General features: G+C 53.6%; 74 protein-coding genes (1 of these 74 cut by a window edge). 15 read left to right on the top strand and 59 right to left on the bottom strand.

The genetic code is table 11. The annotated features are described in order from the left end of the window. From ACA373_RS21370 to mobA, 7 genes are all read right to left on the bottom strand, one after another. Positions 1-1,743, bottom strand: a 1,743-nt coding sequence (locus ACA373_RS21370; protein WP_370735047.1) for a DUF5710 domain-containing protein, incomplete at its 3' end; no start/stop codon positions are given. A 26-nt stretch (positions 1,744-1,769) separates the two neighbouring features. Further along, positions 1,770-2,030, bottom strand: coding sequence for an IcmT/TraK family protein (icmT, locus tag ACA373_RS21375; RefSeq protein ID WP_370735048.1), 261 nt, complete (start codon positions 2,028-2,030; stop codon positions 1,770-1,772). After that, positions 2,008-3,198 (bottom strand): plasmid transfer ATPase TraJ, encoded by a 1,191-nt coding sequence (traJ, locus tag ACA373_RS21380; protein WP_370735049.1) that lies wholly within the window; start codon positions 3,196-3,198, stop codon positions 2,008-2,010. The genes icmT and traJ overlap by 23 nt, the downstream gene beginning before the upstream one ends. Positions 3,199-3,202: 4 nt before the next feature. After that, complete coding sequence (locus ACA373_RS21385) at positions 3,203-3,985, bottom strand: type IV secretory system conjugative DNA transfer family protein (RefSeq protein ID WP_370735050.1); 783 nt, start codon at positions 3,983-3,985, stop codon at positions 3,203-3,205. Continuing rightward, positions 3,982-4,476 carry a DotD/TraH family lipoprotein gene (locus ACA373_RS21390; RefSeq protein WP_370735051.1) on the bottom strand — a complete coding sequence of 165 codons (495 nt, stop codon included), beginning with the start codon at positions 4,474-4,476 and terminating at the stop codon, positions 3,982-3,984. The genes ACA373_RS21385 and ACA373_RS21390 overlap by 4 nt, the downstream gene beginning before the upstream one ends. 13 nt (positions 4,477-4,489) lie before the next feature. Next, positions 4,490-6,466: a TraI/MobA(P) family conjugative relaxase gene (traI, locus tag ACA373_RS21395; protein ID WP_370735052.1), complete on the bottom strand. Its 1,977-nt coding sequence runs from the start codon at positions 6,464-6,466 to the stop codon at positions 4,490-4,492. After that, positions 6,456-6,776: a plasmid mobilization protein MobA gene (gene mobA, locus ACA373_RS21400; protein ID WP_370735053.1), complete on the bottom strand. Its 321-nt coding sequence runs from the start codon at positions 6,774-6,776 to the stop codon at positions 6,456-6,458. The genes traI and mobA overlap by 11 nt, the downstream gene beginning before the upstream one ends. Before the next feature lie 210 nt (positions 6,777-6,986). Between mobA and ACA373_RS21405 the strand changes: the two genes are divergently transcribed. Continuing rightward, positions 6,987-7,346 carry a hypothetical protein gene (locus tag ACA373_RS21405; RefSeq protein WP_370735054.1) on the top strand — a complete coding sequence of 120 codons (360 nt, stop codon included), beginning with the start codon at positions 6,987-6,989 and terminating at the stop codon, positions 7,344-7,346. 356 nt (positions 7,347-7,702) lie between these two features. Here ACA373_RS21405 and ACA373_RS21410 read toward each other — a convergent pair whose 3' ends face one another. The 38 genes from ACA373_RS21410 to ACA373_RS21595 all read right to left on the bottom strand — a co-directional run bounded on the left by ACA373_RS21410 (position 7,703) and on the right by ACA373_RS21595 (position 28,286). After that, positions 7,703-8,227: a hypothetical protein gene (locus ACA373_RS21410; RefSeq protein WP_370735055.1), complete on the bottom strand. Its 525-nt coding sequence runs from the start codon at positions 8,225-8,227 to the stop codon at positions 7,703-7,705. A gap of 146 nt (positions 8,228-8,373) precedes the next feature. Beyond that, the gene (locus ACA373_RS21415; RefSeq protein ID WP_370735056.1) at positions 8,374-8,727 is read right to left on the bottom strand and encodes a hypothetical protein; all 354 of its coding nucleotides are present in this window, start codon (positions 8,725-8,727) and stop codon (positions 8,374-8,376) included. Between the two features lie 421 nt (positions 8,728-9,148). Continuing rightward, positions 9,149-9,403, bottom strand: a complete 255-nt coding sequence (locus ACA373_RS21420) for a hypothetical protein (RefSeq protein WP_370735057.1) — start codon at positions 9,401-9,403, stop codon at positions 9,149-9,151. 102 nt (positions 9,404-9,505) lie between these two features. Then, the gene (locus ACA373_RS21425; protein WP_370735058.1) at positions 9,506-9,811 is read right to left on the bottom strand and encodes a hypothetical protein; all 306 of its coding nucleotides are present in this window, start codon (positions 9,809-9,811) and stop codon (positions 9,506-9,508) included. Between the two features lie 55 nt (positions 9,812-9,866). Then, positions 9,867-10,157, bottom strand: coding sequence for a hypothetical protein (locus tag ACA373_RS21430; RefSeq protein WP_370735059.1), 291 nt, complete (start codon positions 10,155-10,157; stop codon positions 9,867-9,869). Between the two features lie 165 nt (positions 10,158-10,322). Then, the gene (locus ACA373_RS21435; RefSeq protein WP_370735060.1) at positions 10,323-10,592 is read right to left on the bottom strand and encodes a hypothetical protein; all 270 of its coding nucleotides are present in this window, start codon (positions 10,590-10,592) and stop codon (positions 10,323-10,325) included. A 59-nt stretch (positions 10,593-10,651) separates the two neighbouring features. Continuing rightward, positions 10,652-11,095 (bottom strand): antirestriction protein, encoded by a 444-nt coding sequence (locus tag ACA373_RS21440; RefSeq protein WP_370735061.1) that lies wholly within the window; start codon positions 11,093-11,095, stop codon positions 10,652-10,654. Between the two features lie 147 nt (positions 11,096-11,242). Then, positions 11,243-11,455: a hypothetical protein gene (locus ACA373_RS21445; protein WP_370735062.1), complete on the bottom strand. Its 213-nt coding sequence runs from the start codon at positions 11,453-11,455 to the stop codon at positions 11,243-11,245. Between the two features lie 439 nt (positions 11,456-11,894). Further along, positions 11,895-12,128, bottom strand: a complete 234-nt coding sequence (locus ACA373_RS21450) for an Hha/YmoA family nucleoid-associated regulatory protein (protein ID WP_370735063.1) — start codon at positions 12,126-12,128, stop codon at positions 11,895-11,897. After that, complete coding sequence (locus ACA373_RS21455; RefSeq protein ID WP_370735064.1) at positions 12,125-12,460, bottom strand: hypothetical protein; 336 nt, start codon at positions 12,458-12,460, stop codon at positions 12,125-12,127. Before ACA373_RS21455 ends, ACA373_RS21450 begins: the two co-directional genes overlap by 4 nt. A 51-nt stretch (positions 12,461-12,511) precedes the next feature. Beyond that, positions 12,512-13,024 (bottom strand): antirestriction protein ArdA, encoded by a 513-nt coding sequence (locus tag ACA373_RS21460; RefSeq protein ID WP_370735065.1) that lies wholly within the window; start codon positions 13,022-13,024, stop codon positions 12,512-12,514. A gap of 529 nt (positions 13,025-13,553) precedes the next feature. Further along, positions 13,554-14,609: a DGQHR domain-containing protein gene (locus tag ACA373_RS21465; protein ID WP_370735066.1), complete on the bottom strand. Its 1,056-nt coding sequence runs from the start codon at positions 14,607-14,609 to the stop codon at positions 13,554-13,556. 84 nt (positions 14,610-14,693) lie between these two features. After that, positions 14,694-15,233 carry a DnaJ domain-containing protein gene (locus ACA373_RS21470; protein ID WP_370735067.1) on the bottom strand — a complete coding sequence of 180 codons (540 nt, stop codon included), beginning with the start codon at positions 15,231-15,233 and terminating at the stop codon, positions 14,694-14,696. A gap of 111 nt (positions 15,234-15,344) precedes the next feature. Further along, a complete protein-coding gene (locus ACA373_RS21475; RefSeq protein ID WP_370735068.1) occupies positions 15,345-15,653 on the bottom strand; it encodes a hypothetical protein in 309 nt (102 codons plus the stop codon). Positions 15,654-15,717: 64 nt separating this feature from the next. Next, positions 15,718-15,987 carry a hypothetical protein gene (locus ACA373_RS21480; RefSeq protein ID WP_370735069.1) on the bottom strand — a complete coding sequence of 90 codons (270 nt, stop codon included), beginning with the start codon at positions 15,985-15,987 and terminating at the stop codon, positions 15,718-15,720. A gap of 59 nt (positions 15,988-16,046) precedes the next feature. Further along, a complete protein-coding gene (locus ACA373_RS21485; RefSeq protein ID WP_370735070.1) occupies positions 16,047-16,484 on the bottom strand; it encodes a hypothetical protein in 438 nt (145 codons plus the stop codon). A gap of 147 nt (positions 16,485-16,631) precedes the next feature. Then, entirely contained in the window at positions 16,632-17,018 is a 387-nt protein-coding gene (locus ACA373_RS21490; protein WP_370735071.1) for a hypothetical protein, read from the bottom strand. Positions 17,019-17,028: 10 nt separating this feature from the next. Continuing rightward, complete coding sequence (locus ACA373_RS21495) at positions 17,029-17,523, bottom strand: helix-turn-helix domain-containing protein (protein WP_370735072.1); 495 nt, start codon at positions 17,521-17,523, stop codon at positions 17,029-17,031. Continuing rightward, on the bottom strand, positions 17,507-17,761 hold the full coding sequence (locus ACA373_RS21500; protein ID WP_370735073.1) for a sugar ABC transporter substrate-binding protein: 255 nt from the start codon (positions 17,759-17,761) through the stop codon (positions 17,507-17,509). The genes ACA373_RS21495 and ACA373_RS21500 overlap by 17 nt, the downstream gene beginning before the upstream one ends. Beyond that, positions 17,748-18,347, bottom strand: coding sequence for a hypothetical protein (locus ACA373_RS21505; RefSeq protein ID WP_370735074.1), 600 nt, complete (start codon positions 18,345-18,347; stop codon positions 17,748-17,750). The genes ACA373_RS21500 and ACA373_RS21505 overlap by 14 nt, the downstream gene beginning before the upstream one ends. A 168-nt stretch (positions 18,348-18,515) precedes the next feature. Beyond that, a complete protein-coding gene (locus ACA373_RS21510) occupies positions 18,516-19,007 on the bottom strand; it encodes a hypothetical protein (protein ID WP_370735075.1) in 492 nt (163 codons plus the stop codon). A 12-nt stretch (positions 19,008-19,019) separates the two neighbouring features. Continuing rightward, positions 19,020-19,472: a plasmid partitioning/stability family protein gene (locus tag ACA373_RS21515; RefSeq protein WP_370735076.1), complete on the bottom strand. Its 453-nt coding sequence runs from the start codon at positions 19,470-19,472 to the stop codon at positions 19,020-19,022. Continuing rightward, the gene (parM, locus tag ACA373_RS21520) at positions 19,465-20,439 is read right to left on the bottom strand and encodes a plasmid segregation protein ParM domain-containing protein (RefSeq protein ID WP_370735077.1); all 975 of its coding nucleotides are present in this window, start codon (positions 20,437-20,439) and stop codon (positions 19,465-19,467) included. The genes ACA373_RS21515 and parM overlap by 8 nt, the downstream gene beginning before the upstream one ends. Before the next feature lie 277 nt (positions 20,440-20,716). Then, positions 20,717-21,460, bottom strand: a complete 744-nt coding sequence (locus ACA373_RS21525) for a tyrosine-type recombinase/integrase (RefSeq protein ID WP_370735078.1) — start codon at positions 21,458-21,460, stop codon at positions 20,717-20,719. Positions 21,461-21,534: 74 nt separating this feature from the next. Then, positions 21,535-21,756, bottom strand: a complete 222-nt coding sequence (locus ACA373_RS21530; RefSeq protein WP_370735079.1) for a hypothetical protein — start codon at positions 21,754-21,756, stop codon at positions 21,535-21,537. A gap of 14 nt (positions 21,757-21,770) precedes the next feature. After that, positions 21,771-22,256, bottom strand: a complete 486-nt coding sequence (locus ACA373_RS21535) for a hypothetical protein (protein WP_370735080.1) — start codon at positions 22,254-22,256, stop codon at positions 21,771-21,773. Positions 22,257-22,278: 22 nt separating this feature from the next. After that, a complete protein-coding gene (locus ACA373_RS21540; RefSeq protein ID WP_370735081.1) occupies positions 22,279-22,833 on the bottom strand; it encodes a restriction endonuclease in 555 nt (184 codons plus the stop codon). Then, a complete protein-coding gene (locus tag ACA373_RS21545; protein ID WP_370735082.1) occupies positions 22,826-23,056 on the bottom strand; it encodes a helix-turn-helix domain-containing protein in 231 nt (76 codons plus the stop codon). Before ACA373_RS21545 ends, ACA373_RS21540 begins: the two co-directional genes overlap by 8 nt. A gap of 32 nt (positions 23,057-23,088) precedes the next feature. Further along, positions 23,089-23,748, bottom strand: coding sequence for a hypothetical protein (locus ACA373_RS21550; RefSeq protein WP_370735083.1), 660 nt, complete (start codon positions 23,746-23,748; stop codon positions 23,089-23,091). 152 nt (positions 23,749-23,900) lie between these two features. Beyond that, the gene (locus ACA373_RS21555; RefSeq protein WP_370735084.1) at positions 23,901-24,392 is read right to left on the bottom strand and encodes a hypothetical protein; all 492 of its coding nucleotides are present in this window, start codon (positions 24,390-24,392) and stop codon (positions 23,901-23,903) included. An 83-nt stretch (positions 24,393-24,475) separates the two neighbouring features. Further along, entirely contained in the window at positions 24,476-25,096 is a 621-nt protein-coding gene (locus ACA373_RS21560) for a type II toxin-antitoxin system RelB/DinJ family antitoxin (protein WP_370735085.1), read from the bottom strand. After that, positions 25,093-25,566, bottom strand: coding sequence for a hypothetical protein (locus ACA373_RS21565; protein WP_370735086.1), 474 nt, complete (start codon positions 25,564-25,566; stop codon positions 25,093-25,095). Before ACA373_RS21565 ends, ACA373_RS21560 begins: the two co-directional genes overlap by 4 nt. A 520-nt stretch (positions 25,567-26,086) precedes the next feature. Further along, positions 26,087-26,332: a hypothetical protein gene (locus ACA373_RS21570; RefSeq protein ID WP_370735087.1), complete on the bottom strand. Its 246-nt coding sequence runs from the start codon at positions 26,330-26,332 to the stop codon at positions 26,087-26,089. 229 nt (positions 26,333-26,561) lie between these two features. Then, entirely contained in the window at positions 26,562-26,948 is a 387-nt protein-coding gene (locus ACA373_RS21575; protein ID WP_370735088.1) for a hypothetical protein, read from the bottom strand. 2 nt (positions 26,949-26,950) lie between these two features. Beyond that, positions 26,951-27,154, bottom strand: a complete 204-nt coding sequence (locus tag ACA373_RS21580) for a hypothetical protein (protein ID WP_370735089.1) — start codon at positions 27,152-27,154, stop codon at positions 26,951-26,953. 236 nt (positions 27,155-27,390) lie between these two features. Further along, the gene (locus tag ACA373_RS21585; RefSeq protein WP_370735090.1) at positions 27,391-27,561 is read right to left on the bottom strand and encodes a hypothetical protein; all 171 of its coding nucleotides are present in this window, start codon (positions 27,559-27,561) and stop codon (positions 27,391-27,393) included. 85 nt (positions 27,562-27,646) lie between these two features. Continuing rightward, the gene (locus ACA373_RS21590; RefSeq protein ID WP_370735091.1) at positions 27,647-27,952 is read right to left on the bottom strand and encodes a hypothetical protein; all 306 of its coding nucleotides are present in this window, start codon (positions 27,950-27,952) and stop codon (positions 27,647-27,649) included. A 7-nt stretch (positions 27,953-27,959) separates the two neighbouring features. Beyond that, the gene (locus ACA373_RS21595) at positions 27,960-28,286 is read right to left on the bottom strand and encodes a hypothetical protein (RefSeq protein WP_370735092.1); all 327 of its coding nucleotides are present in this window, start codon (positions 28,284-28,286) and stop codon (positions 27,960-27,962) included. Between the two features lie 197 nt (positions 28,287-28,483). Here ACA373_RS21595 and ACA373_RS21600 point away from each other — a divergent pair, with 197 nt between their 5' ends. From ACA373_RS21600 to ACA373_RS21610, 3 genes are all read left to right on the top strand, one after another. Continuing rightward, positions 28,484-29,224: a type II toxin-antitoxin system RelB/DinJ family antitoxin gene (locus ACA373_RS21600; protein ID WP_370735093.1), complete on the top strand. Its 741-nt coding sequence runs from the start codon at positions 28,484-28,486 to the stop codon at positions 29,222-29,224. Further along, the gene (locus tag ACA373_RS21605) at positions 29,221-29,508 is read left to right on the top strand and encodes a hypothetical protein (protein WP_370735094.1); all 288 of its coding nucleotides are present in this window, start codon (positions 29,221-29,223) and stop codon (positions 29,506-29,508) included. The genes ACA373_RS21600 and ACA373_RS21605 overlap by 4 nt, the downstream gene beginning before the upstream one ends. A 302-nt stretch (positions 29,509-29,810) precedes the next feature. Continuing rightward, positions 29,811-30,035 carry a hypothetical protein gene (locus tag ACA373_RS21610; protein WP_370735095.1) on the top strand — a complete coding sequence of 75 codons (225 nt, stop codon included), beginning with the start codon at positions 29,811-29,813 and terminating at the stop codon, positions 30,033-30,035. Between the two features lie 55 nt (positions 30,036-30,090). On the opposite strand, the gene ACA373_RS21615 is transcribed toward ACA373_RS21610, so the two are convergent. The 3 genes from ACA373_RS21615 to ACA373_RS21625 are packed head-to-tail and all read right to left on the bottom strand — an operon-like array spanning position 30,091 to position 30,975. Next, positions 30,091-30,339 (bottom strand): hypothetical protein, encoded by a 249-nt coding sequence (locus tag ACA373_RS21615; RefSeq protein ID WP_370735096.1) that lies wholly within the window; start codon positions 30,337-30,339, stop codon positions 30,091-30,093. Positions 30,340-30,375: 36 nt separating this feature from the next. After that, entirely contained in the window at positions 30,376-30,618 is a 243-nt protein-coding gene (locus ACA373_RS21620; protein ID WP_370735097.1) for an Arc family DNA-binding protein, read from the bottom strand. A gap of 21 nt (positions 30,619-30,639) precedes the next feature. Then, positions 30,640-30,975 carry a helix-turn-helix domain-containing protein gene (locus tag ACA373_RS21625; protein WP_370735098.1) on the bottom strand — a complete coding sequence of 112 codons (336 nt, stop codon included), beginning with the start codon at positions 30,973-30,975 and terminating at the stop codon, positions 30,640-30,642. Positions 30,976-31,628: 653 nt separating this feature from the next. Between ACA373_RS21625 and ACA373_RS21630 the strand changes: the two genes are divergently transcribed. The 6 genes from ACA373_RS21630 (at position 31,629) to ACA373_RS21655 (ending at position 34,424) form a co-directional block, all read left to right on the top strand. Beyond that, positions 31,629-31,994 (top strand): hypothetical protein, encoded by a 366-nt coding sequence (locus ACA373_RS21630; RefSeq protein ID WP_370735099.1) that lies wholly within the window; start codon positions 31,629-31,631, stop codon positions 31,992-31,994. A 92-nt stretch (positions 31,995-32,086) separates the two neighbouring features. Continuing rightward, entirely contained in the window at positions 32,087-33,157 is a 1,071-nt protein-coding gene (locus tag ACA373_RS21635) for a hypothetical protein (protein ID WP_370735100.1), read from the top strand. Further along, entirely contained in the window at positions 33,150-33,335 is a 186-nt protein-coding gene (locus ACA373_RS21640; RefSeq protein ID WP_370735101.1) for a hypothetical protein, read from the top strand. Before ACA373_RS21635 ends, ACA373_RS21640 begins: the two co-directional genes overlap by 8 nt. Continuing rightward, positions 33,320-33,721, top strand: a complete 402-nt coding sequence (locus tag ACA373_RS21645) for a hypothetical protein (protein WP_370735102.1) — start codon at positions 33,320-33,322, stop codon at positions 33,719-33,721. The genes ACA373_RS21640 and ACA373_RS21645 overlap by 16 nt, the downstream gene beginning before the upstream one ends. Before the next feature lie 112 nt (positions 33,722-33,833). Then, complete coding sequence (locus ACA373_RS21650; RefSeq protein ID WP_370735103.1) at positions 33,834-34,196, top strand: hypothetical protein; 363 nt, start codon at positions 33,834-33,836, stop codon at positions 34,194-34,196. 9 nt (positions 34,197-34,205) lie between these two features. Further along, entirely contained in the window at positions 34,206-34,424 is a 219-nt protein-coding gene (locus ACA373_RS21655) for a hypothetical protein (protein ID WP_370735104.1), read from the top strand. Positions 34,425-34,457: 33 nt separating this feature from the next. Here the strand turns inward: ACA373_RS21655 and umuC are convergent, their stop codons facing one another. The 3 genes from umuC to ACA373_RS21670 all read right to left on the bottom strand — a co-directional run bounded on the left by umuC (position 34,458) and on the right by ACA373_RS21670 (position 36,992). Next, a complete protein-coding gene (gene umuC / locus ACA373_RS21660; protein WP_370735105.1) occupies positions 34,458-35,723 on the bottom strand; it encodes a translesion error-prone DNA polymerase V subunit UmuC in 1,266 nt (421 codons plus the stop codon). Beyond that, positions 35,707-36,144 (bottom strand): LexA family protein, encoded by a 438-nt coding sequence (locus tag ACA373_RS21665; protein WP_370735106.1) that lies wholly within the window; start codon positions 36,142-36,144, stop codon positions 35,707-35,709. Before ACA373_RS21665 ends, umuC begins: the two co-directional genes overlap by 17 nt. A 188-nt stretch (positions 36,145-36,332) precedes the next feature. Beyond that, positions 36,333-36,992, bottom strand: coding sequence for a type II CAAX prenyl endopeptidase Rce1 family protein (locus ACA373_RS21670; RefSeq protein WP_370735107.1), 660 nt, complete (start codon positions 36,990-36,992; stop codon positions 36,333-36,335). 123 nt (positions 36,993-37,115) lie between these two features. Here ACA373_RS21670 and ACA373_RS21675 point away from each other — a divergent pair, with 123 nt between their 5' ends. From ACA373_RS21675 to ACA373_RS21695, 5 genes are all read left to right on the top strand, one after another. Beyond that, entirely contained in the window at positions 37,116-37,478 is a 363-nt protein-coding gene (locus tag ACA373_RS21675) for a hypothetical protein (RefSeq protein WP_370735108.1), read from the top strand. Between the two features lie 120 nt (positions 37,479-37,598). After that, complete coding sequence (locus ACA373_RS21680; protein ID WP_370735109.1) at positions 37,599-37,994, top strand: lytic transglycosylase domain-containing protein; 396 nt, start codon at positions 37,599-37,601, stop codon at positions 37,992-37,994. Further along, positions 37,994-39,283, top strand: a complete 1,290-nt coding sequence (locus tag ACA373_RS21685; protein WP_370735110.1) for a conjugal transfer protein TrbA — start codon at positions 37,994-37,996, stop codon at positions 39,281-39,283. The genes ACA373_RS21680 and ACA373_RS21685 overlap by 1 nt, the downstream gene beginning before the upstream one ends. A gap of 16 nt (positions 39,284-39,299) precedes the next feature. After that, positions 39,300-40,325 carry a thioredoxin fold domain-containing protein gene (locus ACA373_RS21690; RefSeq protein WP_370735112.1) on the top strand — a complete coding sequence of 342 codons (1,026 nt, stop codon included), beginning with the start codon at positions 39,300-39,302 and terminating at the stop codon, positions 40,323-40,325. A gap of 11 nt (positions 40,326-40,336) precedes the next feature. Beyond that, complete coding sequence (locus ACA373_RS21695; RefSeq protein ID WP_370735113.1) at positions 40,337-42,424, top strand: conjugal transfer protein TrbC; 2,088 nt, start codon at positions 40,337-40,339, stop codon at positions 42,422-42,424. A gap of 698 nt (positions 42,425-43,122) precedes the next feature. Here ACA373_RS21695 and repA read toward each other — a convergent pair. The 8 genes from repA to ACA373_RS21735 all read right to left on the bottom strand — a co-directional run. Then, positions 43,123-44,166, bottom strand: coding sequence for a plasmid replication initiator RepA (gene repA / locus ACA373_RS21700; RefSeq protein ID WP_370735114.1), 1,044 nt, complete (start codon positions 44,164-44,166; stop codon positions 43,123-43,125). 287 nt (positions 44,167-44,453) lie between these two features. Beyond that, entirely contained in the window at positions 44,454-44,687 is a 234-nt protein-coding gene (locus ACA373_RS21705; RefSeq protein WP_370735115.1) for a hypothetical protein, read from the bottom strand. Between the two features lie 128 nt (positions 44,688-44,815). Continuing rightward, a complete protein-coding gene (locus ACA373_RS21710; protein ID WP_370735116.1) occupies positions 44,816-45,451 on the bottom strand; it encodes a hypothetical protein in 636 nt (211 codons plus the stop codon). 3 nt (positions 45,452-45,454) lie between these two features. Then, the gene (locus ACA373_RS21715; RefSeq protein ID WP_370735117.1) at positions 45,455-47,644 is read right to left on the bottom strand and encodes a DotA/TraY family protein; all 2,190 of its coding nucleotides are present in this window, start codon (positions 47,642-47,644) and stop codon (positions 45,455-45,457) included. Further along, positions 47,641-48,237: a TraX-like protein gene (locus ACA373_RS21720; RefSeq protein WP_370735118.1), complete on the bottom strand. Its 597-nt coding sequence runs from the start codon at positions 48,235-48,237 to the stop codon at positions 47,641-47,643. Before ACA373_RS21720 ends, ACA373_RS21715 begins: the two co-directional genes overlap by 4 nt. Then, complete coding sequence (traW, locus tag ACA373_RS21725; protein ID WP_370735119.1) at positions 48,234-49,463, bottom strand: conjugal transfer protein TraW; 1,230 nt, start codon at positions 49,461-49,463, stop codon at positions 48,234-48,236. The genes ACA373_RS21720 and traW overlap by 4 nt, the downstream gene beginning before the upstream one ends. Beyond that, entirely contained in the window at positions 49,460-52,504 is a 3,045-nt protein-coding gene (locus tag ACA373_RS21730) for a conjugal transfer protein (RefSeq protein ID WP_370735120.1), read from the bottom strand. Before ACA373_RS21730 ends, traW begins: the two co-directional genes overlap by 4 nt. Before the next feature lie 2 nt (positions 52,505-52,506). Further along, positions 52,507-52,762, bottom strand: the 3' portion of a protein-coding gene (locus ACA373_RS21735; protein ID WP_370735121.1) for a hypothetical protein. It continues 236 nt past the right edge of the window; only the last 256 of its 492 coding nucleotides appear in the window; the start codon falls outside the window, past its right edge; its stop codon occupies positions 52,507-52,509.

The following is a 52,762-nucleotide window of genomic DNA, read 5'->3' on the forward strand; positions in this document are numbered from 1 at the left end:
CGCATAGGCTTCCATCGAAGCGTTAATGTCGTCCGGATCGTTGTCCCATTGTGCAAAATTATTTGCATAAGCTGATGCGGTAGTGCTCTCTGCCGGTGCTGCAGGCGCTGTGGCCGGCGCGTCGTCCGCCAGGCTCACGGGGGCCGTGCTGGCGCTCTCTGCCGGCGCTGCAGGCGCTGCGGCCGGCGCGTCGTCCTCCAGGCTTACAGGGGCCGTGCTGGCGCTCTCTGCCGGCGCTGCAGGCGCTGCGCCCGGCGCGTCGTCCTCCAGGCTCACGGGGGCAGCGCTGGCGCTCTCTGCCGGCGCTGCAGGCGCTGCGGCCGGCGCTTCGTCCTCCAGGCTCACGGGGGCAGCGCTGGCGCTCTCTGCCGGCGTTGCAGGCGCTGCGGCCGGCGCGTCGTCCTCCAGGCTCACGGGGGCCGTGCTGGCGCTCTCTGCCGGCGTTGCAGGTGCTGCAGCCGGCGCGTCGTCTTCCAGGCTCACGGGGGCAGCGCTGGCGCTCTCTGCAGGGACTGCGGCCATTTCATCAGTAGCTTTTTTACGGGACTGATCTTGTAACTCTTGGTCTGCCATATTTTCCATCCTCGTTATGTTTTCAATTGCCGTTTCAACCTGCCAGTTAACGGCGTTCAGCCCTTCCTCAACGTGCAAATCGTTAAAATCGGTCAGTCCCACGCGCGGCTCGCGAAAGGTCGGGAGCACAACGTGGCCGCCGGTCAGTTCTGCGGCTTCATTCGCATAGTTCAGTCCGGCGTTCTCGTCTTTGTAGATGTCGTTATCCGCAAGGAAAAAATGCTGACTGTTGGGGTACTGTTCATTGAGGTGGCGGGCAACTTCTACCATGTTCCCCGCGTTTACGGTCATGACGACCGGGCGGCCTGTTGCTTCGCTGATGCTTTCTGCAGTGGCATAGCCTTCCGCGTAAAGAATGTTTTCCCCGTCGCGCAGCTGGCCGCCCGCAACGAAAAACGACCCCCATGCCTGGCCGTCTTTTTCCAGGTGTTTTGATCCGTCAGGCCAGATACGCTCCAGGGTGCGGAATTCACCGTCAGAGTTTTGCAGGGGGATGACGACATTGCCGTGCCGATCGGTTTTAACGCCATTCGCCGCATTAATCTGCTTGGTCTGATGATAAACTTCACCACCGGTTGCATCCGGCAGAGCGTTAAACGTCTCCATCAGTCGGCCAGCCGTCTTATCGAATTTATCCGCTCGTACCGTAGCCCGCTGTTCCCGTCGTGCAGCGGCATCAGCCCGCAGTATCGCCATTTGTTCGGGGTCAGGTGCGGTGCCCTTCGATACCCACTTCTGCATCTCGCCGCCGTTTTTGTAATCCCTGTACCACCCTGCAGGTCGGCCATCGAGAAATGCGGCATAGACGCCCTTTTTAGAGCCGGGCTTGCCGTCCTCGGTATCCACGTAATGCTTCTCGCCGTCGAATTCCACGGGGTCTTTCAAAATGGCGCCGCGCTCTTCAAGCCAGGCCGCAAACTCATTTTCAACGGCACTGATGTCCAGGGGCTTTTCCGCTTCAACTTTACTAGGATCGTAAATCCAGGGTTCAAGCCGGGTCAGGTTTGCACCTGGCTTGGCGTACCAGACTTTAGCCTCTCGATCGAGTTCCAGCGCGTTCTCGCCGTTACTCAGCTTGCCGGCTGCTTTAATGGCACGCATACGGTCTTCATAGGGAATGGCAAGTCGCGTCCGTTCGGTGGCGATTTCAGGTTTATCGTTATTGCTCATCGTTTACTCCTGACGGTAGGTAAGTTTCAGCGTTGATTACGGCGATACCACCAGGGACGGCCACGGATAAGTTTTCCCCGCAGCACCCTCAGCAGCTTCTGGTAAAGCACCTTCACCGTGTACCCGAAATAGCCGAGCACGGCATAAAACCCCACGATGAAAGTACAGAAATAGAGCGTGTCCATTGAAGGGAATGGAAACCACAGCAGATAAATAAACAACGACATGACGGGAATGATGCCCAACATCAGCGGCTTGGAGACGTTACGCCATTGATTCTTGCGCATAGGTGCCCTCTTTCAGCTTCAGGAAGTCCAGGTAGCCCGCAACTTCGATCATTTGTTCCTCATCAACAATGCCCTCCTGATAAAGACGGAAGGCATTCAGAATGAGTGAACGGTTCTGGGACAACAGCAGCTGATCGATGGTTTTGCCCCACTGCGTGTACGGTATGGCAAGAAGATGGCTGCGCAGCTGCGTGTCAAAAATCACGTACTCGCGCACGGCAACACGTTTTCCATCGGTAGATCGCAGCAGGCGCTGCACGATGATGTAACGCAGGACTTTCAGCGTGTCATAAGCGATGGATTCTCGGGCATCAAAAGGAAACATCAGCACCGCACGCTGGATAGCATCGCCACAGGTATCAACGTGCATCGTGCCCTTACAGAAGTGGCCGGTTTTACCTGCGATCAGCGCAGCCTCATAGGCGCGGATCTCCAGAAGCTCACCAATATCGATATTTTTCGGCGAGCGGCGCAGCGCTGAATAGGCAATAAAATCGGCATAAGTGGCAAAGTCACGCCCCAGCTCGGACTGAGCAGGTTCCGGGGCAATCCAGTCAGGCCCGCCCAGAATCAGCTCAATTGGATCTTCACCGGTGATAACCTTGCGATCAGGGAAGGTTTCACCGCTGTGCTGGTTTATGCTCGCCATAAGCGTTGATTTTCCCGAGCCCGTTTCACCACAGACGAAAGCCAGGCCGGATGCGGGAAAAAGTGAACGAAGCAACACGTCAGGCAGATCCATTGTATGAAGTTTGGGGATATGGTTTTTGAGCACGCGCAGAGTCAGTGACATAACGGCTTCCGCTTCATAAACTGTGGCCTGCGTGAAGTTGGCGCGAAAGCGCGCGCGCTCGTTACGCTCCAGACCCAGCGTGCCGGCAATGTCGCCGGTCAGCTGAAGGGACGTGTTGACAATCTTCGCCATTTTCAGGCTGGTCTTGACGTCCGGGTTAAACACCTGGTCTATCACGGACTCCAGCTCCAGCTTATCGACAGCATAAGTGGTCATCGGGATCTGCCGGCCGTAGCGCTCAATGAAAATACGTCCGCCGCCCTGCATCAGCACGTCTGATACGTCATTTTTTAACGTCCAGACCAGAAACCGCCTTAATGTGTCAGCGGTCAGGTGATTACCAAAATCAAAGGAAAGGTTGTTTTCCATGTTCATTTCCTTACTTGATGGTCGGTGACCAGTTGCGCTTGTTGACGTCAAACTCAGCCTGTTTCTTCATGCGTTTAACCTTGTCACCCAGCAGCAGACGGTTTTTGTCGCCGGTTACGGTTTGCTGCTGCTGTGAAATCACAGGCGCTTTAACCATGTCCTGCTGCAGCAGCGTTGAGTAGCGCAGCATCCCGGTGTAATCGCGGGTCAGGCGGTTAAAGTTAGACACAAAGATTTCATCTGCTTTAAGGCGGCCATCTTTCCAGCCGTCTTTGATGGCACGCTGCCAGATGTCACGCTGCTTGCTGTCCTTCGGCATGGCGGCCGGTTCAGGCAGCTCAATGCGGTTTGCCAGCAGTCCGGTCAGCAGGTAGCTCTTCCACGTCGGGGGATTACTCACAAAACGCGCCGGCACAACGATGTCATACGCGCGGTTCGCCGTCCGAATCTGTTCGTTGGTGATGTGCGCAACGTCCTTCGCTTCAACGATCACCGGCGGCAGATAGCCGTCCGGGCTGATGAGCGGCTGAAAGGAATACATGTAATCAAGATTACTGCGCTGTTTCTCAAGCGCGGCTCGCAGCTCCGTGGCACGTTCAGCTTTACCGCCGCGAAAGCCGATTGTGTGCGCTGCTTCGTTCAGCATTGAACTACCAATGTCAGAGGCGCTTTCCGGGTTAGAAGGAGGATCAAGATAGTAATTAATGTCTTTAGGTGCTTCCGTTTCATCTGCCAGAACGCTCTGAATCGGGCTTAGCGTCAGCATGACCAGAAACAGGGTTTTCATTTTCATTTGCGATTACCCCGCAAGAAGGATTTACGTTTTTCAGGCGTTAGGTAAATCAGCTGCAGCTCGCCGGCGCGCTGGATGACGTTGGCCCGGTAATCAGTCTGCTGACGGATCAGCGCAAGCAGTCCCTCAAAGGTGGCGCTGCCTACGTCAATATTCACAGGGAGAGGAAGTTTGACGCCCTGACTGGTAAAGCGAAGGCCGCGCTGTTTTGCCATCTGCGCCAGCAGTTCATAGGCATCGCCCTGCCAGTTAACGCGAATGTTCTGACTGTTGGCATTGATAACGGTGGGAATGCGGAAGGATGTGCGGTTGATAGCGCTGGCCTGGTAAAGTTCATTCTGGGCCAGCGTGATTTTAATGGCCTCTTCGCGAATCTGATCGTTAACCAGTTTTTCTGCGCTTTGCTGTTTTTCTTTAGCTGCATTTCCGGCACAGCCAGAAATAGCAATGACAGAAACGGCCACGAGGGCCGTTTTCAGATTGACTTTCATGTTGACTCCGTTTTTATCGCGGTTTGAATTGACCGTTAGTTCGGTTTTTCATTTCCATTTCATTTTTACTATCATTTCGCTCACGACGCAATCTCTCTTGCTCTGCGCGTGCATATTCTGCCTGCGCCGCCTGAGTGAACATGATGCCTGAAGCAACAGGGTGCTGATGATTTACAGCTGCATCTGCGATGCGTTTAATCCCAGCCTCTTTAAATTCCCCGCTGCCGTCAAAACGGATTTGATGAGCTTTTCCGGCAAGGGAAAGAGCCACGGCTAGATCGGTATCCCTGCTGTCGCAGCCGGCAGCACTTTCAGTAAGAATGATATGGCCGCGATCGGCCACCACGGGCAAGCCGTCACGATGGAATACAACGGTACCGTCTTTAAGCAGGCGGGGTTTAACGTTGTGCTTTTCTGACGCCATTACAGGAACGTCATCGCGATCGTGGCTGGTCACGCCGTTGTACATACGGTTAAAACCGATGTCAGCAACGAGCTTAGATTTATACGATTCTTTGCGGCGCGCTGAATAGGCAAAGCCGCGCATCTGGCTCAGTGCAGCCTTATCCCCTTTCAGCGCCTCCTGCTCAACCCATTCGCGATAGGTCAGTGCGCGATGGGCGGCCTTAAAGCCGTCACGCTTATCACGGTTTTCAAGACGCATAGCGGCAATGGCCTGCTGCTTTTTAAATTCAGCAAGGTTATAGGCAAGACGTCGCATATGCGGATCGGCAATACTTTGACGAATGTTGCTTTTAACTAGGCGGGTATGCGCATTGATCATGCGGAACTGTTCCGCCATGAACTCACGGTCAACCTGATAGCGGGGAAGATTACTGCGATAAGCTTTATAGCGACCCTTAAGTAGAAGACGTTGTTCGGCACGTTCGGCACGACGCTGGGCACGTTTGACGGCGTCACGACGATAGCCGCCAGGCTGATATGTAGTGCCATTCAATGCAACCGGCGCCGGGGCCAATGCAGAAGGAACGTATTTACCCAGACGTTCCTCAATATCTTTCAGCGTGTACTGCGCCTTATTAAGCACCAGACTGGCTTTAACAGCACTAACCTGCAGACCTGTCTGATGCGTTACGACAAAGCCCCGATGCTCAATCGAGCGTTGGAAGCGAAGACCAAGCTGATTAAAGGTGTTATGAACGTCCTGCCAGCTTTTAGCTTCGCGCAGGCCGCTGGATATGTGCAGCAGATTCTGACGGGAACCTTCCTGGTCTTTATCACCCACGATGAAGCGATAAAGCGTTTCAGTACCGTCTTTATTTTCCATCTTGTGAACGGCATCTTTGGAACGCCAGTTACCGCGCTCTTTTCGGCTATTAGGATTGCGGACAATTTGCTGACGATCGTTCACCACATACGCACCGGCTGTGTGTGACCAACCGTGTTTCATCTCAAGAACACGGCACGCCTGATGAAGCGTATCTTTAGTAAAGCTGGAAGATGCGGCCTTGTATGTTTCGGGGTGAACGCGGTTAACGGCAACGTGAACGTGCAGATTATCCGTGTCGCGATGGATGGCGGAAACATACTGATTATCCTGCATACCCATAGACCCCAGCGTAAACTTAACGCTGTCGAAAACGGCGTTGTCGTCCGGTTTTTCATGCTCCGGCCAGGACAGAACGTAGTGCATTACCGGGTCTTTGGCACGATGGTTCTGAAGTGACACAGCATTCATTTCAGCTGCGGCCCCTTCAAGAGAAAAGGTGTTGTACTGGCAGGTAACGTCACCAACTTTAACGCGGTTAACGCCGGGGGCCACTTCAACCGGTTCGGATGTGGCCGTTTCGCGGCGGGTAAGGTAATTATTAAGTCCGTCAAATGTACCAGGCGCGGCGGCAGAAACCGTCTCATTCGTTGGCTGAACGGTATCAGTCAATGAATCAGACGGCTTGTCTGTCATGTAGGAGATAAGCTGCTTAAAGCTTGACTCTTTATCTCGCCTTCCCTCAATGATCTTAGGAATCATTACCCTGTATTTCCTTGTGAACTAAAACTGCGGCTTTTCGTACTTCTTGCAGTATGTCTGCAAACTCTTTGCTGTACTGACCGTTGCTCTCATTAAAGAGGTGTTTTTGAAGAGCAGTTATCTTGATCAAAGCGGCTAGAGAATTGTAATGCCCCTTAGACTGAAGGCGCTTTCCTAGCCCAGATTTGATAAGATATTCACTAAGACTGTGCCCTGATTCCTGAGCCTTTTCGGTAAGTTGCGCCTTCACTTCGGCGGTGCATCTTATCTGAATTCGCTCATCTGTTTTTCGGGATTCGCTACGGCTCATTTTCCAGTGTCTCTTCAGGCAGTTCAGTTCAGGCAGCTTCAGCTGTGGGTGTCGGGTGAAACCTGACCAAGACGTTTTTGGATGGCCGCCGCGTGTCGGCGGTACTCCAAAAACACATCTTGTCCCGTATTTAAAACCTACAACCGAAGTATACCATTGAGCGTGCCTTCAGGCCAGTTGTGCGGTTTGAAAAGCCCGGCTGATGAGGCTATGATGACTTTTTTAAGTGGTGGAGTGAGAAATATGAGCCAGAAATCAGCAAAAACGTACAACAGTAGTGATGTGGAAAAGGTTAAAAATGTTCTGGCTCAGCTGCCGGATGTTACGCATGAACGCCAGCGTAAACAGGACGTACTGGAAAGCCTTAAGGCTGACATTATTCTGCTTACAACGGAAAAAGGCTACACGCTTGAGGAAGTGCTTGGTAAGCTCCACGCGGCAGGAATGGATGACGTGACTATCAGGGATCTGAAAGCACTGAATGAAGGTAAAAAGCCAAAAAAACAACGTACGCCTGGTCGAAGCAAAAGTAATGAAAATACGGCTCCCGTAAACGTTCAGGCCCAGTAAAGTTGCTCCCGCCGTTCGGCGGGCCGGGTATAGCTTATTGTCGTAGCCGAATGTTAACTATAGCGACGCTTTACACCTTAAAATTAACAGGGTAAAGAGTCGGGGAAAGGCCATAAAAAAGGGCGTCATTCGACGCCCTTCGGCTTATTTTACTCCATCGAGTATCCCATAAAGAACTCAAGCCAGAAGACAAAGAAACGCCACTCATCCCCCTTCATGCCTGGCACACAGCGCCGCTGCCCCTTTGCAAGATCCTCGGCAAGATGTACAATAGAAACTGACATAGACAAACCTCACATTTTGTTTTGTCAATCCGCCGGATTGTGTCCGCAATCCGGCACCCTTTTTAACCGATTTCAATGACGCTCCTCCACCTCCTTAATATCTGTGATTAAACAGTTATCGTCCGCAAAAGCCTGCCCTACCTTAAAGGCGGCATCATAAGCACTCTGGGCTTTAACGCAGGTTTCACATTCGATGTTTTCCCCTGAAATGTTGACGCTGGTAAAGCACACATAAAAGTTTTTTGCCGTATTTCGATACTGATTACGCCAGCCGTCAATCCGGCCAAGTACCTCTTCTGAGACAGCCGACCTGACTCGCTGAATTTCGTAGTCATCATTTATAATCAACCGCGTATCGTTAATCATCATGTCAATGACCACTGACTGATCCCTCTTGCAAAGCGAGGCAACCTTACTGCCTGATGCTTTCAGTTTTTCGGTAAGATGATTAACCAGTTCGTATGGCTCAACGCCAACGGCTTGTGCGCTGACAATATCAAGTTGTTCCGGGTAAAGGCTTGTCTGTCCCTCAAAGTGCTCGCAGATAAGTTCTGCGACGACCAGCGCATAAATGTCAGCAGGGTATTGGTTAGCCATGTATTTTTCTCCTTGCGCCAGCGACGGCGTTTAAGTGTATTTGTGTGCTGGAAACGTGAAACTATTATACGTCATATGACCTACTTTTATCAAGTTATTGTTACCTTTATCGCCCCGATCTAGGGGCGTTAAAATGTTAAAATTTGTCACCAGTCCCACATAAAAAGCTGATCTAACTGGTCACCGCAAGCCTCAAAATTTATCCACTGATAGCCACAGTCAGCTACCCGTTTCAGATTGAAAATGGTGCGTGTACTGATGCCCAGATTTGCAAGATCCGTTGCCCAGCTGCATCGCCGGTCGAGGCAAAAAATCCAGCCGTATTTAGTGCTGAGAATCCAGTGCTCTCCGCGTTCGGTGTCGTTGCTCCAGCACAGGTCTGCAATAATGTGCTGATCTTCCTGGCTCACATGCGCCGTGCTGATCGTCGCCGTTCGCGGACTTTCATAAATAGAAAGCGTAGGGAGAATGTCGGTTGCGGCTTTTGCTGTGTCTGTCATAGCGCCTCTCCATTCTGAAAGGTCATAGAGCGAAATGTCACGATATAACCGGAGGGTTTTACGGGTATGTGCCTGTAGCCGGTAAGCCTGCGCGCCTTCTGCTTATCGACATTAATCACGCTTGTCTTTACCCTTTGGCCGCTTTTACTGCACATGCACGATCGCGGCGTAATGTCAGCGCGCTCGCTTTTCCGTGCCGCCGGTGTTAACCGGCGGTCTTTTTTGGGTGCTTTTACGGTCTGCCCTGGAGCATCACAGTTGCGTAGCGTTGATACGCGGATTCTAGCCTGTGCCGGGAAGTTATCCGGTCTGGTGCGGCCTTTCAGGGTGACTTCATTCAGGTTATTCATTCGCTGCCTTTCTCTGTCAGTAGCTCTGATGGCATTAGAAGTTTTGCAGGGGAGGAATCCCCCCCTGCTTATCAATAATGTCTGACGTTGTTTTTCAGCATTCGCTGAAAATCAGTTATGAAGTTCCGCGCAAATGTAAAATCACTGTGGATCAGTTGGCCGTTTCTTTTGTTACGCCATTCAACCTTAATTGCATCTTTGGTATGAAAAGTAACGGTAATTTCATGTGCCACGCCCATCGGTTGAGCCAGCGCCATAATGGCGTTAACTTTCTTCTGATCGGCTTCGGGAAGGTTGTGTGTTTCGGTTAATTTCATTTCCATCATAATTTCAATCCTGCGTTAATCGGAACGCTGCCGCTGAACGAATCTATTTCCGTTTCAGTGAGATAATAATACGTCTTATGACCTACTTTTGCAAGCGCTCTTTTACCCTATTCTGATTTCAATTACGCCCGACACGTCCCGCGATAATCCATTTTTAAGGCGTGAAAGAGTGCGAACCCTTCCCAGAATAACTGTCAGTTCCTGCGCGCCGTACAGCAGCGTTCTGGCTTCGTCCAGCGCTTCAAAACGTACCTGACCGCCGATCCCCTGGCTGGCCGCCCATTTCGCCGCTGCCTTATCCAGCAGTTCCGGCAGGGGAATGCCTGCGCGTGGCCGGTACACAACGCGCGGAAAGCGGTCAAGCTCATCACGCCGTGAAAGGGTGTCGATAGTGATCAGTGCGCCCATTGATGGCCTCCTGTTGTCCGTCTGAATGGCGCCCCTCCCGGAGCGCCTGCCTGAATTAGTGGGTCAGTACCTTGCGCGGCGCACGGTGACGCCACAGCAGATAGCCGGTATCAGCGGAACAGATCAGGCTGAACGCGGTCACGGCGTGAATAAAGGTGAATGTGCCGTGACCGGCCTCAGAAGCACCCGCCAGAACACAGGCCGATATAAAGCCCACGGCGGAGGTACACAGGAACTGGAAGTTAACCAGCTCGGTTTGCTGCTCTTTCAGGGCACGGCGGGGAAGGACAAACGCGGACACCGCGAAGGCGGCCAGTACGATGTAGAAAACAGTGTTAGCTGTCATAAGGGTTACTCCTGCGCAAAGCGGTGCGCTGCCGACGACACAACGATGTGCTGTGTCGATGGGATAATATTACGTCACATGACCTACTTTATCAAGCTTTTATCGTTACTCTTTAGCAAAATAATAAAGTATCATTTTGACACTTTATCTTTCTTTATATTCTCCTTATGCCGCGTTGTATCTTACCCGCACATCTTTGCAGGTAGGGTACTCAGCAATAACGTCGAGGCCCGTCACGTTATGCGCTATGCCGTTCATCTGCATCACGCTTTCCACGGCTTCAAACAGCCGCGCGGGGTCAGCCAGGGGGAACCAGAGATCGGCATCTGTACCCTGTAATTTTTCAATGCTGCAAAAGTGGAACCCACGGCCAAACGTTAAATTGCAGACTAGGATAATTACCTCGGCGCGTGTGCTCTTTTTAGCTTCTGTCATGGTGGTGTCTTCCTGTCGGTGAAGTGCGGAAAACAGCGCCCCTGCGGGCGCTGTGAATATCACTCCCAGGCGCGGAAAATCTGTCCGGCCTCGCCGTGCTGATCTGCAAAGGCGCGCAGCTTCTCCCACTGCACAATCAGATGACTGCACAGGTCGGTTTTGTCCTGTGCGTGTGCCTTCCATGCCATGCGGTTCAGGGCCATACTGGTGAGGAAAATGCCAAAGGCTTCTGCGCTCATTTCCCCGCTGTAGCCGTTGCTGCTGACGCGCACCTGATAGGTGTCTTCGCTGTCCGGGCACATGAAGCCCCCGCCGCATGACAGCGTGTGATAGCGCCAGTAGCCGCCTTTATAGTCGTCGCAGTAATAGCCAGCGAGGCCGTAAACCTGCTGTTCTCCCAGCAGGTAGGCACCGCGCCCGAAAAGCTGGGGCAGAAAGTCCAGGCGCTTTTCGTCTTCAACTTCAGTGGCAGTGATGGCGGGAATATTCAGATCGTAAGACATAGGTTTTACTCCTGTACCGGTTGCGGGGTACTGCCGCCGGAGCAACACAGCGCTGCTCCGATGAAATTATTATACGTCTTATGACCTACTTTAATCAATCTTTTTCGCTGCTAAGATGCAAAAAAACCGCCCTTCCGGGCGGTGTTATTAGTGGGCCGGATCGGCCTCATATATCTGCTGCCAGATGTCGAGGCCGTACAGCTCGGCGGCGAGTGAAATGCCCACGGTGACGCCTTTCATTTCCTCCGCGCTGTACGCATAAAAGGCGATCTGCTGCTCGTCTTCCGGGCTTTTCGCCACCACGATTTTATGCGTCGGGCGTTTGTCGGTGCTGGCGTTGCTTTTGTCTTTGTAGATCATGGGATACTCCTGCGTTAACCGGAACGCTGCCGGTCAGGGTGTCTTGCCCTGACGCAGAAATAATACGTCATATGACCTACTATAGCAAGTCTTTTGACCGACTGCGCAGGAATAAAAAGGGGCGCTTTCGCGCCCCTTCTCCGGTCAGTCTTTGTCTTTATTTTTCTTGCGGAGCACCGCGATTAGGCCGGTAACAGCCGTGATGACGGCGGCAACGGAGTTGAGGATAGCGGGGAGGTGGGTGAGGATGTCAGCGGAGGTCATAGAGCACCTGTAAAGTTAGGAGGGTTACTGTCTCTTTGTGAGCCAGTGCGATCATTGTACGTCTTATGACCTACTTACACAACCCCCCAAGCGACCGTTTGTCGCTTATTTTTTCGCCCCGCCGCCGCACTCACCTCCTTCCTTTCCCTGTTAAATTTCGCCCGCCTGCGGGCGCTTACCGGACATACTGCCAGACGTGAGGCGGTATCTTGTCCCAGAGCTTGCCCGATGCTATTTCCGCACGCCGGTGATCGGCGGCTGACTCAAAGGCGACCCGCTCACTCTCGCTGACCTGGCTGCGGTCGCGCATCGACTCGTAAACCCGTTCCAGGGTGTCCGCGTTCCGGCACCGGCGGAAACGTCGCAGGTAAAAGTCTTTCTGTTCCATGTACGTTTTGCTGTCGCTCATATCCTGCCGCCTCCGACGATTTCAACCTGAGCGGGCGTGAAATGTATTTTATGCCCTTTGTGGATCACATTGTCCGGCGCGTCTATTTCATCAGTGACGAAGCTGACAGCCTGTTTTCGGGTGCCGCACTCGCGTTCTGTAAACCAGAGCACTTTAGCCGCGGGCTTCTCTATCGGGTGAACCATCTGGCCATTCATCCGGCAGCCGGTCGCCGGTTCGTCCATGCTGATCTTAATCGCGCCGGGTTCGCGGAAGAAATAACGGGTCTGAGCCGCGTCCGCTGAGGCGATGCAGGCTGACAGGGTGAAGATGATTAAAAGACTGCGTTTCATGATTTTCCTGCGGTATGTCTGGCACTGCCGCCGGGGCGGCAGTGCGGTGGATCAGATACGGTTAAATACAAACCCGCCCTCAAATCTCATGCCGTTGAGCATCAGATCGCGTCCGTATGCCTCAAAGTCGAAGTATTCACGCAGCTGCGGCGCAAGCCCTTCCAGCGCGCCGTTATTCTCCAGCAGGTCGCGCGCGTAGTCTTCGGCGCTGGCGGCCTCGCAGACGTAAGCCGCTTCAAAGTCTGAATAGCCGCCGTCACCGCCTGCACGATACCAGGCCATAAGCGGTGCCAGTGTTCCCTCTTCTTCAGCCTGGCGGAAGGCGTCAATAAAGTGCCAGGTAATGCCCGTTTCCGCATAAAACTGTGACGGGATACCCTCGGCCTCGATAATCATCAGCTCGGCGTCGGGGCTGACGCCGTGCAGACTTGTACACGCCGTTTTGAATCGGGCCTCGCTGTCATATCTGGCCGGGTTCATCCAGGTGCCAAACGGGTTGCCGTTGTTGTAATCGCGGAAGGTCGTGACCAGCACCGCCGGGATCGTGATTTGGTTAAGTTCCATGCTGTTGCTCCTGCGCAAAATCCGGTGCGCTGCCGGGGCTGACTTTGTGCCAGACCGTGAAACCATATTACGTCATATGACCTACTTAATCAACAACTTTAGCTACTATCTTTATGATTAATAATGAGTTTAAAGACCTTCCTCCCCCTGTTTAATCTGACTGCCGCCTGCGGCAGTCGCCTTTGACGTTGACGTTCAGCCATCAGACTGTAGCCGTCAGGCCCGAAACCGCCTGCGGGTTCGGTGGAGCTTGCTGCCCGTCAGGGCGGCTTAGCGGAGTCAGGCTCGACGACTGCCGCAGGCAGGAGCCGAAGGGGGCCAGGGGTCGGGGTTAAGAGGGTAAATCCGGAAAGCAGGTGCGGTTACAGGACGCGTAAAACGCGCTGTACCGCATTCTGAAGCGATGAACGAATAAATTTGACAGGGGTAAGGGAATTTTGAAACTGAGCGCCTGAGAGCGTGCTGAGGCGTTATTTCTCTACTTCTTACGCTTGCCTGATGTATTCGGCCTTCCCTGGCCGCCTGCCGTCTAATACATCTGTCCGGCCCGCACGGCTTGAGTCAGCCGGGCAGCGGCCCGGCGCTGTGCGGCAATGTCAGCTTGAATCTTCAGCCCGGTTTCGGTACGCACCACGCAGCATCCTTCCCATGCGGCCAGCGCAAAAAAGCGCTCTTTTGTTTCCTGGTCTGCCCCGTTCCCGGTCAGGGCTATCTGTGCGGCCACGTCGGACGGCGAAAGCGACTGCCGGAGCGTCTGCACCGCCAGGCCGAACGCATTGAGCATCACGCCGTAAAACTGTATGTATTCTTTGCGATATTCACCAATTCTGATGCCCTGCACCTCGGCCGCGCCCGTAAGTTGCAGCCAGCTGTCCCATATGGCGCCGATCTGGCCCTGGTCTAACCGCTCATCACCTGCGCTGATAAATCGCGCCGTGGCATCGCAAAGCGGTTTGAAGCTAACCAGGTGTTCGCTGCCGGCCGGCACGGTGTTATGTTCAAAATCCGTGATCGCGGCCAGCGCCGGGCTGTCGCCAATCATCGCCTTTACGGTGCGCGCGAGTTCGTCGCGGGTGTCGTAGGCCATGCTGATCGCCGCGCTGGGCTTTGTGGCGGTGTTGTTGATGTCAGAAAAAAACTGCTGACGCTGTTTTAAGCCGACGTTCTGAAACAGCATCAGGCCAATCTGATTGCCGACGTCCACGCTGCTACAGTACTGAATGATGGCGTTGCTGCGGTGCTGGCCGTCGAACAGCGCGATTACGGCATCCATTGGCAGCTCCGCCCGGCCTACGCCCCTGACGTCTGACTCAACAAATCTGATCGGGCTGTCACAGTTGCCAATCAGCGGCGGCAGAATATATGGCTGCCCGCTTTGCATCGCGTCGGTGAGATAGCGGCCGATTTTGCGCACGCGTGACGGGTTCAGCTCGCGCTGTGACCGGTCCAGGACATGGCCGCTGTTGTCCAGCACAAGGAGGCGGCGCAGCGCGCGGAACGGCACGCTGAGCAGCATGAAAGGCTGTGATCCCTGCGTGCCGAGGACGCACGGGACGCTAAAAACAAAATCATCTGTCATTGTCATGGGGTTGCTCACTGTGGCAGAAAGAGGCGGGCGGCGTCATACCGGCCCGGAAGAAGGCGGCGGGTCGTGCCCGCCGCCGGATTTTTACGCGCCTGTCAGGGCTGCCGGCTGGCGTTTGCGGCCGCTGAGGCGACGGCGGCCGCCGGTGCTTTCGCGTCCCTGCGTGCCGTGCATGTCGCGGATCTCATCCATTGAATGGCTTTTACGGTTGCCGAGGCTGCGGTGCTCTTCCGGGCGGAAGTACCAGCAGACTTTTTTAGCGGCATAGCGGCAGCCCATTGCCTTCAGCGCCTCTTTGTTCGCTTTGGTTTCGCCGCTGATCCAGATCCAGTTGCCAATGATTTCCAGCTCCAGACCTTCCAGCGCGCGCAGCTTCTCCAGCACGCCGCCGAACTTCGCCGCGTAGTCATACGCGCCTTCGGTGTGGCTGTAGCCTTCGTTAATGCGGTCAGCATTGCGGTTAAGCCACTCATAGGCGGCGTTGACCAGCTTCATCATATCGTTGCCGGCCGGGTTGCGATCTGGGTGATATTTCAGGCACAGCTTTTTGTAAGCGTCCTTGATGGCTTCAATGGTGATGCTGCCGGACAGGTTGAAAACGTTGAGTGCTTCCTGAAGGGTCATAATATTTACTCCTGCACCAGATGCGGGGTGCTGCCGCCGACTCAGCAACGTGCTGTGTCGATGAGGTAATATTACGTCATATGACCTACTTTAACAAGCCTTTTTCAGTCTTCATCCGTCACTTTTTTCGCGCTCGCGCATCTGCCTGGCGATGAGCTGCAGCGCCTCACGGTGGTTCCGGCTGATGTGTTCGATTTCCGTGTAGGGGTGCCGCCTGTAGTGCCTGAGCACGCCGCAGCGGCCGGAATAGAGGGTGAAATAAAACTCATAGCGCTCTACGTCGTCGATGGTGGCCGCGATCATGCAGCTGCGTGCGGAAAGCTGCTGGCGGTAGATTTCCCGGAAGCCGGGAAGTCGCTGCAGATGGAACAGGGTGAACGTGATGGCCCATTCCGTGCGGATCTGGGTGGTGATTTTCATGGCGGAACTCCTGCACCAGACGGGTGCTGCGTCCGGCCCGCAGGCCGGGAAGCGCGTCAGCGCTTCAGGATAAATAAATAATTTTTGCCAGTTTCACGCCGGCGTGAAGCCACAAAACAAAGGTCACGGCCAGAAAAGGCAGAAACCAGGCATTCCGGTAATTATCTCTGTCTTTCATTGCCATAAGGCTCAGCGCAGCTAAGCAGACGAACAGGGATACACACATCATTGACCAGGCCTGTTGGCTGTCAGCCAGTTCAGGTGCGTAAAACTGGATCAGCAGCTGCGCGGTGAGATTGAGCACGCTTACTATCATGACGCTGATTAAAATCATGTAATTTCCTTTCCCTGTCAGGTCTGGCGGGGCGCTTTGGCCCCGCAGGTTAGCAGCAATCAGTCTGCAACGAAAAAGCCAATATTAGACATTTCCAACATAACGGGATGCCCGTTGCTAACGTAAATTTTATCGCTTTCCGGATCGCTGACACTGGCAGGATCGCCGATAACGTCAAAGTCACACAGGCTTTCAAGAAAAACGCAGGCAGCGAACTGGCCCCGATCACGTAGCCATCTGGCCGTATCGTTAAATTGCTCGCGGCTCAATGGTTTATCCGCCGGTACGGGCAGCACGCGAAAGCCAAAGCCGCACTCATAAACGGCAAACGGCAGACCGCCTTTGAGAAACAGCACGTCGCGGTAGTCTGAGGGTTCAGGATCGGGGATTTCTTCACAGTTTTTCAGAACATCAAGGCCGGGAAAACAGGTGAAATAGCCGTGGGTAAGGATGTAGCGGGAAACGTCCTGGAACTGGTCGTGAGTCAGTGTGTTCATGGTCATTCTCCTGCGCTGAAAGGAGCGCTGCCTGGCGGCATCAGTGCCGCGTCTTGATGTTTTAATTATACGTCATATGACCTACTTTTCAAGCCTGTTTTACACTTTTTTATCTGCCCGCCTGACTGTTAAGCCGTTTTATCCCTGTTATCTTTGGCGCAGGCGCAGTTTAAAAATGGACACCATTATGAGCATTAAGCCAGTTAAACAGAACAGCAGCGGCATGATTTCATCTATAAATGACACAACCTCAGCGCCTCCAATAGTCATGACTTGCGCAGGCTCGGTGTACAGATATATGCCCCGTGCCAGAGCAAAAACGCCCGCAAGCCCGATAAAGTAGGGCATCAACAGGTTTATCAGACGAAAGAACGCGATGCTTGATCTCGCCGTTTCAACTGACCCGGTCACCACAAAGGCGATTACCACGCACAGCGCGCCGACGGCCAGGTTTAACCAGGCAGGCTGATCCGCTGGCGCGCAAAAAAAGTAAAACACTATGAGCCAAAACGCTATGATAAAAGTCCGCATCATTGTTCCCCTGTTAATTTTTCGTCGTAACCGGGCGGTTTGTCAGCGTCAGGGCGGGATGTTCCCCCAAAAGCAGCAACATGAAATTATACTCCGCAGGCCGCAGCGTGCCGCGTTTGCTTGCCTGTTCCTTTGATTTCCAGGCCGAAAGCGTATAGCCGTAGCGATCGGCAGCTTCCTGCAGCTTCAGGCCCATAGCTTTGCGAACCCGTTTAACTTCGGCGGCGTCCGGCTCTTCATGGATCAGCCTCTCAGCGATGCCGGCAGCGTCTCTTTCAGGGGTGTATCCCTTCAGCCGGTACAGCGGGTGCATGTCCGCCATGAGCATCAACAGGTTATATTCACCGGCGTTCGTAGGATTTTCGCCCGCCTCGCGGTGCTGATAGTTACGCAGGTTTACGCCGACCACCTTCGCCAGCTCGGTCTGATTCAGCCCCATGCGTTCGCGCAGCGCTTTCAGCTGCTCGCCGGTCGGTTCTTCAGTAATCAGCTCATACATTGTGGTCATCCCAGAAGCCGGAGTTCAGAAAAATTTTAACCTGCCGCGTGGCCGGATAAGGCTGCTCTCGCAGCCCCGCTTTGTCCGGCGCAGTGAACTGCGTCTGCTCAACCACTTTGTTAACGCGCGCGTTCCAGCGTGCGGCAACAGCCCGGTAAGAGCCATCGGCCTCACGGAATACCTCAAAGGTAAATTTCCGCTGGCCGCTTACGCCTTCGGTGTAGTAAATCGAATCAGGATGTTTCATCTGTGTTCCTTCGCTGTGCCTGGCCGGCGATTGCCGCTATGCGTACCACGTCGTCCAGGGATAGATTCTCAAGAGTCATATCGTACTCACCGCCGCTGTGGCTGGATTCTGTCACTGCAAACCGGACGCCTGCAGGCGGGCTGTACTCAAACAGCTTCCGGCAGCCGGAACGTGAATAAACCGGGATGCAGAAGCGCAGCAGCAGGTTTTTAAGCCAGCCGTGACGCTCTTTTTTAGCCGACATTCTGGCACGGTACTCACGGGCTTTATCAAGGGTGACGTCCAGCTGAGGCAGTAACCGGCGGCGGATGTCGCCAGCGATCGACGCAGGCGAACGATCGGGCGCCACGGTGATAAGTGCCTGGCCGGCATAGTCATAGTAATCCCGGTCAAGTCCGGCACTCAGCCGGTAGCGGCCCTGTGAAACCATGCAATTTACCCAGAGGTGACGTTCGGCGCGGCTGCGCAGCCTGGCGCAACGATCGTGAGACATGATTTGATGATAATACCAGTCTGTGCCCAGCTCGCTGGCAACAGCCCGGATTTGTGCGATATGCGCGGTGTTCAGTTCTTCAAATTGCATCATTAACTCCTTCGCCAATGTCAGGGGCGCTGCCTTAGTTGGTTTATAATACGTCACATGACCAACTATTACACGTTTTTATTTCTGTTTTTTCGTATCCCGACGGCTGCGGCTCACTATCCTGCCGTAGCCGGCTGAACCGCATATTTATTCCCGCTTGTGGTCTTCCGGTTATCCGAAACGGATGTCCCAAAATCTCTTTAATGTTGCTTCGCTCATGACATTAAAACAGTGCTCACGCCCTGCATCGCTGTAACAAAGAAGAGAATAAGAAGTTTCATGATCAGGCTCGACCTGAACTGCCGCAGGATTGTTATAGCGCCGGATAACCATCTGCTTTTGCGCGGGAATTTCCTCACGAAGCGGCATTACCGGAAAAGTTCCATCGGTGGTTATGACGTTATAGGCGGCAAACGCACGGTCATAGCCAACCATCGTTAGCAACAGCCCGGTAAAACCTCCCTGCATTACCGGTAGCTGTTCCTTTTTCTGGTAGATCCCGACATTCTGCATATCCTTAAGTTCGCCCTGGCCGCTGTAGTATTGTTGAAGCGTGGACGAAAATGAAGCGTTAGCCCGCTTCGCCTCCGGCACCAGATATAACTGCGAATAGGCATACATTGTCAGCAGAACAGCGATTACGGCACCAACTAAGGATTTCATTTAACTACCTTATCAATCGTCATCACCAAACATGTTGCCGGCATTACGGCGCGCCTCGGCGAGGTGTCGCGCTTCCTGCGTCGGCTCGCTTGCTGCCGGCGGACTGTCAGCGGCAGGTGAACTGCCCCCCTCTGCAGGGGGCATGGCCTGAGCAGCGTTCAGGCGTGAAAACACGTCGCGCATAATGGCATCATCCGGGCCGAATGCTTCAGGAATGGCGCTGCGGATCACGCGCTGAATGTCCGTAAACGTAGTGTTTTCGTCAAACAGCTCGGCAATCATGAACGGCAGCTTTTTGTTGGCCTGCATCATGGCCGCGCCGGTCAGCAGCATGGCCCGCATAATGCGGCCGCGCTCCTTCAGCATTCCCTCATTGATAAAGTTCAGCACCACTCTGTCGCCGGCCTTTTCATCCGGATACAGCAGCACGGTTTTTTTTACGGCCTTGCTGTCTTCCTCATTCATGCGTATCGCCCTGTTTCCATGCCAGCATCCCCAGCACCAGGGAAAGCTGCGGGTTTTCATCAACATGGAAGCGTTCTTTTGGTACGCCGGTGATTTCAAGCACCTTTGGTGCCACAACCGGCGCCGGGCCGCCTACGCACAGCACATGCGAATAGCCTGAGAAACGTTCAACGGATTCGGCCACGCGGTTGATCAGCGTTTTTTCAGAGATCCTGATGGCTTCCAGAACTGCGCTGCGAAGCGTTTCATCCGGGAAAAACTTTTCCATGAACGCTTTATTTTTATGGTTCAGGTAAACCTTCTGCGCCTGCCAGGTAGAGAGCTTCTTATTGGCGGCCATCTTCGCACAAATGCTGTCAGTGATGAGTGCGCCGCCCACGTCTGGCAGGCAGTGGGTTTTGGTGATCCCGGTAAATCTGGCCTGAACGTGTGAGTTATCGGTGGAGGTGCCGCCGACATCCACGATCAGCAGGCTCTGTTCCTCTTCCATATCAGAGAGCAGGTTAAAGCCGGCCGGGATACTTTCTGATACCACGGATACGCTGCGGATGGTAAACGACTCGCCCTCATCAAGGTTCACGGCACGCATGACGTTCCGCTTTTTCTTCTCGATTTTGTCCTTATTGCGTTTGTTGTCTGCCGTCAGGTATTCGGACAGCGGCAGCGTTACCACAATATCAACCGGCTGCGGCGGAATGCCGGACTGATGCAGCGCGTGATGAATAGCCAGAGCGTTTACGGTGCTGTACTGGTAAAAGCTTTCCGTGGTGCGGATGGCGTCAGCGCTGCGCTCGTCGAACGAATATTTTTCGCCGTCGATCTCATAGTTCGCCATTTTGTCATCTTCACTAAAGCTCATTGTCCATTCGCGTTTGAAGCTGGTTGGCGTGACGCTGGTTTTAATCTGGCCGTCTTCTCTCCAGGCCATTTTGATGTTGGTAGAGCCGTCGTCGATGCAGATAAGCATGGGTAAACCTCACATTTTAAAGAGTCCGTTTAATTCAACCTGAGCCTGTAAAGATGCTTTATATACTACATAAATCGCACCTACAGACCGCATAAGGAATAATACCAATATTTTTCAGGTGTGCAAGGGGTTATTGTGTATCTTAAAGAGGCTTTAATGATGCTTTATATCACACATATATAGCTTATAAGAATGATAAGAACCCGGCATAGCCGTCTGCACTGACACTATACGTGCGACATAAAGATGACATAAGAAGAACGTAAGGCGGAAATGGTTAGTCGGGACGGTCAATTTCCGGCACGCTGAAACGCACGCCAAACTGGCGCCCGACGTCAAGTGCAAACACGCGGGTATAGCGTTCGGTGGATTCCAGGCGGGCGTGTCCGGCATAAGCCTGAACCACTTTTAGCGGAACGGCACACTGGATGAGGTGCATACAGAAGCTGTGGCGAAAAGTATGAGACGTGATCGGGCTGATGCTAAAAGTTACCATGTCACGTTCTGCACGCGCCACGGCGGCATTGATCCAGTTACGCGGCGTGGTATCGCTTTTGAGCGGCCAGATAAGCTGCTGACGGGTAACACGGAACGTTGCCAGATATTCCCGCAGCTTGCGCACATACTGAGGATCGGTCAACGGAACGGCCCGCTTAACCGACTCATCCTTGCCCGGCCGGCCTTTGCCGCGCTGGCGCTGCTTCAGGGTCTTGAGCACCACAAACGGGCGGTTGCCATCGAGCATGAAGCTGGCGGGCGTCAGCGCAAGCGCCTCATTGATACGCGCGCCCGTATTCCAAAGGGTATCGATCAGCAGCTGCTGATGCAGGTCGGGCAGGTAACGCAGAAGAGTGGCAATTTCCGGCGCCAACAGGTAGCTCGGCACGTCAAGACCGGCCTGCAGCGCCATTGCACGTAGCGACAGTGCGTCTTCATAGCTGAAGTAGGCATAAGCCGGCACTGGCTCGGAACTGACGACGCTGTGTGAATTCTGGGAAATATTCAGGGGGTAGCTATTCAATTTTTCAAAATCCGGCACCGGTTTTTATAACCATTTAAATCAAATATCAACAGGGTGAATGAAATCCTGTTATATCAGTGAGTACGTTCTTTCAGCTTATCAACGAAATCCACCGCCTCTTTCAGCGGCACATCAAGCGACGGCCGCGAACCGCCCGGCTCGGTTTGCCGTATCTTACGGCGAAGCGTGGCCGGCAGCAGCTCGCCGTCAAGCTCGCCGCCGGTGCGCAGGGCGTGTAACACCTCTCCGGTTTTCATGCCCAGCATGTTCGCAAACAGATCCAGGGAAATGCGCATCGTGTCCTCTCTTACTACAGTAATCGGTAGGAAAAACCTGCTCTACCGGACTTATTATAAATCTGCTGGCCCGACTGTCCCTCATTTTCGGCATAGACCATCAGGCGGCGGCCCTTAGTCAGCGTGCTGAATTTACGCGCGCGATCGCTGTCGGTGTAGCGCACGGGCAGGCAGCTGCCCTTGTTTCCCTGTTCGCTTTCTACCTTGTACACGCGCACCTGTACCGCGTCTGCCCGTTCAGTTTCCGCACTGGCGCCCTGCAGAATACCCTGCAGCTGCGCCATCGTGCTCCCGTCCTGGGCGGCAAACTCCCGCTCTGACAGGTACTTGCCTGAAGGCGTGAGCCGGAATTCCTGCCAGTCGGTAATGCGATATATTTCGCCGGTGTTGGCACGTCCGGAGACATTGCAGAAGCGGCTGTAATCGCTGTCCTGTCCGGGCAGCATGGCGCAGCCGCTGAGCAGCATCAGCGGAAACAGGGTGCAGATCAGTTTTTTCATGGTGTCCTCATGTTCACTACAGTCAGTCAGGGATAACGCTGAAAGGCGCGTCAGTAGTTATCAGATCGAGCAGGCGCTGCCCGCTTATCAGCACAACGCGACCGTCGCTGCGAATGTGGCTGCGCGTGCCTTCCCGCGTTTTGCCGGTATGGCAGAAGAAGCCACGGCACTGGTGAGCATCGAGCAGCTGCTGAAAGTCACGCACATGGCCGATGGCAATATGGTCGCGATAGCGTTTTGCCTGGATGAACCAGACCTCATCGTTGATGATCACGCGCCCGTCAATGCCGCCGTCGCCGGTATAGCGAGCGTTGCGGATCACCTCGAAGCCACGGCGTTCAAAGGCTTCAAGCAGCAGCTCTTCAAAGGTAAACGGATCTATCTTGCGCAGGTAGCTGAACTTCTGGCCGAAATGCGGGATTTCCGTCAGCTTCTCCAGCACCCTGCGGGCCTGCGCCTGTCGTCTGGCGTGCCGCGAGCTGCGCCGGCGCCTTCCGGGCCAGTAAAGCAGCACAAGCCCGGCAAGCGCGAGCACAATAATAAGCAGGTAGCCGCTGCCTGCCGGCAGGTCAGTCATGATCACCCCCGTTCAGGATCTGCTGCAGCTGCGTCAGCACCTGCGCTTTGGTCATTTTCTTCAAGTCCGGCAGCATCGCCTTCAGGGTCAGCGTGGTCGTGGCGTATTCAACGGACTGCGGTACTGGCGCCGGCAGCCGGCCGGCCCGCTTCAGTTCCATGCGTTTATAGGTGGGAACGGACACGCCCAGAGCGTCAGCGGCTTGCTCCTGCGTAAATTCCATTCCGCGCCGCCACACTCGCAGCTCATAGGCCGTCATCGTGCTGAACTGCCTTCGCGCGCCAGCTCGTCAGTAAGCGCCTGCCGCGCTTCCGTCAGGCTGAGCACCCCGGTGCTCCGCAGGATGCTGCTGTCGTAAATTACCGGACGGAGCATGGCGTACTCTTCAACATCAACGCGGCCATCCCGAAGTGCATCGGTAACAAGCAGCCTGAGCATCCTGAGCCTGACGGGTGAAACATTCTCCGCCGCAATCAGCCCGTACCGCAGGGCTTCATAATTCAGCTCGCTGATTTCCCTGACCTCCTTACCCTGTGATCTGTCTTCTTCTTCCCTGGACGCCGCGAACTGCGAAATGTATTGCCGGTAATAGTGAAGAAAGGCAGCATCGTTCGCCCTGTCACGGGTCAGCACAGGCTGCGTCTCAGACCAGGCATCATACGTCTGTGCGTCACGGCCAGCCTGAATCTGTGCCTGACTGTGAAGCATCCAGGCACAGGTTGCCAGCGTGGAACGATCGACAGGCTTCTGCGCTTTTTCCTGCGCGATACTGTCCTCCGTCCAGAACCGGCACATTTCTGTAAATGAACTGAGCAGCATCGCATCAGGCAGATCGACCGGTCTTTCATTTGCCCCGGAAAGCGCCGGAAGCAGCAGCAGGGCCAGTGCCGACAATGGCGGAATTAAACGTGCCATAAATTACCTTATTCTGAAAGTATCATATTGATACTTTATGATACGCGCAAATGAATGCAAGAAGTATACGCTTCCTGCGTGAGGCCGGCCGCCTGGGCCGGGAGACTCGTTAATGATTTGCCGACTGCACCGGCGATCGGTACAGTCGCCTGTCACTCTTCGGGGGGTAAGCGGCGCAGCATCTCCGGCAGCAGAGCGGCGCCGGCGGTTATCATGGCGACGCAAGCCGCGATGCCGATATCCGGCGCGCCGTTCGCCCAGGTTGTGACGATAAGCGTCAGAACGGCACCGATCGCCATGCCCTTTTGGGCACGGTTTATCTGCCGGTAGAGCCGGCCTCTGAACGCATACATAAAGGCCATCGCCAGGGTCAGTCCTGAAACGTAAAACGCGCTGAAGGGTATGATAACCTCAACACCCTCATGCCCTCCCAACGTTAAAGGAACCGCGTTACGGATTTGCTCGGCCTCGGCAGCCTTGCTGAAAGCAGCGATTGATACGATATACGCAAAAATCCGGCTCAGATACAGATACAGGTGCTGGAGACGGAGCCGGCCGACAATAATACAAACGGCGAGCGCGGCGGCAGGTATCCACGCCCTGGCCGGATCGCAGATCAGCGTACCGGCGATAATGCATCCCATCGCACAGTTGTAGAGCCTGGCTGGCTGCTTTTCACGCCCGGCCGCCTCTGAAAAAACATTCCGCTCTTTCCTGCTAAACAGCCTCATTTAATTTTCCCTGAATAAAGCGTGTGGCCGGCGTGTGCCGCGTCCCTGTCATACTCAAACGGCACGGCAGTTTCGTTTATCTCATACTGGTCGGTATACGTCGCCAGCTGCCAGTAATAGCCGGTGAGCTGGCCGGCGACGGCGGTCAGCGTGGCGTTCATGTCCGGCGCGGCCTGGTCAATCGCGTTTTCTGCCCGTGCCAGGTTTTCACCTATCCACCGCCAGTAAAGCCCGGCGTCTTCGCCGTCTGTGCGCGGCAGCGGGTCAGTGCAGATCGCAGCGGCCAAAAACGGGGCGTTCCCGGCGATGTCCTGTCGCAGCCGCAGGCAGCGGACAGAGCAAAGCTCTGTCAAGTCCCGGCGTTCAACCGCGTCAGCCGGCAGCGCGGCCACGGTTGTGAGCAGCCCGGTGACGGCCCGAACGCGGTGAAGCGTAGCGCGGTAAACGTCCTCCGGGGATTCCGCCACGGGCCGAATCCGGTACGGCAGCTGACCATGCTGGGCAAGATAAAGATACAGATGGGTGATGGCCTGCGTTGAACTGACGCCCAGGTGCTCCAGCACCGCTTCCGCCTGGGCCTTCAGCTCATCGTCGAGCCGCACGGTAATAGATTTCATGGCGCCGTCCTCTCTGCTTCCGGGTGCAGCCAGGCGGAAACGAGCTGGCCGTCGGTCGCGTCCGCATCCAGCCGGCTTGCCTGATCCCACATCGATCGCACCATAATATTTTTGTCCTGTTCGCGCTGCGTCAAAACGTAGCGCGCATAAAGGCAGTCCTGCAGATCGTAACGCTTCTGAACGCTCAGCCGCTCGTCGGCCTTCAGATTCTTCAGGTTCTCATTGCACCGTGCGATGGCATCGGGCAGCCGGGGCGCGACGTCAGCCAGCCGGGTAACGCCCTGCAAGACCGGCGCCTGGCTGCCGGTGCCCGTAAGCGGCATCGGCCCGGACAACAACGTCGGGCCGTCCGGGACATCAACACCGTATGTCAACGTGGCGGATCGTATCATCGCCAGCGCGCCGGCAATCATCACGGCCAGCGTGACCATTTTTATCACCGTGGCGCGGCCGGGGGTAAGTTTTGGCATGTTGCTTCCTCGTGCTGCCGATCCGATCGCGCGCGACGGTCGGTTAAGGGACAGACCTGCAAAAAAGGGGCTGCGAAAATCCGGGTGCCGGCGTGCCTTAACCGCAGCCGACATTCACTGTCGCTTGCCTTCATGATTATTTTGCACTGCAAAATTGCAGTACAACCACACTGTAACCCGCCTGAGCCTGCACTGCAATATTGCAGTGCAAAAATTAAATACGAAGCGCGCCCCGTCCGGATTGCGGAAAAAACGCAATATGCGGAAAAACCAGATTTAACAGGGAGGGGAAAGCGGGGAAGCCGGCGGCCTTTACGGCGCCAGACGGGACGGCAGGCCGCGCCGGGCAAGGGCTGCGGGCAAAAGGCGGGCGAAAGAGGGCGATTGCGGAGAATTCCGGTAAACCGCAGCGGTGCCGAAAAGGGCGAGATACAGGGCGTTGCAGGTGAAATTATTGCGTCAGGAGACTGTTACAGGCGTAACTGACAGCAGGGTAATGATTGGGGATACCGGTGTCGCTTTACCGGCGCCGGCGCAGTTCTGCGTTGATGGCTTCCAGCTGGCGGGTATTGACAGCAATCCACTCACGGCTCGTCATGCCGCCGCGTGAGAAGATCCGTTCCCGCCATTCCGGGCTTTCCCATCTGGCGATGCGCTGCACGTTCTCGATGCCGAAATACGACAGCGGGAAAACCCGGAAGCAGCGATCCCACACCAGGAAGGCCACGGGCACAACGATGATGATCGCCAGGATAATGATTTCCATTAACTCCCCTCAAGCCCATATATGGGCTGTCTCTCAGACACTGTACGTTTTCATTCATCTTACCGCCAGCGGATCATCAGCGCCAGGCGGATACGCATTCTGCCGGAAAACCGCAACGGCATAAAAAAGCGGTCAGGCGGCACGGGAAAGGTGCCGGGATTAGTTCAGAAATGGGATAATTGCACGCGTGACGGTATGGCGGGGACGGAAAAAAACGCGCGGCGGCGCGTCACTGTTTCTTATAGACGCCCAGCAGGCAGGCCAGGCGAAAGATCGGGCGCATCAGCCAGTCTTTTTCATAGGCGGCTTCTGTCTCGCGCTCCATCTGGCGGCAGATATGCTTTCCCCATAACGGATCGTGGCGGCCTTCTTCTATTTCCCGGCGCACGGCCCGGTCACGGAATTTCATGGTCATCATGAAGGCGGCCAGCGTGAGGGCCAGCCAGGCCATAAGGCCAGCCGCAGCGGGAAAATCCACAAAGTTGGCGGCCGTCACCACGCCGAAGCCGGCCATCAGCAGCGACATAAAGAAGACGTTAAACACTGCGCGGAACGTGTAGTTAACGACGGTAAAGCCCAGGATTTTTCTTTCGGGCAGGGAGGTGCTAAACCCCATAACTATTCCCGCCCCCGGCGCCGGTATGACGGGTAGTTCAGCCGTTCAGCGCTCAGGGGCGGCACCTGCAGGTGCGCCTCGTCAACAACTCCAGGCGCCGCACCGGCGGGACGGTCGGCAATGGAGGCTATATAACGTCGGGCCAGCGCCTCTACATCCTCGCCTGAAGCCGGCCGCTCCACGGGGAATTTTTCATGACTTTTCATCGGCTTTTCCTTCATGTATGGGCCTGTCGTTTGCCCGCGCGTTCGGATTTTATGCATCTTACCCCTGTTTGCAGCCCTTATCCAGGCTGCTACGGGAAATACCGGTAAACCGCAGGGGCGGGAAAAACAGAGAGAAAAGGGGTGCGGCGGGGGTGATTGCGTCAGGGTACTGTTGCGGGCGTAACGGATAGCGGGCTAATGAACGGGCAGCCTGGGTGTCAGGCTGCGGAGGGGATTCAGGCGGACTTGCGCGCCGGCGTCAGCGCATGGCCGATCATATAGAGGCCCGCAATACAGAAGGCCGCAATGATGACGCCGGACGTCGCGCCGCCCAGGTCGTTCTGCTGCATCAACGCCGTAAACGCCTGCGTGCAGGTATCGATCAGTTTATTCAGTTCTGTCTGCATGGTTTTTATGCCTCTGATTAGGTCAGGTTAGAACGCATTCCGGCCCCGCATGGCGCGGGCGCGTCAGGGGATTGCGCTGTATGATTTATTGCGGCAGCTTATGGCGCTGCAGCGTGTCCCGGCAGCAGTCAAAGCCCCGGTAGCACAGTGCGGCCGCGATGAAGCAGAGCGTGGCAAACGCAAACGTCACGCCGGCCTGCACCGGATCTAGCCCCTTCAGGGTATAACCCCATACGCAGATAACCAGCCTGAAGGCGGCCTGAAACAGCATAAATGCGCCGAAAATGCCGAAGCCCCACAGCCCGCATACGGCCGCAGCCGTGCGCCTGTTCACGGCATACACCTCACCGCTCATCGGGTCACCGTTTTCCCTGTCTGATCTGTTCATCATAGTTTCCTTATTTCCGGCCGGAAGGGTGCGCCGCCGCCAGCTCGGCCGCGAACCGCTGCTCTGTCCGCTGGCGTATCAGTTTCTTTGTGGTGTTTTCCCAGCGACTGACCGTCTGCACGGTGCTCCAGTCCGGGTTATCGATCTTGTGCTGCACCATCTCCGGCGTGAAGGTGTCCAGCAGGATCAGAAACGCCTGCGGCGTGCTGGTATCGCCCTCACGCGCAAGCAGCTCAGACACGAAATGACGGGCTTCGCTGTCGTAAAAGTCCTCTCCGGGAAACAGATAATCGCCCAGCCTGCTTGAATAGCCCTGAAAATGTTTTTCCGATTCCATTTCGCCCCTCTGGCCTGTGAACGCTGAGCCTGATTACGTTTTACTCAGGCATCTTATCGCTGTCTTCAGCCCTTATCCAGGCTGCTGCGGTTAATCCCGCCTGATCACCGCGCCGTAAAAGTAGCGAGGTTCTGTTTAGTGCTGTATTATTGGCTGTACATTTTGCACAGCCATTAAACAATACAGTGGAGTTTACCATGTTCGGATCGATTGACCACACAAAAAGGGCCAAATCAGCTCAGCTGACCGTCCGCCTCGATGAACAGCTGAAGAGGCGCGCGGAGCTGAATCTTGAAGTGATGGGCATGACCGCCACGGAGGCCGTTGAGCAGCTTTACCGTTTCATCGCAGAGCACGGACGAATGCCGCTGCAGGCCAGGGTGGTGACGACAGAGATTAATCCGCTCGGCAGAATGGCGCACGCCGCGAAGCTGCTGACCGTTCCCGGCGCTGATGCGGACGCCGTGATGGCGGATATGGCTGAAGCGCAGCGCGCCGATTTTATGCAGAACGTCATGAACGTGCAGGGGGAAGAGGTTGCGCGCACCTTTGCCCGCTATTTCCTCAACTTTCTGATGATTCAGGGCGTCAGCTGCAGCAACCGTAATCTGTTTGAGGATGTTGTCACAGAGCGCGCACGGAAGCACGGCAAATGCGCCGCCGCCGTCAGCGCGATGCAGGACGCGCAGCGCATGGACGTTTCCTTTACCTTTCATAACGTCACGCTTGACGAGCTTCCGCTCTTTGCGGAGTCGCTGCCGGGTGAACTGATCGCTGAGTTCGGCTTTACGGCCGATGAAGCCACGACGGTGCTGAACCAGATCCGGCCCGCGCGTGACGGCCGGACACGTTACGGCTACGCGGCGTTAGTGGCCGGCGTCTGCGCCGGTGATGACGGCCCGCATACTTACACCTGGGACAGGGGGATTGCGCCATGAAAGCCAGCCATGCTGTGCGGGTTCGCGCCGCAAACGCCGGCTTTACGCCGGCCAGCGCCCGGCCGGGCGACTATGCCGCCCAGACCGCTCAGGCAACTGCCGTCCTGGAGAAACTGGCCGCACGCCTGCACACCGAGGGTGAGCGCATCCGGCCTGCGGTGCTGGCGGTTGCCGGCATGATGTATGAATGGTGGGAACAGGGGATAGCCGGCACGCAGGATCCGCACGAGGACGCTGACCGCGCCCGTTTACAGGCGATGGCGGCCGCGCTGAGAACGTCTTAACCGATCGCGTAACACTAATGAGGCAGTCAGGAGAAGACCATAAGGCGCTGCAGTCAGACCTGCTGCAGCCTGCGCGCGGCGCCGGCGGTGAGCGGGGCCACAACCGCATTTTTACGTATCAGCAGCCCGCCGGAACGTCAGGCGGCGGTTCTCGCGATCCCCGTATGGCAGAGCCTGGCGCTGCGTGATAACGTGGCGTGTTGCCGTCGCGATTGCATGGCTGTGCTCATTTTTATTAACCGCTTATACCGTCAGGCAGACGCGGTAATAACCGCTGTTAATTTATTACACTGGAGAGTTTTATGTTCAGTTTTATTTTTAATACCTGCGCAGCAATTTTCTTTTTCACTATAAGCCTGGGCGGTGCGCTCGGGATGTTTCTTTACGGCGATCAATTCCTGCCGATGCGTTATGCAACTACGGTGGGGTTGTGCGGAGTGTTGGGCCTGCTGTGCGCAGTGGTAGCGAAACAGGCTAAAGATGCATGGGATATCGAGCGGCGCAACCGGAACGCAGGTAAAAATTAAAGGATAAAAAAGCCGCCTGTCAGGCGGACTTTTTATGTCGAAGCATCTGCATTTACTATTTCCGGTAGTGGCGCATATCAGTGCGCACTGGATGATATTCTACTTCATCCAGTATTTTCAGCTTCTGTGAGGCGGAGTGAGAAGCGCTGTAGTTTATATAGGCTTTGATAAGCGCGTCTTCAGCTGTCTGCAGCTGGGGCGCCGTACACTGCTTCCTGCCGCTTTCGTTTAACGGATCGATAGTCAGTAGCGAGTCCGGGAAGGAATCGCATTGTGGAATAGTTAAAGGGGCTTCTTTTTTCATAGTCAAAATCCTAAACGTCTGGGTTATTCATGCCTTTTATGAAGGCTGCCGGCCACCATTTTGTTCAAGCTGAGCAAGGCGTTCTTCGATGCGTGCCATGCGCTCTTCCTGTGTCAGCGTGCTGGCTCCCTCATGCCGCTGCAGCCATGCGTCAATTGCACTATTTATCTCCTGATTCAGTGAGCGGCCATTCTGTTTAGCCAGCTTCGTCATCAGTTCTTTTTTATCCAGCGGCATTCTCAGATTGACCTGGGGATGCCGGTAAGCACGTTCTTTCATAACACACCTTCAACTTTAAAATCATGCCTGGACAAGGCGGAGCTGGCCTTTACCCGAAGCGGCGGGCTTAATAACTATCTCAATGTCGCATCCCAGATTATTAAGGCATTCCATAAGTTTACGTTCAGACAGATTGGTGATGTTGCCGCGCAAAAGGTTGGAAACCTTAGCCTGGCTTATTCCCATGCGCTTGCCTGCGTCGTTCTGGGTCAGCTCAAGGCGACGGACAATCCGGATAATCTCAACGGCCAGACCGCTTTTAACTTTCAGTTTTTCCGCGTCGGGAAGGCCAAGATCCGTGAATACGTTGCCGTCGCTGTATTCAACGGCCACGCCGTTAAAGGTTTTGCTTTTCATCCTGACCACTCATAGTTAATGCCTCTTCTGGTATAAACGCACAGCATACCACTTGTGGTATAAATCACAATCCTGAACAATAAAATAAATCGGCGTGCAGTAAAAGCAGGCTCGTGAGCCACGCAAGCTGATTAAAATAATAAAAAACAATCTGTTTTCCCTGTTATTTCTGCCCTCCAGAATCCTTTCCTCAGATTATATAACCCGGTTATTAAATTTATTAAGTCGTCAAAAACCCCAACAACTCTTGTGCCATGCGGCTTAATAAAAAATATTTTGTAAAAGTGCTTGCTTTTACAAAATATATTTGACACGAAGATCGATTTCGTATTATCATTAATACTATCAAAACAGCAAAATATTTGTTGTTAGGCATGAAAAGGTAAGGCTATTGGATAGAGACAACACCCGACGAAGATTTTACCCTGACATTTATAGTCAGTAGCGGCCCGGTGAAGTTATCAACATTCACCGGGCTTTTTTTATGCCCTGACCAGCTCGGCACATTAAGGAGGTTAAGTCGGCTGCTTTAAGTGAAATACATAAGTAAACGGTTCTTCCATTTTATTTAGAGGTAGTAGCAGTGAAGACAATGAATAAAGTGTTCGCTTTTAGTTTTTCAAAAAATACATTAACAAATAAGAGAGGTTTAAATGAAAATAAAGTTAGATTTAAAAAATGTCATGAAAAAGGCAACCGGCTATGCGTCAGTAAAATCCCGCCTCGCATTATCGGCCCTCCGTAGATTTATTACGGCATCGGGTAGGTGGTGCCTGTCTTATCTAAGGCAGGCGGCCGGAACGGCATTTGAAGGACTGCTGGGATACGTGCTTAACGGCACAGCCTTGCTCTCATTTCAGAGCCTGATTAGCGGGTTGATTTCGCCTCTGGGGCTTGCCCCGCTTGCGACTGAACTCACAGCAGCAATGCTGGCCGCAGTGGCTGTGTGGCAGGTTCGCAAGCTCTTAACGGGGCTTTTCAGTCTGTCAATGAAGTTAATCAGAAAGTTATTCAAGTAATACTTAAAGGGTGGTGAGTTGTCGCTCACGCCCTTATTAATATAACAACAGGCGACAATAAGATCAAATAAATTAGCCGTGGCCTGATATATTTGTGTGGTTTTAACCGCACTGGTTTTCCACGTCTGAAAATATACGAAAATATAATCCCTGCCACAAAATACGAAAATTTAATAAGCGGTTTTCCGGCAGGTATTGCATTCCGCGTGCCGCTAGTTCAGTCTTATGAACTCATTTTGAATCAAAAAGAGGTCATCATGGCTAAACTGCAGGTGCGAAACTTCCCGGATGAAATTTATGCCTACATCGAGCGGGCCGCCGCTGAAGGTGAGCGCTCCATTGAAGGTGAGCTGCGCCATACGCTTCGCCGGGTTTATACCCCTCAGCCTGCAGAAGCGCCGCAGCTGAGTCAGCTGGCGCAGTGGCAGCACGATACCGGCGCACGGCTGAGCTGGTTTATTGCCCAGCTGAAGCAGGACGGATACTTTAAGCGCGGGGAACCCGCCGATGCCATGCACGTTGCCCGGCTCGCGTGTGAATCGTCTCCGGCTTACCTGTTAAGGTGCCTGGATGGCGATGAGGCGTTGTCGTTCGATTTGGCTGACAGGCTGGCCCGCCGGTTTGACGGCAATGCCCACTGGCTTATGAGCGGCAATGGGCAGCCGTTTCCATGCCCTAACCTGGGGTCTCGCAACTGGAAGCACTTTTTCTCTGACGCCACGCCCGAAGATACGTTTCACCTGATCCGCCTGAGTATGCCGCGCACCTCGGGTACGCTGCTGTGCATCCGCCACTGCGCCACAGATAACAGCTACCGGGCGGGAGCCGTTCTGGAACAGTTTACACTCAGCACCGGCATGGGCAGCGGCGGCAGCGGCAATCTTTTTCGCTTTATGGAATACCTAAAGATGAACGGCCGTTCTGTTCGCACCGTCGGGCATGAGCTGAAACTGAGTGAAGATATTGAATACGGGAACCATCATCCCCTGTTTTATCTTCGACATACCCGGATCAGCGACTCTCAGTGGCTGTTCAACATGATGACGGGTGAGCGCCCCGGCTCCTGGCTGACGGACTTCAATTCCTACCTGAATAAGCTTGCAGCGGTGCCTTTTGAAGCATACGCGCCCGCGCCACAGGCGCAGGAGGCTGAACATGGATGAAATATGCCGCGATTATTACGAGTCTGCAGAAAATACGGCCATTAACCGCGCGCGGGCGTTGCAGGAACTTGCGAGACATCATTTCGACAGGGAGGAAGATATTGCGGAGTTTTACGAAGACGTGGGCGACAGTGATATTTATCGTGCCCAGGACGTGCTCCGATGGCTGGGATACTGATACCGGGCTTCAGGCAGGTTTACCCTGCCTGTTCCGGGCTAAAGGTCAATGCGTTGCGTATCGGCGGCCAGATGCTGAATCTCCAGTATCTGTTCGCCCGTCATTTTACGGCCATGATCGCCGCCGTCTTTGAACGTCAGATTGTCATCCCCATTCTAAAACGTTCCCCGGCACGCTTCCGGGCTAAAGGCTTCTACCTTGTTGTGCTGCACCAGTTTAACGTAAAGCACGCCGCAGAAGGGGCATGTCGTTGTGGAGTCCCAGCATGTCTCCTTTTCCGGTGCCAGCGTGCGGGTTTCCTCACCGCATTCCGGGCACTTAAAGGCCAGCAGATGGCAGTCGCCTGCCTGCAGCTGCGCGATGTATTCGCAGTAGCGCTCGCGTAGCGCTACAAGCCTGGCACCGGTGATTTTCGCGGTGGTTTCGCATGAAGGGGAATTACTTCTGATAGTATGTTGGTCTACCCTCTTTACCGAAAACTACTGACAGCCGGAGAAAATGATGAGTGAAAATTTTGTCGTGGTGAGCGCAGATACCGCGCATAAAGCCCCATTGATCGCCGGCTATCGCCACATACACGCAATGGCAAGCATGGAAGGTGAGCTGCTGACCATTGCGGCACTGCAGGACATTGACGGAACCACTGATGAGCATATGGACAGGCTCTGCAATATCGCAGGAGCATTCGTAGATGCAGGCTATGACAGAACGGAAAACATGAGCGAGAGCTGCGCGCGCCTTGCCTGGGACATTGAGCAGCTGGGATTGCATATAGATAACCCGGCGTGGACGGAATGGCTCAAAACGTTCCCGCACCAGAGAGCAGCGGGCCAGAAAACTTTTAAAAATGACATGGAGTAAGGCATTTATATGAAAATGAAATATTTGCCAAGCCTCGTACTAATCGCCATTGCGGGCGGCGTTACGTGGTGGCTGTCAAAATCGGCGGATAATGCAGTAACCTGGCCTTTGCAGTGTGTTCTGGCCGGGGTGGTGTTAGGGAACAGCGTCGGTTCCGGAAAGAAAAAATACTGGCCCGGCTATGCTGCAGGCTTTGTTATCGGCTTTGGCTGCGTGGCAGCATCCTAAGGGCTGATCGCCTTTCAGCGGGCGTGAATGCGCTTACCTGACTACAGCTACCGGTATATCCTTCCAGCTTGTCATGTATGACGGGCTGAGAAGGCGCCGCCTCATTGCAAAATCTGTCGATATGCCTTCCCCGGCAAAAAATATCCGGCTTTTCCCTTCCCTGTTAATTTTGTCGATTGTCTGCATCAGGCTGTCACTCCCCGCCCGCATCGCGTTATCGCTGAACAGATCGAGCTGGGCGTGCCGGTCGCGCAGATCGCACAGCATTACCCCGGCTTTGGCATAGCGTATGCCGTCCCGCCATATCCGGCTGAGTGCGCGCTGAGCAGCCTCCACAATGTCCCGGGTGTCCTGTGACGGCACAATGAGCGTTTCAGCGGCCTGATTACCGTACTGAATATCCCCGGTCGCATACGGGCTGGTACGCACGAATACGCTGACCACGCGCACATAGCGTTTTTCCTGCCGCAGCTTTTCGGCAGCCCGCACCGCATAGCCCGTGACTGCCTGCTGCATATCCTGCAGCTGCGTGACGCGCTCCCCAAAGCTGCGCGAGACAACCAGCTGTTGTTTTGGCTCCGCATCTTCTTCCAGACCGAAACAGATCTCGCCGCGCAGCTCGCGTATGGTGCGCTCCAGCACCACGCTGAACTGCCGCCGCGCAAGCCGGGTATCCATGCGACACAGATCAAGCACCGTCCTGACGCCCATAGCGTTTAGGGATTTCCCTATCCGGCGCCCGACGCCCCAGACTTCCTCTACCGGCAGGATGTGCATGAGCTTTTCCAGGCGGTGCCGCTCGGTCAGCGCCACAACGCCCCCGGTTGCGGGCCATGTTTTAGCCGCATGATTGCAGAGTTTCGCCAGGGTTTTCGTGGCCGCAACGCCAACGCCGCACGTCAGCGTGGTCTGCAGTTGAACTTCGTCACGCAGCTGCCGTCCGAACGCATCAAAAGTCATGGCCGTCTGCAGCCCCCGGACGTCGCAGAACAGCTCATCAATGCTGTAAATTTCGGTGCGGGGCGCCAGTGCTTCAACCACGGATGCAAACCGCGCAGACATCGAGGCATAAAGCGTGTAGTTCGACGAAAAGACCGCCACGTTGTTGCGCTCCAGCACCGGCCGCGCTTTGAAATACGGCTCGGCCATCTTCAGGCCCAGCGCCTTTGCCTCCCGGTTCCGGGCCACAATCGCGCCGTCGTTGTTGCTCAGGACGACAACCGGCCGGCCGGCAAGATCGGGCCTGAATGCCTGCTCGCACGCGCAGTACATGCCGTTGACGTCAATAAGGGCAAACATGGCCGTGTTTCCTTACCGAAAACGTGACCACGCCCCACAGCTGCAGGCTGTCGCCTTCAAAGTAAATGGGATGATAGGCAGGATTCAGGGGGGCAAGGTGTGGCCGGGGGGTCAGCCGGAGCTGCTTGACGGTAAACTCATTATCCACGCTGGCGATCACGATGCTGCCGTGCGTGGCCTCTTCAGCCCGGTCTACAACCAGAATATCACCGTCGTGAATGCGCGCATCCCGCATCGAGTCGCCCGACACGCGCAGAAAATAGGTCGCGCTGGGCCGCCTGACGCAGTAATCGTGAAGATTCAGGTCGTCGGCCTCATAGCCTGCGGCCGGACTTGGAAAGCCAGCCGGGATGTTTTCTGCGAAAAATATCGCTGTCTGTGTGCCTGCTAACGTGCTCGGCAGAATGGGTATGAGTGTCATTTTGCATCACTCTGTTTACTGGTTTTTTATCCAGTATATTTCACAGGGTGAAAAAGTGGCAATACAAACGGATCGGCAGAAGGCGGGAAACGGCAGGTCAGGGGGATATTAACCCGTAAAATCAGTACCTGCCGGACGTAAACTTTACAAATGGCCGCCAGCAGAATACCGCTGCCGGCAGCAGCAATTCAGAGGTTAAGCAGCATAGCAATCACGCCAGCTTCAGCGTGCAGCAGTACCGGCAGCAGCAGACCACCACTGCGCAGGCGGGCCAGACTCAGCAGCAGCGCCACGGCGAACAGCTCGATAAAGGTGATCAGGTGCTTATACTGGCCGTGCATCATCGAGAAGATAACGGCCAGCAGAACAGCCCCCACGTAACCTGTCCAGGGGTTGCGGGTGATAAAAATATTCAGCAGCACGCCTCTGAACACGATCTCTTCAGAAAGCGGCGCCAGCACGACAGCAGTAAACACAAAAGCACTCAGGGGAAGCGCAGGCAGGGACAGCATCATTTTGACCCAGGGTTCATTCGGTATGTGCATCACCTTCTCAGCCAGGAAACAGGAAAGATAGATAGCCAGCATTCCCAGCGCAAACAGTGCAGCCTGGCGCCCCTGAAAACGGCCAACTGGCAGCGGCTTCACCCAAAGGCAGTAAGGTATGGCGAGGATCAGCAGCGTAACGAGTCCCGTAAGGTGCTGGAAAAACTGCGAGTACAGGCCAAAATGAAGCGTTCCGCTCAGCTCATCACCGCGTGAAAGGGCATACATCCAGCACAGGTATATGAAAATGCTGACGACGATCAGCAGCGCTGTTTTGAAAATAAGACGAACATTTGAGGCCATAAACAGATTTATCTCCCTGTGGATTTATTTGTACTTGATTGCAAAGCGATACTAATGAAAACTCACAGGGTAAGGAAACAATTTCCTAAACTATTCACAAATTGATATTCAATGAGGTATGAAATGAAACGTGTATTTTTAATCGGCAGCTTACTGGCTGCGGCTTCTTTCAGCCCGTCTCTTTTAGCGGCTCAGTCTGCCCAGGATGCCAGCGTTGATGCACGCCTGCTGATCATTTCTACCCAGCTCGACAAGACTAATGCCTTGCTGGCAAAGATCGTTGGTGAAGCGCCTGATAATGCCGCTGCTGAAAAGCCTCGTATCGAGCCAGAACTGACTAAAAGATTAGATGCTTATAAAGAACGAATCATAAACACCTGTTCTGGCTTCAATGCAGACGCGCGCCGCTATCCGGAAGGAGAAACGATAGTGGTGAAGGGCAAAACCTATAAGTGTGTGACCAGCCCGCACTGGCAGGAGCAATAATCCCTACTCAATCCGTCTTAATAGCCCGCGTAACGCGGGTTTTTTTGTACCCGCGAATTCTTTTAAAACTCAAACGGTGGTATATTTTACGCTCAAACTGAAAACAAATCGGAGAATGAAATGGTTGACTTACCCCCTACCATTGAAGTGCCAACCTGCATGGTTGAAGCTGCCGAAAGGTATCAGATTCCGCTTCGTGCATTTATGGCGGTGCGTATCACAGAAGGCGGAAAGCTGGGAATGCAAAAGGTAAATAAAAACGGCACCATTGACTACGGGCCTTTTCAGATAAATACGGTCTGGGCAAAGCAGCTTGCCGCTGATTTCGGGATCACCCCTGACATGCTGACCAACGACTTTTGTACGGCAGCCTACGCCAGCGCCTACATCATCAAATTCAACATCCTTGAGGCTAAAGGTGATTTATGGCAGGGGATCGGCTTTTATCATTCTAAAACGCCGTCACTCAACCTGGCTTACCAGGGGAAAGTTTACATGAATTCTCTGAGGTTCTGATGTCAAACCGATCTAACCCTAACCATACATCCGATAACGATAGTTTGTATTTCTACGGCGGAATGCTGGTTATTCTGGCCCTGTTTTGGATAATCTCTAAAGAGTGGATAATTTACGGCATCTGTCGGCTGCTTTTTTTCCTCTACGACATTATCCCCTCACCCCTTCTTCCCGGTGATACAGAAGCCACAAAGACACTGCTTTACCAGGCTGCCATGCACCCTGACCGCGTAGGGATCATGGACTTCGTAGACGTGCTGAACATGACCGCCATCATTTTGCTGCCTCTGCTTCTTCTGTTGTGTGGGCTGTTTACCCGGATAATACTGCGCAGCCCTTTTTATCGCCTCACGCGCAGGATCACGGTAGATACCCTGCCCTGGGTGATGGTGAAGAACTCTCCCGGCATTGCGCACGTTTTGGCCCGCTTCGGCAAGTTTGACAAGCTGCTGCTTAATGAAGATCCGGAAGAGGCCAAAAGCGCCCGCTCACCGGTTGAGTTTTCCGAACAGCACAGCCTCATTGATGAAGATAAAAAGCGGCTACGTAAAAAAGCGGCTCACAAGGTGCTGATGGCGCAGATTAATCTGCCTGGTGAAGGTCAGCAGGTTCAGCTGGCTCCACATGAAAAAGCGCTGGCCGCCGCCTTCGTTTACGTGCGCTTCATGTCCGATCGTCCCTCAGCTAAAAGCCTGCTTGACCGTCTTAACCTGTCATGTCTGAAGACCAAAGACGGCTTTCCCGATTACAGCCTGGCGGAACAGGACTGGCAGCGCGTGTCGGAATGTCAGCCCTTCCGGGAATTCTGTCGGGGAAGAGGCAGCAGCCGCACGCTGCTGCACGCCCTGTTTGATGATGACCTTCAGCTGCCATCAGCACAGTTCCGCTGGCTCAAAGGCGTTGATCGCACGCTCTGGATGACGCTTTCAAGCGTTGGCCGTGGCAAGTTCTTCATCGAGGGCGCCGGCGTGATTGCCTGGAGCTTCTGCGAGAGCTATATCCGCACCCTGCCCCCGGAAGAAGCAGAATCGTATACCCCGACCGTGCGTTCTGCCGTGCTGGGGCTGGAACGCGAGCTGGCCCGGTTCGGGCGGGTTGTACGGCCTAAGCCTCAGCTGGCGACCGCTGAATCTGAAGCGCCTGAAGAAGCCCCGCCATTTCCCGTGGAATCAGACGGCGATGATGATACGCCCCCTGAACAGGCTTATGACTTCGGTTTCCCCCCCCCGACAAACAAGCCTGCCGGCAACGAACCGCCGCCGGCCGCGCCAAACCATTTAGAGCTTTAACCCGGAGAGAATGTACATGACTAAACTCAAATTCAGCACCGATCAGAAGGCGCTTTACATCGCCGGTAAGGGAAACTTTTCTGAAACCACCCAACATGCCTTTCCCCTGTCAGATTTTCATCTGAACCTGCGGGCTGTTCACGATGCTTCGCCCGGCCAGCAAAGCTATGTGCTTGAAGGGTCAACCTCACACGGCACGCCCGTGCGCATTGCCGGCTTTGATACCGAATTTGAAGCCGTTAAAACCCTTCACACGCTGCAGGCCAGGCTGCGCCGGCGCCGTATGCTTGATTCAGCCAGCCGGTTTGCCCGCGTGGTGTTCTGGCCCGCTGCCGGCGTTCTGTCGGTGCTGGCTCTGACGGTATCGCTGAACGGTGCGCTATCCAATCTCGCCGCCGCACCGTATATGGCAGCGCAGCCTGCCCTGCAGCAGCCGCCAGCACAGGCAGGTTTGCAGCCGCCGCAGGCCAGCAACAGTAATGCTACCGCGCAGCGGCCTGATGCCGATCCGCTTTCGGTGTATCTCAGTCAGATGCAGGGCCCGAAGCTGCTGGCCGCGAGCGATCTGGCCTCTTTGCAGGATGCCGTCAAAAACGGTCACTTCACCGTCAGCCTGTCGTCAGGCCATAAAAAGACGCTCTACGTCTTTTCCGATCCCCGCTGCCCTCACTGCCGCGATTTTGAACCCCGCCTGCAGCAGCTGAGTAAAACATTCAACGTGGAAATTTTCCCGGTCAGCGTGTTTGACGATCTCAAATCTCTGGTGCGCGCAGCGCCGGTACTGGATACGGACAGAGACAAACGCGCGGCACAGTGGAGCGAAACCATCCGGATGCCGCTCAGCACGCTCGATCAGAAAATGGATAATCCGACTGAAGAGCCTAAAACCAGTGGTGCCATGCTGGTTAACGCCAACAACACAGCGTTTGCGAAGTTCCAGTTTTACGGCACGCCAACCATCATTGCCGACGATGGCCGGCAGATACCTGTGGGTGTGGTTAACGATGATAACCTGCTCAGTCAGTTTGAAGCCGGCAAATAACGGAGTTGCTTATGCAGAACGAAGCCGTAGACAGATCGAGGGTGACGCGCGCGCAGCTGCGCACCTCGCTTTCCGAAAAGCTGCTTAACCCGGCGACGCTAATGCTGACGATGGCCGGCATGGCGGGTGCCGGTTATCTCTGGCCGGCAACGCTGCCGGTCAGCATGGTGGTAATACCAGGGCTGATGATTGGTTTTACCGATCGCAAGTACCGCGCCCCGCTCCGGATGCCGCAGGACTGTGGTTTGTATGATGAGACGCTGACACGCGAAACCAACGAGGAATCACGCTGGCTGTTCTTCCGAAATGTCTCACGCAAAATGGTTAGGGTGAAGGCAAAAGGAATTTTTTACCTGGGCTACGAACGTGGCCGGCTGTTCGGTCGCGAAGTCTGGCTGACGCTTTCAGACTGCCTGCGCCACATGGCTCTTTTTGGTACCACGGGCGCCGGTAAAACGGACACGTTTTACGGCTTCATCGTCAATGCCCTGTGCTGGAATCGCGGATACAGCATTTCCGACGGTAAGGCCGATAACAAGCTGGCCTTTGCCAACTGGTCGCTATGCCGCCGGTTTGGCCGCGAGGAAGATTTCTACGTGCTCAACCTGCTGACCGGCAGCGTTGACCGCTTTGAAAAAATGATCAGCAATGAAGGTGAACTGCCACAGTCAAACAACGTCAACCTGTTTGCGGTGGCGCCGCCGACGTTCATCATTCAGCTGATGGAATCCATGCTGCCAACTGTCGGAGGCGACGGCGCGCAGTGGCAGGACTCGGCAAAGGCCATGATGACGGCGCTGATTAATGCCCTGTGTTACAAGCGTGCGCGGGGCGAGCTTCAGCTGTCACAGCGCGTCATACAGCGCTATCTGCCGCTCACGGAAATGGCCGCGCTCTATCTGGAAGCAAAGGCCAATGGCTGGCATAAGGAAGGCTATGAAGCGCTGGAAACCTACCTGGCAAACGTGCCAGGCTTTCAGTTTCCGCTGGCCGGCAGCCCGGAACTATGGGATACGCAGGTTTATCAGCAGCATGGCTTCCTGAGCCGCCAGTTTATCAAAACGCTGTCCCTGTTTAACGAAACCTACGGCCACGTTTTTCCGGAAGACAGCGGCGACATCATCATGCGTGACGTTTTACACAACGACCGCATACTGGTTGTGCTCATTCCATCAACGGAGCTGTCGCGCGCAGAGGCTGCCACCCTCGGTAAGCTCTACATCACCATGCAGCGTATGACCATCAGCCAGGATCTGGGTTATCGTCTGGAAGGAGGGCAGAAAGATGTCATGCTGACGCACGCTGTTGATCATAAATTCCCCTACATGCTGGACTACGATGAAGTGGGGCAATATTTTGCCGACGGTATTGACACACTTTTTGCTCAAATGCGCGGCCTGGGCTATATGGGCGTGGCATCAAGTCAGGATTTGCCCGGCATGGCGCGCGGCGCTAACGGCCAGGAAAAGTCGATGTTGGCGAACACCCGGACTAAATACTTCATGTCGATCGAGGATGAGGAAACCTTCGAGATTCTGCGCAAGGCAGTGGGCCGTGATTATTTCTCTGAACTCTCCACGCTAACCCGGAAATCAGGCGATTTAAGCACCACCTACGAAGACGACGACCAGTATCAGATCCGTGAGAAAGACCGTGTAGACATCCGCGAAATGCGCACCATGAAAGAAGGTGAAGGGGTTATCTCCTTCCAGGACGCACTGGTGCGTAACGCGGCGTTCTACATCCCGGACAGCGACAAGCTCTCCAGCACGCTGGAAATGCGCATTAACCGGTTTGTGGAGGTGCTTGTTCCGAACGCCGGCAGCCTCAAGGAAATCTGGCCTGAGCTTCACGAAACGGATGAAGATCAGAATGATGATGAGCAGTGGTATAACCTGCCGCCGGTCAGCCTTAACAGCTACGATCGCCGGGTAAACGGGCTGCTTGAGAATATTGAGTGCTTCTATGAAACCCGCGTCAACAGCATGAATACGGCAGAGCTGTCCGTCTGCTTATTCGAAATTTTTGATGAGTGGCTGGATGATTCTGACGACACGCCGCTTTACCAGCTGCAGGACGATCCATTCCCGACTCTGTGAGCCTTTCAAAAAACGTTCTCAGCGCCACGCTGCGGGCCGATCACTTAGAGGGGCTATAATGCCCCTTTTTTACGGCGGTCGTTTCTCTGCGTGGCTGTGGTTGCGCCCTTCATGGTTTTTTAGCCCTTCCTTTCCCTGTTAAATTTTACTGACTTTCAGCCGATACTGGATTCTGAACTGCCGCAGGCAGCTGTGCTAAGTAATTACAACATCCTCATTGAGTTTTCCTGCCGCACCGTGGTGCGGTGGGGAAACACATCGAGGGCACAGGCTTACAAACGGCTTTGCCCGGCATTGCCGGGAGCTACCATAGCTCTTTAGGTTCTTTAGCTTTTTCTGGCCGTCGTGGCGCTTGCGCCGCTGAGAGGCCAGGCTATCCCCGTTATTCACCGTTTTTTGGTGCTGAATAGATTTTTATTTTTACTTTAGTAAAAAGAAAAAATCTTAGGTTTTAGAATGTTTTGCACATTCAGACAGGAATGGATTGCTAAGAAACCGCCTTTGAAGATTGCGAATTTATGTGGATAACCAAAATCGCCATGATGCGGCAACATAAATCGGGAGTTTTGAATCAGAAAAGTGCTCGGAAAAACCGGTGATCGGCGATGTTAAAGCCGGTATGCGGCTGCAGCTACGGATAGCGGCCAGCAGAAAAACCGCCGGCGGCGGTTGGTAAAGGAACGGTCAGAAAGTGCTCGTCAGTGAGGCGGCGAATGGCTTTCCTGATGCAGCGCAAGATCGAGCTGACGCAGGCGGTTGTAGCACAGCTTTTCAAACTCATCCGGCGGCATACTGTAGCGCTCGCTGTACGGCATCGAGCGGGCTAAATGGTCTGCGATCGCAGCCATGCGTTCATCAAACGGCTGTGGCCGCAGTTTGCGCTGCAGCTTGTTTTTAACCGCAGCTTCGCGGCGGGAAATGAGCGTCTTATGACGCATCTGCTCCAGCCAGCGCTTACGCGCAGCGCGCACGGTGATTTGCTCACCCGGTGCAACTAAACCTTCATACTCTGCATCGAGGCGCTCCTGGCGCTGCCGGCGCAGCTTCTCCACATCAATCCCGATTATTCTCCAGCCCAGGTCTGAAATTGCTACATGGGTAGGAAATCTTTTACGGTTGAATGAGTCCCATTTAATCACGTCGCCGTCTTCCACGGCTTCCAGAACGCCGAACTTCAGCAACTCTTTAATCAGCCGGCAGACGCGATATTGAGTCACCCGCTCAACGATATTGCCGTCTTCATCTTTCGTGCTCAGCTGTGTGGCCAACTGTGAGATATTCAGTGTAATGAGGCAGGTGGCCAAGTCGGTGCTGCTGACTAAAAGCGGGAAAATATGATTGATCAGCTGACGGCGGATCGCATAGAAGCCACGCTTACGGCCGACAGCTTCACGCAGCTGGCGGAACACGGGATGATTAGCCAGGCGGATGCGCAGCTCAGTCCGGCCGGTTTTACGGTCAGTGACGACAAGGCGGGAATAGGCATGGCCTATTTCACCAGGCAGTTTTTTAAATGATTCAGGCCGGAAGTAAACAGGTTCCGGGCACAGGCATTTCGTGGAATGCTCGCCGCGCCGGCGACGTGACACGATGATTTCCTGAGTCCCGTCAGTGTCCTGGACATGGAAATGCGGTTCAGACACATCTAATGCGTTAAGTGAACGCTCTTCATGGAAGGTGATCTGCTCTTCAAGTGAGAGCTGTGACCAGTGCAGTTTTGAGGTTGGTTTATTCTTAATCACCTGACCCGGCGCTTATTGGCGGGGTCAAGGGTTGCATAAATGTAAGCATGTGCTCTATAATCCTTCTCGAAAGGACGCATCAACCTGAAACCCCTGAATTCCTGCTCACTCCGCCAAGATTGAAGAAGGATTCGGGGGTTTTGCCTTTCTGGCTTTCGCCAGCACTTCAGACGCTATTCCGGGAACGTCTCACCCACTTAATTCTGTTAATAATACGTAATCTTGTGTAAACGCCGCATAACATACCATGCTGCTTTACATCGATCAATGGTTACACACTACCTTAACTATTCTTCTTGATCAAACGTCTTGTTCTCAAATGCACTATTTATCAGGATTTCCAGCACCTGTGTCTGTGACAGTTTCGACTTTTTAGCCAGTTCATTCAGACGCTCTTTCGTGCCTTTCAACAGGTATAGCCTCATATCGGCGTGCGTTTCTTTTCGCTGCAGACGCAGCTTGCGCGTCTTATCCCTGTTTATCTTACGTTCGTCTTCTAAGCTATGCTTGTTAGCGGTCATTATCGGCCCTAACCTTTTATTTAATAGCTTCCAACTATACAAAAAAAACCGCCTAAAAGCGGCGGTTTTTTCAGATTTACTTCATTTCTGTAGTGTTACTTAACTCAAATTTCCGACTGCTTTCATAATTAGTAGTCACGCTTCATCATCCAGCCCGCTGCGACCATCTGAGATTTGGTGGTTTCATACATACCGCTCGCCCTGTTCGCTGCGTATGTCTCTCTCATCTTACAGGCCATCTCAATGCCTCGGTAAGCTCGATCGCCATCGAGAACGGTAAGCCTCAGAGTTGGAATTGCTCTGTTCCGCAAATTAAGCTCTAACTGGTTGCCGAAGCGATCAAAACTTTCAACCATGTCCGTATCGAAATAGAGGCGCTCTTGTTTATTCGCGCCGATTTCGTACAGCGTGCCTATAGCGATAATGCCGGTGCTGAAGTCTATGCCGAAATAGCATTTCTGAGCACGGACAACCTGCTCATCTTCTTTTGCCGGCATGTAGTAGCCGTTCACCTTCATCGAATCTACCAGCTTCATCAGCTTTGAGCTGCGGTACTGCGCACGGACGTAAAGAATCAGAGCCACTTCAATCACTACCAGAATGCCGATCGTGCCGGCTGAATACCGCCCCACAGAGCTGCAGATGGCAAAAAACATGACTACAGCGAGAATAATACTCGCAGCGGTAGCCAGCCGATTGATCGCATAGCCAACATTTTTAGGCTTCGCTTTGTTCTTGGTGAGGTTCATCGCTAATTCACTCATTGATTACGCTCCTGAAACGCCATCTTTGGTTTTATCAACACCCGGTACAGAGTTCTGCTGCCTGCCGCCGCTTCTTCCCGGTGCTCCGCCTTTTGCTCCACGGCCAAATGCTGCAAAGAGATCATGAACATGGTTTTGCATATCACCCAACACTGAATCATTAACTTTCTGACCAATCCAGCTGATTACATAGTTAGGCATACGCGCCGGCAGTGCAAACACCCTTGCCACCATTCCGGTAGTCAGGCGCGCATAAACAAACAGTATACCTATCGCGGAAAACAGACCTGTCACAGAGTCAGCCTGTACCTGTTCCATTGCCTTAGCAAAGCCCATATTCAGTGCCGTACCCAGCGCCACAATTGCCAGGGAAGCAAAGATGAAGCCCATCACCATCAGCATAGGGCGCAGCATAACGTCTATCAAAAATACGTAGCCATAGGTGCTTCTTTCTTCATTACTCTGGCCGACGTTAATGTGCGTAGCCGCCCATAATGTTGCTGCCACAACACCTGTCATAAACGTAACCAGCCAGTCAGCCATTGCCACGAACCAGTATATAAAGGGAACAAATGGCAGCCAGATAGAAAGGGTAAGCCCAATTCCAAACAGAGACAGCAGAACCAGGTAAACGATCGGCGAAATTGATTTAATGACGCCTTTAACCGCGTCTTTTCCGGCAGTGAAGAAATTTGCGACATTCGCCGCCCAGCCAGCCCCGTTATTACCTTCAGCCACGCTCATAGCAACATTGATAGTTGTCCATGATGCCAGACCGACTTCAGCTGTAACCATCGTATAGTCGCCAATGGCCTTCATTTTTAGCAGCGGATTAGTAACATCGCTGTATCCGTCGCCGGTGCCGTAATTATTCGTCGCGAACCATGCTGTTTTGTTGAAGTTAAAGATTTTAGTTAGCAGAGAATCGCTGTCGCCGCTGTTAGCCGCTGCCTGCAATCCCTTCTGGTCGATATTCTGCGCCAGCGCATCAGAGGCAGTGCCCAGCGGAGCTGTATACGTGCTGTTCTTCAGCTGAGAATGATAGGCCTGGAAAAGCCCTTTGTAATAATCAGTTGAACCTAATTCTCCGTCATTGCTCATGCCGGTTACTGCTGGCTTCAGTGCCGCAACATCCTTCATTTCGGTGTTTGCGGTAGCCATCGTATGATAGTAGTTTCCTAAATACAGCCACCCTTTGTCTTTAATGTCCTGGCGCAGCTGCTGCAGCATTTGGTTGTCGCCAGATGCGTCACTGGCAGACTTCTGTACGGCCTGCTGATATTCACGCGCCGCAACCTGAATAGCTGACTCGACATCAGGCAGTTCACCATCACCTGTGCGCATTTTCGACATGTACGCATTGTTGAACTGGTCTGCAGCTGTTTTCATTTCGCTCATCAGCTGATCGGTAGCTGCTTCCTGAGCCGCATACACTGAATCGGCATAGCCGGTAGTGAAATATGATGACCAGCCTGAAGGCTTCTGAGGCAATGAAACAGTTCCGCAGACTGCTGAGCCATTATTGATTGAAATTGCATACGTGCTCTTGTTCGTCTCATATTTCATCTGTGAGGCAGATTCATACTGCTGACCGGATGCCTGCATTTGAGCAACGCCCTGGTTAACGCCTAATGCGCACAGGTTCATTTCAAACATGGTTTTAGCAACTGACGCCATTTCAGGCATTACAGGCGTGATATAAAGAGCGTTCCCGTTGGCAAGCTCGTCTGCTGTTCTGTCTGCAATAATGTTTGCAGATCCCACGCCTATGATTGAGCCAGCCCAGAGAAAAACAAGCTGTGCCACAGACCAGCCTACAGCCGTTGGCACAAGCATAAGCCAACCAAACGTAGTTTTAATAAGCCTGTACGCACCATTAGGATCATTATCAATGAAAGATCCCAGCTGACCTGTTTGATGGGCTTTTTTCATCCCTATAATCGCCAGATAGACCAGTGCCAGAATAGCTATGACTTCATTCAGAGAGAAAAACACGTTATTCAGCAGGCCGTCTCCCGACGGAGAAAACGGGTTATTTACTACTTCACCAAATACCGTATGAAGCATCTGCCGCGATAAGTCGTTGGTTCTTTTGGCCGCTTCCTGAATTGCTTCAACCGACATATCCGCGCGCGCCGGCAATGAAACGGCCGCCATCATCGCACCGGCTGCAGCTGACTTTAAAAGTTTCATAATTCACTCCGGCGCTGGCCTGCCTGATTAAAATTGAAAATGCATTTCTGGCCGCCTGACTCGATGAAGTCACCGTATGTACCGTTTTCAGCAACGGAGTTGCACCGGTTACGTATACGCCAGGCGTTAAACTCGTAGCGCTGTGCGTTCACGAATGAGAAAGCGCCAGCAGCGAGCATAAGGATTATGGTCAGGAAAACGTGAAGCACGCCTGAGTGCAAATTTCCGGTAAGCAGTAATCGTGCAAGGCCGGACATCAGGAACAGAACAACCACAACGCTGATCCCCATGCAAACCAGCCAGTAGCGTTTGCGTTTCAGCGCAAGGCTTAGCAATGCTTCTTCATCCATCTTGCTGCGCGCAATAACGACGCTGTAAGGTTCATCAACTTCCTTTCCTCGTTCATTTTCGCCCTTCAGTTTTTGGGTCTGCGATTTCAGAAAGGAAACTCGTTCGCTTAACAGGCTCGCACTCTGTTTTACTGACTTGAATATGTACAGAACATCACTTACGCCCGTGATCAGGAAGAATGCCTTTTTTATTCTTCCCTGCTTTTTCTCCCCGTCTTGACTGGTATTTTCTTTGTTCATCATTTTCTTGATACCCCCGCATTCACATTCTGCAATTGCTGAGCAAGCATCGGCTTATAAGCGTTGTAGGCTTCATTCGACAGGATTTGCCCCAGAAGAATATTTGTCTTCTCCAGCTGCTCTTTCACACCCAGCTGTAGATGATTGTTGAGGTTTGTACTCATGATCTGCTCGCGCTGCAGATCGATTTCGTTTTTATTGTTAAGCGTCGCCAGGTAAGCCGGGTTGCTGTAACGGCGCTCTACGTCGAACCTTTCAAACTCTGACGCTGACATACGATTCAGGCGCTTGGCTTCGCTCGATGCAAAGCTCTGGAAAAAGCTCTCCACTTCAGGCGCTTTCCGCGCATCAGCGAGCGCCGCATCCGTTGCAGGATTTGGTTTCGAGTTAGCAATCATTTCCAGCTGGGGCTGAGCGGCGGCATCAGCCATCGCCTGATACTGCTGAATCATGCCCAGATAGACGCGCCCTGCTGCTCCTTTAACTTCGCCCCTGCTGAGCTGCCGGCCAGCACTGCGGAGCGCCGTATTTTTGGTATACCGCAATGCAGCATCCGATTGCTTCTCTGTAAACGTACCGTCTGGCGCCTTGCCTTCCTCACCGGCGCCATACAAAACGGATGAAAGTGACGTATCTGCTTTAGGCATGTCTGATACGGCCGGGCAGAAGGTTGTTCCGCCGAAGGCCGCATAATCCGCCGTGTCACAATACTGGCTGTGAACGTCTGCCGTTGTTGAGGCATCAATATCAGTCGCTCGTGCCGGCACCTCAAAGATGGCTTTAACATCTTTTGAGGTACTGGCGCTGCCGAGCGTTCGTTGGCCGCCGGCAGCGGCAGCGGCAGCGCCAGCCGTTCCGCCAGAAACGGATTGCGCGCAGATGTCGTCGGCCACACGATACCTGTCCTGCGCCTTCAGCAAGCGGTCATTGCGGCTCTGCTCAATATCAAACTGCTGCTGAGTCTGTGCAACCTGCTGGATCAGCGCAGCCTGTCTGTCTCCCTGCTGATTAACGGCAGTACCGATATTGATGAGCGTGGTTTCAATCTGGCCCAGCAGGCCATTTGCCGTACCCAGCGCACCGTTAGCTGTACTCAGTGCCGGCATCACCTGCGAAGATATGGGAATGCTGCTGTTTACGTTTACCGTGTATGCAAATGCAGGCATTACGCCTGCATTGATAACCGATAGTGCAACCAGAGTCTTACAGAGTTTCAGCTTTGATTTCATAACTCCCCTCTTTTTGCCTTTGATACAAGGTGCTTTGCAAGCTGGATAGCCATTGTTTCCGCCATGCTATCGTCCTCTGCATCACCACCCTGTTCATTTATCATGTCATCTATCTTACCTCGCGCAGTTCCCAGCGGAAACTCTTTTGCAAGTATATTTCTGCTTCTTTTACCACCCAATTCTCTATACATATGCGTTCTTAAAACTCTGTCTTTTGCAGATGAGTTTAATGCCCACAATTGTTTAATACCGACTGTATTTTTAAGAATGTGACAGACAAGGCCGTGCCTTGTTTTGAATATACCCAAAAATGCTGTTCCGCTACCGTCAGGGAAGGCACCTTGTGGCATGTTTCGGAAGCGCCTGATAACGTCATCTGGGATGTCTATCTGCAGATCCCGAAGGTGCTTAACGTCACCCTGTGACAGTCGCATAATGAAAACGCTGTTCATGGTTTTCAGAACGCTGGAAGGCATGTGCTCAAGGAACTGAGAAGAGAAGGCAGTTCTGACGTTGAATTTCCTGTCTTCAAGATCAGCGGTGTTCAGTGCATCCTGGATAAAGCTAATGCCCGCAAAGTTATGGCACTCGTCGTAAAACGTGTGTTTAACCTCTTCTGCCAGCTCGTTAATGCGAGACTGATGGTATGACACATATTGCTTCGGCAGCTGGCTGAGGAAGGTTTCGGCCGATTGTGGCAGGTAGTAATTGCGCACTGCCATCTGACGTGCAAAGAGGTACATGATCCCGGACTTGAGTTTTCCAGAGGGAGTCTTGTTGTCGCCTAATACATTCTGCATATCCAGAATCGCCACACGGGTTTCTGAACTGAAATCATAAACCGTCGGGCTGCTGAATATCGCATAGCGTTTGCTCGCAGACTGAAATGAACGCTGGATATACTCAACGACAGGTTCGCCTGCCGGCAGTTTTACCTTTTCATATTTATCCGCCCATTCCTTGCGGGTAAGTACGGCAATGAACGTTGCCAGGGTAGGTACGGCATAGCGCTGTGCTACCGTCGCTTCGTAGTGCCGGTTTTTGGCAAACAGTAAATCGACGATTTCCCACCATTTGGCACCGATAAACCATTTTTCGCCCAGCTCGTCTTTTAGCCCGGTTTCTTCAAGCGCCTGGTTAACTATGGCGATACGGTTCGAAAATTTATTAGCGTGTTCATGCTCAAGCTCGGTGTAAACCTGATCAATCAGGTCGGTAATTATCTGTTCGACGTCGTTTGCATTAGGAGGCAGGCCGGTCTGGGGGTCAACACACATCGCCTGCAACATCTGGATAAGAAAGATGCGCTCAAACTGAGTTGGGTAACGGGAACCCAGCTGCGTATCGAAAATGTTAATGCAGTGGTTTGAATCATTGTTAAGCGTGATAGCAGCGATGTAATGACGCTGATGTTCTGGCAGTTCATCAATGAGAAGATCGGCGATACCCTTTGCGCTGTATCCTTTGTCGATAATGGTCAGGAACGGCAGTTTACCGTTTGTTCTGAAAATGGTGCTGAGATTCATACGGTTTGCGAGGACGGATTTACCGGAGCCCGGCACGCCGGTGTAAACGTCAGTTGCCTTTTCCTGCAGGGCACTGGCGATTTCATACGGAAACAGTTTGCCATCTTCTGTGATAAAACAAAGGTTACTGTTCCTGCTCCACGGACTAGCCGGCCGCTCCAGGGGAAGCATGTGCAGCCCTTCGCTGAGGGGGGGATAGTGCAGCGTGCCGGGTGTAGCCATTGAAAGCCCAGGCACCGAATTAATAAGGGCGCTGGTAGGATTACCATACGTTGTGCTGACATGGCTGACGCCCCAGCTTTCGATCGTCTTCTTGAGTGTTTCTCTGTTCCGTCTTGCTTCCTGAATCGTATCCCCCCAGGTGACAAAGTTAACGGCCATGATAACAATCGGATCGAATTCATTTTGCGCAACCACGTAATCCAGGTCGCGCGCAATTACCTTCAGTGAGGGGATGAACCGCAGGAAGGCAAGCGCGGTCGCCTTACCGTTAAGCGCCTTTCTTCCGCCACCGACAAAATCAAATTTGACACGGTAAGGAAGTTTCCGTGGGATCGTTTTAAACAGCTGCTTGAACGTGACCTCATTCATTGGCGGTAATTCGAGATCAAGCGCGGCGTAAAACTTGCCGTCGCACTCTGTCATTGAGCCGTGGTCGATCATGTCGCCATCCAGAAGCTGGATATTGAGACGTGGGGGAGTGTAAGGCGTCAGGTCGCCCGCTTTAAGGTTTCCGCGTGGTCGCGTACCTTTGTCAAACGGCGTTCTCGGATACCAGCGATCTGATGCACTGTTACGCCACAGAAGTTGTCGCATCATTGAGCCAGCCTGTCTGACATCCATCAGACTGCAGATTATCGGGTTGCCCTCACCCGACAGGGAATTGATGAGCTGCCACAATACTGCATCGTGCGAAATTTTCAGCGTATCAAGCCGGTATTCAACAGGGTTCTGGCCGTGTCCGGAAGCCGGCAAACCATTCATTTCCCTGTTGGCTTCCTCAATTTCATCCTTCAGCTCATGTTTAGAGATGAGGCTTTTCGCTGAGTAGAGCACCAGAAATCCCCGCTCACGGCTGTAGTGTGCCGCAATTTTTATGGCGTCATCAGCAATAAGATCAACAATGTCCAGCCCCAACTTGTTGACTGCATCAACATGTGGTTTATAGACAGTGTTCAGTTCATCCTGGTTTTTAGTGAAATCGCGCTCAAAGGCAAAAGACAGTTTATGCCCGGTGCCGGTAAACAGGCTCGTCGTTGATTCGGCAAAGCGCTCAATGAAGTCATCAAAACTGGCCTTATCAAATTCAGTTTTAGCCCCTGAAATTTCAATTACTGACAGGTAATCATTGCGTTTGGTAGCCAGTATGTAGGGATGTTTAATTTCCGGATGCTCTTTTCTGTCCTGTTCGGTCAGCCCGTAAACCGTCACCAGATCGCTGTATCGCAGCAGGTCGTTACCTACAAAATTTCTGGACACTGCCTCAAGGCATTGCCCGACAATTCCCGTGATCATCGTTACCCTCGCTTAGCTTTAAAAATGTTGGCCCATGTATCGACATCCGGCATTTCATCATCGGAATCCGCGATAGTCTTAAGAAATTCATCATCAAAATTTAGTGGCAGTAGTTGATGGTGCTTTTTAATCAGATGCACCAGATCATAACCATCGTCGCTTCCTGTTTCGTTCAGAACGACCTGCGTTGTAGACAGCATTGCTTTCATCATCCTTTGCGCTTTCTCGCGATACTCCGGATTGTCACTCTGAGCAGCA

The sequence above is a fragment of the Erwinia sp. STN24 genome (assembly GCF_041320675.1).
GTDB classification, from domain to species: domain Bacteria; phylum Pseudomonadota; class Gammaproteobacteria; order Enterobacterales; family Enterobacteriaceae; genus Erwinia; species Erwinia aeris.

Coding starts and splice junctions, on each gene's coding strand:
- ACA373_RS21600 (WP_370735093.1), top strand. CDS start 28,484: ATGTTCGGATCGATTGACCACACAAAAAGGGCCAAATCAGCTCAGCTG.
- ACA373_RS21730 (WP_370735120.1), bottom strand. CDS start 52,504: ATGATCACGGGAATTGTCGGGCAATGCCTTGAGGCAGTGTCCAGAAAT.
- ACA373_RS21655 (WP_370735104.1), top strand. CDS start 34,206: ATGAAAATGAAATATTTGCCAAGCCTCGTACTAATCGCCATTGCGGGC.
- ACA373_RS21475 (WP_370735068.1), bottom strand. CDS start 15,653: ATGAAAATCACCACCCAGATCCGCACGGAATGGGCCATCACGTTCACC.
- ACA373_RS21705 (WP_370735115.1), bottom strand. CDS start 44,687: ATGACCGCTAACAAGCATAGCTTAGAAGACGAACGTAAGATAAACAGG.
- ACA373_RS21430 (WP_370735059.1), bottom strand. CDS start 10,157: ATGACAGCTAACACTGTTTTCTACATCGTACTGGCCGCCTTCGCGGTG.
- ACA373_RS21570 (WP_370735087.1), bottom strand. CDS start 26,332: ATGGAAATCATTATCCTGGCGATCATCATCGTTGTGCCCGTGGCCTTC.
- ACA373_RS21460 (WP_370735065.1), bottom strand. CDS start 13,024: ATGGAACTTAACCAAATCACGATCCCGGCGGTGCTGGTCACGACCTTC.
- ACA373_RS21550 (WP_370735083.1), bottom strand. CDS start 23,748: ATGGCACGTTTAATTCCGCCATTGTCGGCACTGGCCCTGCTGCTGCTT.
- ACA373_RS21710 (WP_370735116.1), bottom strand. CDS start 45,451: ATGAGTGAATTAGCGATGAACCTCACCAAGAACAAAGCGAAGCCTAAA.
- ACA373_RS21500 (WP_370735073.1), bottom strand. CDS start 17,761: ATGAAACATCCTGATTCGATTTACTACACCGAAGGCGTAAGCGGCCAG.
- traJ (WP_370735049.1), bottom strand. CDS start 3,198: ATGAACATGGAAAACAACCTTTCCTTTGATTTTGGTAATCACCTGACC.
- ACA373_RS21485 (WP_370735070.1), bottom strand. CDS start 16,484: ATGAACACACTGACTCACGACCAGTTCCAGGACGTTTCCCGCTACATC.
- ACA373_RS21455 (WP_370735064.1), bottom strand. CDS start 12,460: ATGAAACGCAGTCTTTTAATCATCTTCACCCTGTCAGCCTGCATCGCC.
- ACA373_RS21410 (WP_370735055.1), bottom strand. CDS start 8,227: ATGGCTAACCAATACCCTGCTGACATTTATGCGCTGGTCGTCGCAGAA.
- ACA373_RS21480 (WP_370735069.1), bottom strand. CDS start 15,987: ATGATTTTAATCAGCGTCATGATAGTAAGCGTGCTCAATCTCACCGCG.
- ACA373_RS21675 (WP_370735108.1), top strand. CDS start 37,116: ATGAAACGTGTATTTTTAATCGGCAGCTTACTGGCTGCGGCTTCTTTC.
- ACA373_RS21610 (WP_370735095.1), top strand. CDS start 29,811: ATGTTCAGTTTTATTTTTAATACCTGCGCAGCAATTTTCTTTTTCACT.
- ACA373_RS21595 (WP_370735092.1), bottom strand. CDS start 28,286: ATGGAATCGGAAAAACATTTTCAGGGCTATTCAAGCAGGCTGGGCGAT.
- parM (WP_370735077.1), bottom strand. CDS start 20,439: ATGCTTATCTGCATCGACGACGGCTCTACCAACATCAAAATGGCCTGG.
- ACA373_RS21565 (WP_370735086.1), bottom strand. CDS start 25,566: ATGCCAAAACTTACCCCCGGCCGCGCCACGGTGATAAAAATGGTCACG.
- ACA373_RS21490 (WP_370735071.1), bottom strand. CDS start 17,018: ATGATGCGGACTTTTATCATAGCGTTTTGGCTCATAGTGTTTTACTTT.
- umuC (WP_370735105.1), bottom strand. CDS start 35,723: ATGTTTGCCCTTATTGACGTCAACGGCATGTACTGCGCGTGCGAGCAG.
- ACA373_RS21450 (WP_370735063.1), bottom strand. CDS start 12,128: ATGAGCGACAGCAAAACGTACATGGAACAGAAAGACTTTTACCTGCGA.
- ACA373_RS21615 (WP_370735096.1), bottom strand. CDS start 30,339: ATGAAAAAAGAAGCCCCTTTAACTATTCCACAATGCGATTCCTTCCCG.
- ACA373_RS21535 (WP_370735080.1), bottom strand. CDS start 22,256: ATGAAAAAACTGATCTGCACCCTGTTTCCGCTGATGCTGCTCAGCGGC.
- mobA (WP_370735053.1), bottom strand. CDS start 6,776: ATGAGCCGTAGCGAATCCCGAAAAACAGATGAGCGAATTCAGATAAGA.
- ACA373_RS21425 (WP_370735058.1), bottom strand. CDS start 9,811: ATGGGCGCACTGATCACTATCGACACCCTTTCACGGCGTGATGAGCTT.
- ACA373_RS21435 (WP_370735060.1), bottom strand. CDS start 10,592: ATGACAGAAGCTAAAAAGAGCACACGCGCCGAGGTAATTATCCTAGTC.
- ACA373_RS21560 (WP_370735085.1), bottom strand. CDS start 25,096: ATGAAATCTATTACCGTGCGGCTCGACGATGAGCTGAAGGCCCAGGCG.
- ACA373_RS21620 (WP_370735097.1), bottom strand. CDS start 30,618: ATGAAAGAACGTGCTTACCGGCATCCCCAGGTCAATCTGAGAATGCCG.
- ACA373_RS21640 (WP_370735101.1), top strand. CDS start 33,150: ATGGATGAAATATGCCGCGATTATTACGAGTCTGCAGAAAATACGGCC.
- ACA373_RS21510 (WP_370735075.1), bottom strand. CDS start 19,007: ATGAAATCCTTAGTTGGTGCCGTAATCGCTGTTCTGCTGACAATGTAT.
- ACA373_RS21465 (WP_370735066.1), bottom strand. CDS start 14,609: ATGACAATGACAGATGATTTTGTTTTTAGCGTCCCGTGCGTCCTCGGC.
- ACA373_RS21670 (WP_370735107.1), bottom strand. CDS start 36,992: ATGGCCTCAAATGTTCGTCTTATTTTCAAAACAGCGCTGCTGATCGTC.
- ACA373_RS21580 (WP_370735089.1), bottom strand. CDS start 27,154: ATGAAAAGTCATGAAAAATTCCCCGTGGAGCGGCCGGCTTCAGGCGAG.
- ACA373_RS21720 (WP_370735118.1), bottom strand. CDS start 48,237: ATGATGAACAAAGAAAATACCAGTCAAGACGGGGAGAAAAAGCAGGGA.
- ACA373_RS21590 (WP_370735091.1), bottom strand. CDS start 27,952: ATGATGAACAGATCAGACAGGGAAAACGGTGACCCGATGAGCGGTGAG.
- ACA373_RS21505 (WP_370735074.1), bottom strand. CDS start 18,347: ATGATGCAATTTGAAGAACTGAACACCGCGCATATCGCACAAATCCGG.
- traI (WP_370735052.1), bottom strand. CDS start 6,466: ATGATTCCTAAGATCATTGAGGGAAGGCGAGATAAAGAGTCAAGCTTT.
- ACA373_RS21530 (WP_370735079.1), bottom strand. CDS start 21,756: ATGCGCATTTCCCTGGATCTGTTTGCGAACATGCTGGGCATGAAAACC.
- ACA373_RS21605 (WP_370735094.1), top strand. CDS start 29,221: ATGAAAGCCAGCCATGCTGTGCGGGTTCGCGCCGCAAACGCCGGCTTT.
- traW (WP_370735119.1), bottom strand. CDS start 49,463: ATGAAATCAAAGCTGAAACTCTGTAAGACTCTGGTTGCACTATCGGTT.
- ACA373_RS21445 (WP_370735062.1), bottom strand. CDS start 11,455: ATGATCTACAAAGACAAAAGCAACGCCAGCACCGACAAACGCCCGACG.
- ACA373_RS21630 (WP_370735099.1), top strand. CDS start 31,629: ATGAAAATAAAGTTAGATTTAAAAAATGTCATGAAAAAGGCAACCGGC.
- ACA373_RS21420 (WP_370735057.1), bottom strand. CDS start 9,403: ATGATGGAAATGAAATTAACCGAAACACACAACCTTCCCGAAGCCGAT.
- ACA373_RS21540 (WP_370735081.1), bottom strand. CDS start 22,833: ATGACTGACCTGCCGGCAGGCAGCGGCTACCTGCTTATTATTGTGCTC.
- ACA373_RS21440 (WP_370735061.1), bottom strand. CDS start 11,095: ATGTCTTACGATCTGAATATTCCCGCCATCACTGCCACTGAAGTTGAA.
- ACA373_RS21625 (WP_370735098.1), bottom strand. CDS start 30,975: ATGAAAAGCAAAACCTTTAACGGCGTGGCCGTTGAATACAGCGACGGC.
- ACA373_RS21665 (WP_370735106.1), bottom strand. CDS start 36,144: ATGACACTCATACCCATTCTGCCGAGCACGTTAGCAGGCACACAGACA.
- ACA373_RS21690 (WP_370735112.1), top strand. CDS start 39,300: ATGACTAAACTCAAATTCAGCACCGATCAGAAGGCGCTTTACATCGCC.
- ACA373_RS21575 (WP_370735088.1), bottom strand. CDS start 26,948: ATGGGGTTTAGCACCTCCCTGCCCGAAAGAAAAATCCTGGGCTTTACC.
- ACA373_RS21495 (WP_370735072.1), bottom strand. CDS start 17,523: ATGACCACAATGTATGAGCTGATTACTGAAGAACCGACCGGCGAGCAG.
- ACA373_RS21470 (WP_370735067.1), bottom strand. CDS start 15,233: ATGACCCTTCAGGAAGCACTCAACGTTTTCAACCTGTCCGGCAGCATC.
- ACA373_RS21405 (WP_370735054.1), top strand. CDS start 6,987: ATGATGACTTTTTTAAGTGGTGGAGTGAGAAATATGAGCCAGAAATCA.
- ACA373_RS21680 (WP_370735109.1), top strand. CDS start 37,599: ATGGTTGACTTACCCCCTACCATTGAAGTGCCAACCTGCATGGTTGAA.
- ACA373_RS21645 (WP_370735102.1), top strand. CDS start 33,320: ATGGCTGGGATACTGATACCGGGCTTCAGGCAGGTTTACCCTGCCTGT.
- ACA373_RS21415 (WP_370735056.1), bottom strand. CDS start 8,727: ATGACAGACACAGCAAAAGCCGCAACCGACATTCTCCCTACGCTTTCT.
- icmT (WP_370735048.1), bottom strand. CDS start 2,030: ATGCGCAAGAATCAATGGCGTAACGTCTCCAAGCCGCTGATGTTGGGC.
- ACA373_RS21585 (WP_370735090.1), bottom strand. CDS start 27,561: ATGCAGACAGAACTGAATAAACTGATCGATACCTGCACGCAGGCGTTT.
- ACA373_RS21650 (WP_370735103.1), top strand. CDS start 33,834: ATGATGAGTGAAAATTTTGTCGTGGTGAGCGCAGATACCGCGCATAAA.
- ACA373_RS21715 (WP_370735117.1), bottom strand. CDS start 47,644: ATGAAACTTTTAAAGTCAGCTGCAGCCGGTGCGATGATGGCGGCCGTT.
- ACA373_RS21545 (WP_370735082.1), bottom strand. CDS start 23,056: ATGGAATTTACGCAGGAGCAAGCCGCTGACGCTCTGGGCGTGTCCGTT.
- ACA373_RS21695 (WP_370735113.1), top strand. CDS start 40,337: ATGCAGAACGAAGCCGTAGACAGATCGAGGGTGACGCGCGCGCAGCTG.
- ACA373_RS21685 (WP_370735110.1), top strand. CDS start 37,994: ATGTCAAACCGATCTAACCCTAACCATACATCCGATAACGATAGTTTG.
- ACA373_RS21390 (WP_370735051.1), bottom strand. CDS start 4,476: ATGAAAGTCAATCTGAAAACGGCCCTCGTGGCCGTTTCTGTCATTGCT.
- ACA373_RS21385 (WP_370735050.1), bottom strand. CDS start 3,985: ATGAAAATGAAAACCCTGTTTCTGGTCATGCTGACGCTAAGCCCGATT.
- ACA373_RS21555 (WP_370735084.1), bottom strand. CDS start 24,392: ATGGGATGCATTATCGCCGGTACGCTGATCTGCGATCCGGCCAGGGCG.
- ACA373_RS21515 (WP_370735076.1), bottom strand. CDS start 19,472: ATGAATGAGGAAGACAGCAAGGCCGTAAAAAAAACCGTGCTGCTGTAT.